Origin of the sequence: Sulfurimonas sp. (assembly GCF_018698455.1) — a bacterium.
Taxonomy (GTDB): domain Bacteria; phylum Campylobacterota; class Campylobacteria; order Campylobacterales; family Sulfurimonadaceae; genus Sulfurimonas.
The window spans coordinates 1-45,405 of the sequence record NZ_JABIOQ010000059.1; the positions used below are offsets into that span (position 1 = coordinate 1).

Here is a 45,405-nt window from a genome sequence, read left to right on the forward strand (position 1 = left end):
ATGTCTGTCTATTTTATAGGGGACATTCCAGTTTATATTTTACCTTAGTAGCCAGAGCTTTACTCTCTAGTTACTAAGGTAAATCTTATGTTGTGATAGGGTATATGACATAAATTAGTTATTATACCTTCGATAAATTTTCTTAAAACGAAAATGATAGTTTGACTGAGCATCAAGAAATTAAATTTTATGCACTATACTCGGATGTTCTTTTTTTGAGCTACACCTCTCATATAGTAAGCAATGCTTTAAAAAGCTATAATTAAAACAAGAAGAGTACTTTAGCATATTGATACACCCCTAAGACCAATTCTATTGTGTCTGTTTCACAGTCAGATAGCTAAACTAAAAATTTGAGTGGTAACTAAGTCGGATATTTCCAGACTGAATTTTATGAGGTGAAATTAGGTTTAGCGGCTATTCAGGTGAAGTTAAACTTCACCCTAACGAACTCTTGCCGTGAACGAAGTGAGGAAATACTCTTAGGGTGCTAAAACTAGGAGGTTCTTATGTTTAATTATATCGGAATTGATGTTTCAAAAGCGACCCTACAAGTTTATACCCCCCCCATCAAAGATGAGAATATTAGTATAGAAAATAGTAAAAAAGCTTTAATATCTTTGTACTCTAAATTGAAAAAATCTTAAAAAAAAACATCGCTAATTTAGTCATTATTTTTGAACCTACAGGTTCTTATTCGGCATTATTAAAACGATTCTGTGCTGATAAAAACATATATGCTTTTATTATAAACCCAAGACAAAGTGCCAACTTTGCTAATCAAAGATTTAGAAAGATTGATAAATTACACCACAAGTGTAACATCCTTATCTTCAATCCACTTAACAAGTACTTGTTGCAGTAACTTTAAATCAATCGGCTTTGTTATAAAATCATCCATCCCATATTCAAAACATTTTTCTCTATCACCTCTCATTGCATTTGCCGTCATTGCGATGATTGGTATAGTTGTATAAATATCTCCAGCATCTCCACTTCTAATATTTCTTGTTGCTTCATAACCATCCATAACAGGCATTTGACAATCCATCAAAATAAACTCGTATGTTCCTGCTGGTGTTGCTTGTAAAATCTCTATAGCTTCTTTACCATTGTTGGCTATGTCAATCTCTATGCCAAACTCTTCTAATATAGCCTCGGCAACCATTTGATTTGTTTTGTTGTCTTCAACTAAAAGTAATTTAACCTCATTCTTATAATTTAAAGCTTGGGATTCAGCTTTATTTTGGACCATTTGAGAGTCTTCGTTGTACCCAACCTCTATTTGTATTCTAAATTTACTACCTACTCCTAGCTCACTTTGAACTTTTATATTTCCACCCATAAGTTCACATAATTTTTTCGCAATTGTAAGTCCTAAACCAGTACCACCAAATTCTCTTGTAGTAGATTTATCTGATTGAGAAAAAGAATTAAATAAACTATCAATCTTCTCTTGAGGAATACCAATGCCACTATCTTCAACTTCCACTATTAAGATGGCACTTGTTTCATTCTGCTTTTTTAAGCTTACATTAACTTTAACCTGACCTTTATGAGTAAATTTAAGAGAATTACTTACTAAATTATTCATTATTTGTCTTAATCTTGTGGGATCTGAAATAATTATATTTGCTGCTAGTTCGGACATATCAAGTATAAGTTCTAAACCTTTTTCTTCTGCTTTAAAATTCATAAGTTCTATGAATTCTCTAAGTTCATTATAAATATCAAATTCTATATTTTCAATATCTAATTTACCTGCTTCAATTTTACTAAAATCTAAAATATCATTAATAAGACTTAAAAGTGAAGTGGCACTATTATTTGCAATATTTACATGTTCTTTTTGAGCCGTATCTAATTTACTCTTAGATAACATTCTAAGCATTCCGATAACACCATTCATAGGTGTTCTAATTTCATGAGACATACTTGCTAGAAATTCTGATTTTGCAGCATTAGCTGAATCGGCATGTTCCTTGGCTTTGGATAATGTTGCCGTTTGCTTAGAAACTTTGTGCTCAAGAGTGTCATTTAAATCATTAAGTTCCTTAACACCTTTTAAGACCTCTCTTGTCATTATCTGAAGAGACTCTTGTAAAACATCATATTCCTCTATGAAAGAAGAAGTAAATTTAATATCTTTACTTTCTAAGATACTTTTAGATATTGTTCTGCTCTTGCTTGCAGTTTCACGAATTGAATGTGACATCCATCGACTAACAAAATATGAAAATAGAATTCCAAAGAATATCATTATGCTTAAAGAAATAAAATATTTTAATTTATTTGATTCAAGTTGTAGGACTAAATCTTTTGCAATAAACTCAATTGTTAGGATGTATTTCTTATCCTCCATTTTTGATCTGAAAGATGCATAGTATACTCCTGTTTTCCAGCGCTTCATTGTCGGTAGGTCATTATTTGGTAACCATATATCCAAACCATCTATGTCTGTATTGAAAATTTCTCCCGTCTTTACATCACTTTGAATTTCACCTTGTGAATAAATCACTTCGCCATCAACTTCTTGAAGTTTAAAGGTAAAGTCTTTTAAGTGGAAATAATTCAAGTTCGTATGATCTTTTAGGTTAGATTTACTTTTCAAATATTCAAAGTATTCTGTGGAATTTTGATGAAGCAATGTATATAATGATTGTTCTTTTTCAAATTTATCGCTATAACCACCATGTATTATTGGAATACCTGCTGCAAGAGTAATAGTTATTAAAAATATGGAAAAGTGCAGATAACCCAAACTTACTTTTTTCAATGAAGCTATAAAAGTATAGGGACTTAGTTGTAATAGTAGTATGATTATTCCAGCTATTAAAGTATTGAAAATTCCATTAATAAACTGTTTTAAGGCTATAAAGATAGCTGTGTCAAAATTCATACCTAGATGTTGCATATAAAAATATAATACTAACGGCAACCCTATAAAAACCCAGTATATAAAATCAGTTAATACCAAGTTATTTGAAAACTTTTTATAAAATAAACCTACAAAAATAGCCTCACATATAAACCCAATCATTGCATATGGATGACCCCAAAGAAGGAGAGTATATAAGCCACCTGCTAGTGCAGCGATTATACCAGGTATAAAACCAAGATAGGCAATACTTAGCATTACAGCAATAGAACCAAAGATAAAATCTATTCCAAAAAAGAAAGGGAGATTTAAATAGTTACCAAGATAAGCAAAAATTGCAAAAAGAAAAGTCAAGGTTATCATACGAATAGATATAAGGTTGCTTAACAATTTAGTCCTTTTTCTAGAGTTAAATATATAATATGAAATGATACTATATTTTATAAAATTCAGACTGAGGTGTCTTTTTGATCTTTAATGGGACCACTGCATAACAACAAGCATCATATCACCCTCTAATTTTACAAATATTTAAATAAATCCACTTTCAAATATTCTAAATTGATAAGATATCCCATCAGCATTAGATATATTGAAGCTCTTTAGTCATCTTTGTATCATCTATCTCTTTATATTTATAAGCTGTATACTCCCTGGCATTTAACAGCTTTTGGATTTTTCTTTTTGAAGGTGTAGTTGATTTGAGTGTTATCGCTTTTAATAAGAGAAGCATCTTCCAGTACTGATTTACCTTCTTTGGCAATATATCTGAAAATGTGTTATTTATAGTAGTTATTTTAGCTAAACAGTGCTGTTAAAGTGCTTGTTTTAGGGAGTTGTTTGGAGTATTTTTATTAATGGCCTTTTGTATATGCATTGGCAATACGGCTTTTGCTATTTCATGCTCTGATCTTCCTTTGTCTTAGTCGCACCATCATATCTAATAGTCAAGCATATTCTAAATTACTCTTATGATACTCTTTAATTTATATATTATATTAACAAAGAGTAGAAATATTTTGCATTTGTTACATAAAATTCGTTTAGTAATTAAACTATTATACAAAGGATGTTTATGTTAGATGATGGGCCTTTTATTTCTCTCACTGCAGAAGATTTTAATGAGAAAGTAGAACAAGGATATGAAATTATTGACATCAGAAGATCTGATGAGTGGGAGCACTTTGGAGTTATTCAAGGAAGTCATAAAATCACATTTTTTGATGAAGAAGGTGGATATGACACTGATGGTTTCTTAGCAGCATTTACAAAGATTGTCACAGATAAAGAACAACCTTTTATCTTAGTCTGTGCTCATGCAAGAAGAACAAAAGCAGTTGGTAGATTACTCACTTTACAACTTAAGTATATAAATGTTTATGAATTAGATGGTGGTATTAATTGGGGTTGGATTGATAAAGGTTATAAAACTATTAAATGACTATATTTTTGTGTTAGCATTGAGAAGAAAGAATACTATACTGCCCCAAGATAAACAAACAACATTTTCTAAATCGCTATTTTAAAATAGCTAGAATAACACAAGATAATGAAGATGAACATATGAATACTTTAAAGGGCCTACCGCTGCAAGTATGTTTCACTCATTAAAATACATAAAGAGTACCCAGAGGAATACCTATACTATATGTTTAGAGTTACAAACGGGACTTGTAAGCTATGAAGGCATAAATAAAGAAATAGATGAATTTGTAAATGTTATAACTAAATTGTTTATTTATCTAGTTCATTCAAGTTAATTATGTTAGAATTAAAAAAAAAAGGTCTCCGTTGTTTAAAATATTCTTAGTAATTACATCATTGGCTGGTTTTCTTATGGCACAAACAGCTGAAGAATTTAGAAAAGAGCAGATGTCAGGTTTTGACTCTTACAAAACTACTCAAGAAGCAGCTTTCAAAAAGTATCAAAAAGATCAAATGAAAGCTTTTGCAGACTATAAAAAAGAGGTTGGTGCACTCTGGAGTGAACCTAAAATGTCAACAAAAAAAGCTTGGGTTTCTTATACTAAAGATAAGAAGACGAGAACGGATGTCGACTTCTCAAAAGAAACAATCACGGTTGAGACTATAGCATCATCTCCCCAAGAGGCAAGAACAAAGCTTAAAATTGCCCTTGCAAAAGCTGTAACAGTTGACACCAAAACAGTACAAGAAACAGATCCTCTAGAAGTAAAGTTAGATGCACTTAAGAAACCTAGTGGAGTTGTTGACGGTAAGGTAAAAGCAGAACCAATTCTCTCAACTGTAATCTTTAAAAAACCACCAACTAAAAAAAGTGTTTTTATATATGTAAAGAAAAACATAACAGATGAAAAAATGAAAGTAGTAAAGTCAGATAAAGTAAAACATAAAAAAGTATATAGTATACAAGTTAAAATGCCATCAAACGCTATGGTGAAAAGATCTGAAGTATATAAAAATGTAATCATGAAAAATGCTAAAAAGCAGAAACTTCCAGTATCTTTAGTATTTGCAATTATGCATTCTGAGAGTAACTTCAACCCAAGAGCTAGGTCTCATGTTCCTGCATTTGGTTTAATGCAAATAGTTCCAAAAACTGCTGGTATAGATGCATATAACTTTTTATACAAGAAAAAGAAGTTAGTAACAGGGCAATATTTATATGATAGTACTCAGAACATTACAATGGGAACTGCTTACTTACATATACTTTACTTCAAATACCTTAGAAAGATAAAAGACCCTAAAAGTCGTATGTATTGTACAATTGCAGCTTATAACACAGGGTCTGGAAATATTGCTTGGGCATTTACTAAAAAGTACAATATGAACAAGGCTGCTCCACTTATAAATGAGATGTCAGCAGAACAGGTTTATAAAAAACTTCGTAAAGACTTAAGATGGCCTGAGGCTCAAAACTATCTTAAAAAAGTATCTACAAGAATGACTTCTTACCATAAAATATACGGTAGTTAGGCATTAAAGATAGAATTTATTTAACATCTTCAGTTGGAATCCATTTAGATTTTATTTCAGCTATTCTTTTTGCTCTTTGTTTTACTTTTTGATGACGTGGTTTTTTTGTTTTGTCTTTTGGTCTACTTTGTACACGGTTTGTGTGTTCAAACCCTTTAATCTCAACTTCTTTCATTTCGCATTTCATCATTAGTTCTACCATAGCTAACATATTTTCATCTTCTGGGTCTATAAGAGAGATGCTTTCTCCCACTTCATCGACCTGGCGCAGACGTAAAAAGTAGTCTGGTGCATCTATTGGAAGGTCATAGTTTATAAGAAGTCGAGTATCTTCAAGAGTCATCGTCTCAAAGATTCTATCTGTTGTGATGAGTATAGCTGTCTTTTTTGCATTAAATGCAGTCTGTGCATCTACTATCTGAGAAGCTCTATGATTACCGTGAATACTAATGGAGTTTATACCTTGTGCTTTAAGGTATTCCATCAAACTATCGGCACCGCGTTTACTCTTAACAATTACTAAAGTCTGTTTATCATTCATCTCTTTGAGAAGTTCTTCAAACATTTTATTTTTGTCGTGCTGTTGTACAAAGTAAGCTCTTTGCGGAGTACGGTTTCCAACACTAATGTAGTCGTAGTATTTTTTCTTAGGTGTTTGTTCGTTTTCTTCGCTCATAATGGTAGTCCTTAAATATTTAATAGAATTATAGCTAATATTACTCTGTTGTTATTTTCATCATATGTTTTTTTGTTTTACTCGTGGCAATCGCTTGGAAAGGATCTTCTGGCCAGTAGTGGCGTTTATACTTTCCTCTGACTTCTTTTCTCACCTCAGAATAAGAATTTTCCCAAAAGCTTTTGAGGTCGTAAGTGATTTGCATAGGAGTCATTGCCGGAGTAAGCAGATGAACTTGTAAAGCAATAGTTCCATTAAGGACTCTTGGCATTTCATGAAGTCCAAAAACTTCTTGTATTTTCACGCTCATAGATGGTTTTTCATAGTCGGAGTAATCTATATGTATGTTTGAGCCACTTGGAACCTTTACACTTGAGGGTGCCATAGTGTCAAGTAGTTGTTGTATATCCCAAGGTAGGAGAGAAAGGAGCATTGCATGAACGTCTAAGGCCTCCAGAGCCTTGATGGTTGTTATACCTGAGAGAAAGGGCTCTAACCAAGTGTCAAGTGTCTTAAGTAGAGTTTTATCATTAAAGTCTACAAATTCTCTATGATGGTTTAAAAAGTTTACTCTATTTTTTAATCTTGTAGCTTTTTTATCCCAAGTGAGTATTTCTAATCCTTCCTTTTTTACCAGCGCTAAAAGGAGCACTTTAAAGTTTAGTTTAGATGTAGACTGACTTGGTTTGGAGTGTAGGAGTAGTTGTAGGAAGTAAGAGCTTTCTCTGATGTCAAACTTCTTCGCCTCTTTGTTGTAAGTGATGGACTCTTTGGTTACTATAAACGCAGAAAAGTGTTCTTCTATAGCCTGCAAAGATATGCTAAGAGCCATGTTTATAAAAGAGTCTCTATCGTGTGCGTTGAGGTTTGCAACTACTAAGTACTCTTCATTAAAGAGAGTGTCTTCTTCGTGAATGATAGCCCCTTTCGCATTGCTAAGGACATACTTGTTATCGTTCTTCACTCGTAGACGGGCAAGTCTATCTGGGTAAGCAAAAAGAAGTAAAACGCTAACCATCTCTTGGTTAAGTGAAGTATTCTTTTTTGCTACTTGTTTAATATTTTTCAGTTTTTTATAAAAGAAATCGGCTCCGGTTATAACCTCTTTAGCCTTATATCTGTTTATGTAAACACTATCAAAATCTTTTTCAAACAGATGTATAAACCGTGATAACAAGTCACTATCTCTAGTGGAGTTTTTAAAGATGTCTTTCTCTCCTAAAAGTGAGGCTAAAAGACAGGCTTCATATGCAAAGCCTAAATCATTCGCTTTTAAAATCATGTAAGAAAATCTTGGATGAAGACCTAAACTTAGTGCGTCTCTTCCAAACTGAGTGATTTTAAAGGAATCATCGAGCATTGCCAGTTCTTTTAAAACCTCTTTAGTATTTTGGATAATATTGGTATTTGGAATATCTAAAAATTTCAATTCATCAAACTCATCAACTCCCCATAAAGACAAATCTAAAACAAGGGAACTTAAATCAGCTCGGAGTATTTCAGGCTTTGTTGATTGCTGGAGTACTTTTGACTCATGCCAAAGTCTATAACACTTTCCACTTGAGAGTCTACCCGCTCGACCAGCTCTCTGCACTGCCGCATCTTTAGATATAAACGCCAACTCTAAATGGTCCATAGCATTTGCATAGTTGTATCTGGATTGTTTTTCTAAACCAGAATCTATGACTACCTTTACACCTTCTATTGTAAGAGAGGTTTGCGCGATGTTCGTACTTAAAATAATTTTGCGTTTTGAAGATTTGAGTATTGCCTTGTCTTGTTCATTCTTTGGGAGGGAAGAGTAGAGTGGTAAGAGTAAAATATCTTGTGAGAGCGAAGAGCTTGAAAGTAGGTTTTGTAAGGTTTTAATCTCTTTGACACCTGCTAAAAATATTAAAATATCGCCATCATTCTCTTTTATAGCTTTGAGAGTAGTGTTTAATAGTAGGGTGCTTAAAGACCTTGTATCTGGTTGTTTCGTTTTGATGTCAAGATATATGTTCTCAACATCAAACATTTTACCCTTTGAAGTGATGACAGGCACACTTCCAAGTAAGCTGGAAATTTCCTCTGCGTTTAAAGTAGCGGACATTATGAGTATTTTTAAATCCTCACGGAGAAGTTCTTGAACTTGTAAAGAAAGGGCAAGTGACAAGTCAGTATGAATGCTTCTCTCGTGAAACTCGTCAAAGATTATCATAGCTACATTATCAAGTGTTTGATTGGCTTGAAGTTTACGGACTAAAATAGCTTCAGTCACTACAAGTATCTTAGTTTTTTTAGTATAACAGCTATCCATTTTTACTTGGTAACCGACACTTTGTCCTACTTCCTCACCAAGAAGTCTTGCCATTTGAGTCGAAACCATACGAGCAGCCACTCTACGTGGCTCCAACATGATAATTATTTTTTCGCCAAGCCAAGCTTCTTGTAAAAAAGAGATGGGTACAGCTGTACTCTTTCCAGCACCTGGAGGAGCTTGTAGTATTAGTGTTGCATTAGTTCTGAGTGAGCTTTTAAGCTCTTCTAAGACTTCATGTATTGGTAGATTAATCATATAGGATATTATACCTATTTATAGGCACTAGAACTTGCTTTATGCTACAATTGCATCCATAAGGATTAGCATGAAAGAAAATCAAAAAATTATTAATCATCCAAGTAGAAATATTCAAACTGAAACATATATAGAAGGTGACACATTTGTTACCAAACATTTTTATGACGGAAAAGATGCTTATGTAAAAGAGTTCATTTACCTAACAGATGGAATTAAAAAGATTAAGTACTTTAATATAAATGGCGTTCAAACGAAGTTAGACCATTTTGTAGAAGACAAGAGACAAGGTGAAGAGATAAAGTACTTTGTTTCTAAAGCAGGAGCTATGAAAAGTAGTAAAATTTATGATAATGGAAAACTACATGGTGCTAATATCACTTATAATGAAGCTGGACAAATAATCAAACATGAAGTTTTTGCAGGCGGAAAATGTGTGCTTAAGTACTTCCGTAAAGATGACGAGACTAATGACATATCAAATGTTGTGATTCTTGATAAAGCTAATGTAGAGAACTTACCAAAAGATGAGTATGAAAAACTACAAACTCTTATGGCAAATAACCCTGAGAGTTTTGTAGAATAATGGACTCAATTATAGAAATGAGTAAACTAGTATTTCTTATGATATTTGTTTCATCTCTTGGTGCTCAAGGATGGATAGCATTTTTAGATATTACTGGTTATTTTACCAAACAACTAGAGAGATTCCGTCCTCTTCCAGTACAAGATAAGTTCTCAAGATTTGCTATAATAATTGGGGCTCTAGTTCTCTCTATATACTAAAGTTTTTCATAAAGTCAAAAATGTTAAAATACTTGAAGGCAACAAAAGGATATAAAAAATGTCAAATACATTAATACACAATGCAGATGAATGCAAATATGAATACCATATAGAAGGTCATGTTGCATACATCACATATGATGATCAAAATGGGAATATGCACTTAACACATACAGTCGTGCCAGAAGCATTAGCTGGCAAAGGTTTAGCTCGGACTCTTTTAGAAGATGTACTTCAAGAGATAAAAAAAGCAAATAAAAAAGCTGTAGCTCAGTGCTCTTACATAGTGAAATACCAAGAGAAACATCCAGAGTTAAGCGACTTATTTGCATAAATAACTTCCAAAGTATAATCTTACCTATATATGGATAGTAGTTTTAATTATTTTATATTAAGCATAAGATGATAATTTACGGAAAATAAAAGGATAATCTATGGATGAGCACGAAAAGTTTAAAAATATGACAATGGTTCAAAAAATAAATACAATTGACCAAGTCATTGAAGAGAATATAAGAGAATTTTTGGTGAAAGATAATGGTGATATGGATCTACTAAACGTAGTAGAACAAAATGGTCTTCTTCTAGTATATGTAGAATTTCAAGGAGCTTGTACATCTTGCGACTCTTCTGGCGGAACACATAAGTCAATAGAGACCATTCTACAAAGAATGCTTGCACCTAACATCAGAGTTTTAACAGTATAAATTACTTACAATGCACTCTTGTGAGTGTGTTAAATATAATATCTTACTGAACTCATATGTTCTTTCTTCTGTACATTTTTAATTTATACTTCTTTTGAATAGTTCGTTAGAAGTAATGAATCGGTACTTAGCTAAAGCGGCTTAAAAGTCACATAGGAGTTTACTCCTATCTTTAATTGATGCAAAAAATAATACTTACTGCACATTCTCTTTATAAAAATAATATAAAATATGATGAGAACTTTAACACTAATCAGGCTGGAAATTTCACAAACATCCTTCCACTTCTTTCACTTTAGCCTCTTCTTTTAACTCAGAGTAGCTTTGTATTATTTGTGTGAATTAGTGTAGCCGTATCATTTACAGCTATAAAAATATCTCTATAGCTCTTTTCAAATCTTCCTTGGTGTCGATCCCAAATCCTGTTGAAGCTACCTTAACCATACTGATTTTCTTTTGATGGTATATAGCTCTTAGTTGTTCTAGTTTTTCTATATCTTCTATTGGAGCATCTCTAAGTGAGCAAAACTCTTGAAGACTTTTTTTAGAAAAACCATAAATACCAATATGACCAAAATACTTTGCACCACCACCTTGGTTGTATGGAATTTGTGAACGAGAAAAATAGATTGCGTTTTGATCTGCATCGAGCACAACTTTTACAAGGTTAGGATCCTTTGCCGCATCCGCGTTTATAGAGTTGTAGCAACTTCCCATAATGAAAGGTTCGTTTTCATTTTGAAGCAGTTTGAGTTGACTCATAAGTGACTCGACAACATCAGGTTCTATAAATGGCTCATCCGCTTGAACATTGATGATGATTTCATCATCTGTGAGTTTTAAAATAGTCGCACACTCATGGATTCTATCTGTCCCACTTTTGTGTGTAGTTGATGTCATCATTGCTTCGATGCCATATTCTTTACATACTTGGATTATTTTCTCATCATCTGCTGCTACTACAACTCTGTCGAGATGTGCCACACGTTGAGCGGTTCTGACAACCATAGGTAAGCCACCTATATCTGCTAGAACTTTTTGAGGAAAGCGAGTAGATGCCAAACGTGCAGGAATAATAATCATTTAAAGCCTTTAAGTTATAATTACAAAATTATATCTAAAAGGAGTTTGATGTTACTTTATCAACCAGAGAGTGGTTACTGCTATAACTCAGATTCACTTTTTTTGTATGATTTTATCAACTCTTTAGAACCAAAGGGAAGAGTCCTCGACGTAGGTGTAGGCTGTGGAATCGTTGGGCTACTAGTTGCTAGAGATAACTCAAAAGTCTCTCTTAGTGGTGTTGAGAAGCAAGAACTCTTTGTTGAGTACGCGACTACAAACGCGAGGGTAAATAAAATAGAATATGATTTACACCAATCAGATTTCTTAGAGTTTGAAGATGAACAAAAGTTTAACTATATCATTTCAAACCCTCCTTTTTACACTGTTGGTGCGAAGAGAAGTGAGAATGAAATGCTACTGAACGCGAGGTATAACTATAACTTACCTCTAGCGAGTTTTTTTAAGAAAGTGTCGCGTCTACTCAAACCAAGTTCACATTTCGTTTTCTGTTATGAAGCGAGTCAATTTGGCGATATCTGTGAAGAACTAGCTAAAGTGAAGATGAGGGTAGTAGATGTACGTTTTGTGCATCCTAATATAAATAAAAAAGCTTCATTAGTTTTAGTCCATGCTAGAAATGGTTCAAAAGCGATGATGAATGTTTTAAAACCATTTATAACAATGGATGGAGATGAGCATTCACAAGAAGCCAAGAATATATATGAAAAAGCTAAAACACAGAGTATAAAATGTCAACTATAATAAAAAAAGAGGGTTACCCTTATGCCTTTAACACTAATGCTTGCTCAACCTGTGAAGGGCGATGCTGTACTGGTGAAAGCGGTTATATATATGTAAGTAAAAATGAAATATTTAAAATTGCTGAACTTTTAGATTTGAGCGTTAATGATTTTGCAGTAGAATACCTTTTTAAGAAAGATTATAAATACTCGATTAAAGAGAGAGTTTATAATGGCTCTCATGAGTGTGTTTTTTATGATAGAGATACAAATGGCTGTAAAATATATAAAGAACGTCCTTCTCAGTGTATGACATTTCCTTTTTGGGATTATTATAAAACGCGAGTGGATGAACTAAAAGAAGAGTGTCCAGGAATTATTGATGGTTAAATATGTACTATTTTTAGCATTGTCACTTTTATTTGTCTCTTGTAAAGACTTAAGCTCACTCAAACCAAGCGAAAAGGCTTTTGACAGAGAAGACAGTTATATACTCTTTGCATTACGTGCAGAGGAAGTTAAAGACTATATTTCTGCTTCAGAGCTTTTCACTATTTTGTATGAAAAATCTTTGAAACAAGAGTATCTTTATCGTTCTTTACAAAATGACCTCTTAGCAAAGAAATATATAAAATTAATCAAAAGAGTAGATGTTTACCTAAAAGATTCTCCACAGGATCCAGTTTTACAAAGACTGAAGGTAGTTTCTTTATTTGATTTAAATAGACTTGATGAAGCTACTACACTTTCTATTAGTCTTGCCAAGATGACAAAAAATCCTAATGATTACATTTTAGTAAGTGATATATACTCTAAACGCCAAGAGTATGACACTGCATTAAAGTACCTTGAAAGTGCTTATACTAAAGAGTACAATGAAAAGATTTTAGACAGAATATCAATAATACTTTATGTGAATCTAAACAGAAAAAAAGAGGCAATAGCCCAGCTTGAAACACATTCCAGAATGTTAGGATGTTCAGAGCGGATCTGTATGAGACTTATTGGCTTTTATAGTAATGAAAATAATGTAGATGGTTTACTTGCAACATATTTAAGACTTTATAAGTCTAAAAAGAATGAAGAAATCGCGAAAAAAATAGTGCAAATATACTCTTACAAAAAAGATTATTTAGCACTTATGAATTTTTTAGAACATTCAAGTGTTGATGATGAAGTACTTTTACAACTTTATACAGCATCAAAGAATTATGATAAAGCATATGTTCTCTCCCAAAAACTTTATGAAAGAACTTCGCAGATAGACTACCTAGGAAGAAGTGCTATATATGAGTATGAAAGTGCGAAAGATAAAAATAAGCAAGAACTTATACAACGAGTAGTAAGAAAACTTAAAAAAGTGATACTTGAAGACAAAGGACCTGTGTATCTTAACTATTTGGGTTATATCTTAATAGATCATGAAATCGATGTGAAAATTGGTATGGATTATATAGACAGAGTGTTAAAGATGCAACCAAATTCATCGTACTATTTAGATTCAAAGGCTTGGGGATACTATAAACTTGGTAAGTGTGAAAAAGCAAAAAAGATTATGCAAAGAGTTGTGAAGCTAGATGGTGGAGATGATCCAGAAGTTCTCTTTCACCTGAAAAAAATAGAGAAATGTTTAAAAAATAAAAAGGTAATAAGTAAAAAATGATTTTAGATGACATAATTAAAAAAACAAAAGAAGATTTAGTTAAACGCGAGAAAGAGTTTTCATTGGATTGGCTAGGTCGTTCACTTGCATTTAATGCAAGAGTACCTCGTGATGTTTTTCCTTACCTAACAGCTACACCAGAAGACCCTTATAGAATTATTTCAGAGGTGAAAAAAGCTTCTCCATCAAAGGGGATTATTCGTGAAGATTTTGACCCTCTAGCTATTGCTCAGGCATATGAACGCGGAGGAGCAAGTGCTATTTCTATACTTACAGAACCTCACTTTTTTCAAGGTTCACTTGATTATCTAGGTGGTATTCGTCGTTATGTTGGAATACCTCTTTTAAGAAAAGATTTTATTGTGTCAAAGTATCAGGTTTTAGAAGCACTTGTTCATGGTGCAGATTTTATTTTACTTATTGCAGCGGCACTGAGTAAAAAAGAGCTTAAAGAGTTACTTGGATATACAAGGCACTTAGGAATGGAAGCACTTGTTGAGGTTCACGATAAGACAGATTTAGTGAAGGCTATTTATGCAGGAAGTGATATCATCGGTATTAACCATAGAAACCTTCAAACTTTTGAGATGAATATGAATCTCTGTTATGAACTTATCCCTCTTATTCCAAATGGTAAGGTCATTGTTGCAGAAAGTGGAATCTATGAGCATGGACAACTTGAAGACTTAAGTAAGGCTGGTGTTGATGCCTTTTTAGTTGGAGAATCTTTAATGCGGACCGATGATGAAGAGGCTGCACTAAGAATACTAAAGAATGGAAAATAAACCGTGGATGTTATAGAACTTTTTAAACACCTTATAAGTACAAAAAGCGAGACTCCAGATGATGGAGGACTTCTAGACTTTATAGAAGAATATTTAACTGGATTTGAAGCTGTTCGAATAGATGTAGAAGATGTGAAGAATCTTTTTATATATAAAAAGTTTAGAGAAGGTGAACACCTCTGTTTTGCAGGACATGTAGATGTAGTTCCAGCTGGAAGTGGCTGGGATACTGACCCTTATACAGCAGTGGAAAAAGATGGTTTTATATATGGTCGTGGTGCTCAAGATATGAAAGGCGGTTTAGCTGCGTTTATGCAGGCTGTTAAAGAAGCAAAAAACTTTAATGGAACACTTTCACTAATGCTCACGTCAGATGAAGAGGGCGAAGCAGTAAATGGTACTGTGAAGATTTTAGAATTTTTAGAGAACAATGATTTACTTCCAAATGCAGTAGTTGTAGCTGAACCAACATGTGAAGATAGACTTGGAGATGCTATAAAAGTAGGACGACGTGGTTCTATAAATGGCTATGTGACACTTAAGGGTAAACAAGGACATGCTGCATATCCTGAAAAAGCGATAAACCCTATACATAATATTTCTAAAATTTTGGGATCGATGGCTGGTGTTGATTTAGATAATGGCGATGAGTTTTTTGCACCGAGTAAGTTTGTTGTAACAGATATTCGCTCAGGTATGCAAGTGACAAATGTAACGCCTAATGAACTAAAGATGATGTTTAATGTTAGAAATAACACAAAAACAACACAAAAAGAGGTTGCTGAATTTGTTGCGAAACATTTTGCTGGACTTGATTATGAGCTGCGTTTAACACAAGGTTCTTATCCTTTTAAAACAGATACTAATACAAAACTTGTTATAATGGTGGACAGTGCAATAGAAAAAGTTACTAATGCAAAACCACAACATTCTACTGCCGGTGGAACAAGTGATGCAAGGTTTATGGCTCCACTAGGTGTTGAAGTTGTCGAGTTTGGTGTCAGAAATGACTCAATACACTCAGTTAATGAAAGAACAACTCGTGGGGAAGTGGAAGATTTACATAAAATATTTAAAGTACTTATTAAGGATTGGAAGTAGATATGAAAAAGCTATTATTACTTTTAGCATTGCTTACATCACTATTTAGTGTTGAACTTGGATGGATGGATGATTACAAACAAGCTTTAGTTGATGCAAAAAAAGAGAACAAGCTTATTTATTTGCTGATAACTTCATCAACTTGTTCTTGGTGTCAAATGTTCAAAGATATAACATTGCAAGATAAGAAACTAATCCAGCGTTTAGAAAAAGAATTTATTACAGTACAGCTAGTACGTGATTTTGATAAGATTCCCGAGGGTTTTGAGAGTTCTCCTGTTCCAAGACACTATTTTACAGATAGTGATGGAGTTATGCTTTATAATTCGCTTGGGTATAGAGATGAAGAAACATTTGAAGTATTTATTGATAATGCAGAAGAAAAATTTGAGATGAATAATGAAAATAAAAGTAAAGGAAAAAAATGAAATTAGTACAAACAGAAAAAGCTCCCTCGGCAATAGGACCATACTCACAAGCAGTAGTGGCAAATGGTATAGTATACACATCAGGTCAGATCGCATTAACTCCTGAGGGAACAGATGAACTATTAAGTGAGGGTGTAATCGTACAAGCTGTAAGAGTAATGAAAAATCTTGAGGCAGTTCTTGAAGCGGCAGGTAGTTCACTAGACGATGTTGTCAAAACTACAATTTTCTTAGCAGATATGAATGATTTTGCAGTTGTAAATGAAGTTTATGAAGAAGCTTTTGGTTCACATAAACCAGCTCGAGCAACAGTTGCTGTAAAAACATTACCTAAAAATGCATTAGTAGAGATAGACGCTGTTGCTTTAGTAAAGTGATTAAATAAAACTTAAAGCTTATTAGGGTATAATTCCGGCACTTTTTGTAGAAATACATATTTATTTTAAGGACCATAGATGTACGCAATAATTAAAAATGGTGGAAAACAGTATAAAGTTACAGAAGGTGATGAATTATCACTAGATAAAATGTCACTTGAAGCTGGTTCTGTTGTAGAAATCAAAGAAGTTTTAGCAGTAAATGCTGGTGAACTTAAAACGGGAGCTCCTTTTGTTGAAGGTGCTATAGTAACGGCTGTAGTTATCAATGAGGGACGTGACAGAAAAGTAGTAATTTTCAAGAAACGTCGTCGTAAAGATAGTAAAGTTAAACGTGGTTTTAGAAGAGACTTCACTCGTGTTAGAATCACGAAAATAGCTGCATAAGCTAAAATAACTCAAGGAGCATAGAATGGCACATAAGAAAGGTCAAGGAAGTACGCAGAATAATCGCGACTCAGCTGGTAGAAGACTTGGTGTAAAGAAATTTGGTGGAGAAGTTGTTATTCCTGGTAACATCATCATTCGTCAACGTGGAACTAAAGTTCACCCTGGTAACAATGTAGGAATGGGAAAAGATCATACTATATTTGCACTTATTGAAGGTGTTGTTACTTTTGAACGTAAAGATAAAAAACGTCAACAAGTTTCAGTAGTTCCTGCAGCTTAATTCTACAAATATTTGGGCTTAGCCCATTTATTCTATTCCCTCATAACGGAATTTAATATTCCAAACCAAACAAATATTTAACAATTAACTCTTTTATTCTCAAAGTCAATTTTTAAGTATTTTAGTTTTAATACAATAAAGTATCTCTTATTAACATAGATACTCAAGGAGCACATTTGTTTACAGATAGCGTCGAATTAACAGTAAGTTCAGGTAAAGGTGGACAAGGGTGTGTCGCATTTCGTCGTGAGAAGTTTGTACTCAATGGTGGTCCAAATGGTGGGGATGGTGGCAAAGGTGGTGATATCCATTTTAAATGTGATAATAATACACACACTCTCTCTCACTTTCAAAGAAAGATGCACATTAAAGCAGATGGTGGAAAGCCAGGAGAAGGCTCAAACTGTACTGGAAGATCAGGCTCTAAAACAGTAGTTATTGTTCCGCCTGGAACACAAATTATTGATAATGACACTGGTGATATTCTCTTTGATATGACAACAGATGGTCAAGAAGAGAAATTTCTTCAAGGTGGAAAAGGTGGACTCGGAAATACTCACTTTAAGTCACCAACAAATCAAAGACCTACTTATTCACAACCAGGTGAAAAGGGTGAAACAAGAGCTATAAAGCTTGACCTTAAACTTATAGCGGACATAGGACTTGTTGGTTTTCCAAATGTTGGAAAGTCTACACTTATTTCAACTGTGTCAAACGCAAGACCAGAAATAGCGAACTATGAGTTTACAACACTGACTCCAAAGCTTGGCCAAGTAAATATTGGGGATTATGAGTCGTTTGTAATGGCAGATATTCCTGGAATTATTGGTGGTGCTCACGAAGGCAAAGGTTTAGGAATTCAATTTTTACGTCATATTGAACGTACGAAAATACTTTTATATATGGTGGATTTAGGAAACTATAGAGAGCTGAAAGAGCAGATAGAAGTTCTAAAAGATGAGATAGCTTCATTCTCTGAAATTTTAGGTGAGAGTAAATTTGCAATAGCATTAACTCGTTCAGATGTTGTCCCACCTGATGAGTTGAATGCTCAGGTTAATGATTTTATAGAGATGCTTGGTCTTAAAGCGACTTATGAAAATGAGTTTGAATTTGATTCTAAAATACCTTTTTATATTCAAAAAAGTGCATCAGATGAATTAGGTTTTGATAAAACTCAGCCATATTTGATTGCACCAATATCTTCAGCGACTCATAAAAATATAGATGCACTTAAGCATGCTCTATTTAATTTAGTTCTGACTGATAGAAAGTAGTAAACTTGCGAATTGTAGTTAAAGTTGGTAGTGCAGTTTTAACTCAAAGTGGAGTTCTGGCTCTAGATAGAATGCAATCACTTGTAGAGTATTTAGTAGAGCTAAAAAAAGAGAATGAAGTAATAATTGTATCATCAGGTGCTGTGTCAGCAGGATATACTAAATTAAAGCTCGACAGAAGTATTCTTCATAACAAACAAGCCTTAGCCTCTTTGGGACAGCCAATCCTAATGAGAGAATATACTAAAAAATTTGAAAAACAAGATCTTTTATGTGCACAAGTTTTAGTAACTGCGGCAAATCTCAATAAAATTGATGATGTACAAAGAATTAAAAACACAGTTGAAGTACTTCTTGGTAATGGAATAATCCCTATAGTTAATGAGAATGATGCGACAGCAACAGATGAGTTAGAAGTTGGAGATAATGACCAACTTTCAGGATATATTACCGCACATATAAATGCAGACCTCCTTATAATCCTTTCAGATATAGATGCCTACTATGATATGGATCCAAGAAAACATAAAAATGCAAAAGTTTTAAAAGTTGTTCATTCAATTAGTGATGAGGAACTGAGTAAAAATGCAACACCTCATGATGTTTTTGCAACTGGTGGAATAGTAACAAAGTTAAAAGCGGCAGCATATCTGCAGAAATTAAATATTGATATGTTTTTAGCAAGTGGTTTTAACCTAGATGATGTCAAAAGCTATACACTAAATGCGACACATTGTGGTGGCACACTCTTTACAAAGGCTTAATATGAATATTATTTTTATGGGTACACCAGATTATGCTGAGAAGATTTTACTAAGATTGATTGAAGAACCAAATATTAATGTAGTTGGTGTTTATACACAGCCAGATAAACCGGTTGGACGAAAAAAAGTTATGTCGTCCCCTGCAGTTAAAGTTTTAGCACAAGCACATGATATTAATGTTTATCAACCAAATCGCCTTCGTGATGATGAAGTCGTAGTTGAACTTTTAAAAATTGAGTGTGATTACATTGTTGTAGCAGCTTATGGACAGATACTTCCTAGTAAAATATTAGACCATGCACCATGTATCAACCTCCATGCATCTATACTCCCTCAGTATCGTGGGGCAAGTCCAATTCAGCAGACTCTCTTAAATGATGATAGAGAAACTGGTGTTACAGCAATGCTAATGGAAGAAGGTTTAGATACTGGTGATGTTTTAAAAATAATGAAAATTGCTGTCGATAAAGACATGATGGTTTCTCCTCTTTTTGATGACTTAACTGGGGTTGCAACAGATTTAACAGTTGATGTTTTAGAAAACTTTTCTTCATATACTCCTCAGAAACAAGATGAGCACAAGGCAACACACTGTAAAAAGATTACAAAATCTGATGGAGAAGTGACATTTGATAATGCAAATATTATTTATAATAAATATCGTGCATTTACTCCATGGCCTGGAATTTATTTAAAAAGTGGATTGAAATTAAAACAGATTATTTTGGAAGACAAAGTATCTCACAACAGAATAGCTAAAATCATCTCTATAGATACAGACAGTATTGTTATTTCTTGTGAAACAGGAAGCTTAAGAATTTTCAGTGTGCAACCTCAGTCTAAAAAAGAGATGGATGTACTATCTTATATAAATGGGAAAAGACTAAATCTTGAAGACACTTTTCTTTAAAAGCCTCCCATCAACACAGACATACCTTAAGAATTTACTTAAACAAGATAAAACAATAACGAGCATTGCTGTTGTTGCAGGTATTCAAACTGCAGGCATTGGAAGTCGTGATAATTCCTGGAATTCAATAGAAGGAAATCTTTTTTTATCTTTTAGTATGAAAATTTCTGATTTACCAAAAGATTTAAAAATAGAATCTGCTTCTATTTATTTTTCTTATCTTTTAAAAGAGACCTTATCCGAACTAGGATCTAAGGTTTTAGTAAAATGGCCAAATGATCTGTACTTGAGAGATAAAAAAATTGCTGGAATGATTACCAATATAGTTGATGATAGACTTGTATGTGGAGTAGGTGTAAACTTGGTAAGTTCACCTACTGGCTTTGGACATGTAGATATTGAAATAAGGAAAGAAATTCTCTTGAAAAATTATTTTAAAAATATCGCTAAAAAAGTTTTATGGAAGCAAGTATTTAGTAAATATAAGTTAGAATACTACACAAATAAAAATTTATATACACATGTTAACGGTGCTAAAATTCATTTGAATAATACAGAACTTCAAGATGATGGAAGTTTAAAGATAAATGGTGAGAGGATATATAGTTTAAGATGAGCGAAGTAATAGTAATTGCAAATCAGAAAGGTGGTGTAGGTAAAACTACAACAGCTGTTAATCTAGCCGCATCATTAGCAGTAGCTGAGAAAAAAGTGCTGTTAATAGACTCGGATCCACAGGCCAATGCTACTACCTCTTTGGGGTTTCACAGGAATGATTATGAGTTCAATATTTATCATGTTCTTATAGGAACAAAAAAGTTAAAAGATATTATATTAAAGTCAGATTTACATACTCTGCACCTTGCACCTTCGAACATAGGTCTTGTAGGGATAGAAAAAGAGTACTACGACACAGATAAAGCGAAAGGGCGAGAACTAGTTCTTAAGCGTGCTATTGCGAATGTCAAAAAAGATTATGATTATATTATTATTGATTCCCCACCAGCGTTAGGGCCAATGACTATTAATGCTCTTTGTGCTTCTAATTCTGTGGTAATACCAATTCAGTGTGAATTTTTTGCTCTAGAGGGTTTAGCTCAACTTTTAAACACTGTGAAATTAGTAAGAAAATCAATAAACCCTAAACTAAGTATTAAAGGCTTTGTGCCAACTATGTTTAGTGCACAAAATAACCTTTCCAAACAAGTTTTTGCAGATTTAAAACAACACTTTAAAGGGAAGCTTTTTAAAGATGACGATGATGAGTACATAGTAGTTCCAAGAAATGTAAAACTAGCAGAGGCTCCATCTTTTGGTAAACCAGCTATTCTTTATGATGTTAAATCGAGTGGTTCTATCGCTTACCAAAATTTAGCAAAAGCGATAATGAGATAATGAAAAGTCAAAAATTAGGACGTGGATTAGATGCTCTTTTAGGGGAGATGGGTGAAGCTTATGAAAATGAGAGCACACAGCATGATACAGTAATCGAAATATCAGTTAAAGATATTCGAGCTAATCCTTTCCAACCTAGAAAAACTTTTAACGAAGATGCTCTTCTTGAGTTAGCAGAATCAATTAAAAATGATGGACTTATACAGCCTATCGTTGTGACGGAAGATATAGATGGATATGTAATTATTGCAGGTGAGCGAAGATTTCGTGCTACAAAAATTGCAAAAATAAAAGCAATACGTGCAATAGTTTTAAATTCTGATGAACAAAAAATGCGTCAATATGCACTTGTTGAAAATATTCAACGCGAAGAATTAAATTCTATTGAACTAGCAGAAGCTTACGGCGAGCTTATTAAAATACATAATATTACTCATGATGAGCTAGCATCTAAAATTCATAAGAGTAGAACACATATTACTAATACTTTAAGACTTTTACAACTTTCCATAAAAACACAAAAAGCACTTTTAGAGAAAAAAATTACAGCTGGACATGCTAAAGTGCTAGTTGGATTAGATGATGAAAATCAACATTTAATAGTAAATTCAATTATTGGACAAAAACTTAGTGTAAGAGAAGTTGAATCGATGATTAAAAGTATGAAAACAAGCGAAGAAGTTTGTAGACCAAGAAAAGAAGAAATTAGATATGACTTTATTCTTTTAAAAGAGAAACTCACTAAACTTGGTTTAAATACAAAAATATCAAAAAAAAGCTTAACATTAGAGTTTTCATCTCAAGATGAGATAGAAGATTTTATGGCACTTATTAAACAATAAACAATAAAATTTATTTTTTTTTCTACTTTAACTATCCTTTCAATTTAATCATAGTATAATCTCGAAACTTTTAGGAGGTGCTATGTTAGATATAAATCCAATACTACTTTTGGCTACATTTGTCGTATTTGTTTCTCTTATAGCCGTTTTAAATAGTTGGCTTTATAACCCATTATTTAGTTTTATGAATAATCGTAATGATGATATCAAAAGAGACCTCGATAGAGTAGGTTCTAATGATGATGAAATCAATGCGCTTAACGCACAAGCTGAAGAAATAGTTATGAATGCTAAACTAGAAGCTGCGGCCCTAAGGGAAAAAGTTATTACGGATGCTAAGGAATTAGCTGATAGTAAATTAGAAGCAAAGCGTGCTGAGCTTGCAAAAGAGTATTTAGAATTTGAGCAATCACTTTATAAATCCAAAGAAGAGTTGACTACTGACTTAATGTCACAAGTTCCGGTGTTTAAAGAAGCTGTTAAAGCTAAATTTAGTCAAATATAAGGGTGTAATGTGAGTAGAATTCTATTATTAATCATAATGATATCAACTTATGCACTTGCATCTGAAGCTGTGCATGGTGAAACAGATATAGTTCAAAGAACTGTAAACTTTTTACTTTTTGCTGGGCTTGTTTGGTATTTAGTTGGGGAACCTGCAAAAGCTTATTTTGCATCAAGAAGTCAGGGAATATCTGGTGAATTAAAAAAGGTTCAAGAGAAACTCGAAGAGTCAATTACTTTAAAAAAAGATGCACTTGTAAAAATATCTGATGCTGAGAAATTTGCTAGAAATTTACTTGTATCATCTAAAAAAGAAAATAAAGTAATTAATGACAAAATCATGAATCAGTGCGATACAGACTTAGAGATTATTTCTACACAAAGTGTATCTTTCAAAGAGTTTGAAGAGAGAAAAATGGTTCGTAGTGTTGTTGAAGATGTTCTGAATGAGACATTAGTCCAAAGTTCAGAAAGTTTCGATAAACAAGCAATGGTGAATGTTATCTTGAAAAAGGTCGCTTAGATGGAAGAACTTATCGCAAAAAAGTATATAAAAGCTTTAACAGATGACTTTGATATTGAATCTATTCAAAATAGTGCAGATATTTTTTCTGTGTTAGCAGATTCATTTACTGATGAAAAATTTAAAAGTATTATTATTAGCCCACTTGTGAGCAGTAGTGATAAAGAAAGTATTTTATTAGATGCTATTAAATCAGCTTCATCAGACAAAATAAATAATTTTATCAAACTTTTGGTTGAAAATAAACGTCTTGATATTATTCCTGCAATTGCAAAAGAGTTAAAAAAAGATATTGCAAATTCTACTAAAACTTATACTGGTATCATTTATAGTGATAGTGATATTGAGTTAAAAGTTTTAGAGGAATTAAGTCATGGTTTAAGTGCAAAGTTTAATTCTACAATAACATTATTATTTGTTAAAAATGATTTTAATGGTATTAAAGTAGAAGTAACTGGACTTGGAATAGAAATTAGTTTTTGTAAAGATAGAATCGATAGTCAAATAATAGAACATATAATTAAAGCAATTTAACTTGATAAGAGGAGAACAATAGTGGTAGCAAAAATTCAAGCTGATGAGATCAGCTCAATAATTAAAGAACGTATTGACAACTTTGAACTAAGTGTTGATATTAACGAAACAGGTAAAATTGTTTCTTATGCTGATGGTGTTGCACAAGTTTACGGACTAAGCAATGTTATGGCTGGTGAAATGGTAGAGTTCGAAGACGGTACACAAGGTTTAGTAATGAACCTTGAAGAAAGTAAAGTAGGTGTTGTTATACTTGGTGCTGGTACTGGACTTCGTGAAGGTGTGAGTGTTAAGCGTCTTGGAAAACTTTTACGTGTTCCAGTTGGTGATGCACTACTTGGTCGTGTTGTAAATGCACTAGGTGAGCCAATCGATGGTAGAGGTCCAATAGAAACAACAGAAACTCGTTTTGTTGAAGAAAAAGCACCTGGAATTATGGATAGAAAATCTGTACATGAGCCTTTATCAACTGGTATTAAAGCAATTGATGCTCTAGTTCCAATTGGTCGTGGTCAACGTGAGCTTATCATTGGTGATAGACAAACTGGTAAAACAACAGTTGCTCTAGATGCTATCATTAATCAAAAAGGTAATGGCGTTGTTTGTATTTATGTTGCCATTGGTCAAAAAGAATCTACAGTAGCACAAATTGTTCGTCGTTTAGAAGAACATGGTGCTTTAGAATATACAATTATTGTATCTGCAACTGCTGCTGAAGCTGCTGCACTTCAATTTTTAGCTCCATATACTGGCGTTACTATGGGAGAATACTTCCGTGATAGTGCCAGACATGGTCTAATCGTATATGACGACTTATCTAAGCATGCGGTTGCATACCGTGAAATGTCACTTATTCTTCGTCGTCCTCCAGGTCGTGAAGCATACCCAGGTGATGTTTTCTATGTTCACTCTCGTTTACTTGAGCGTGCTGCTAAAATGTCTGATGAAAATGGAGCCGGTTCTTTAACTGCTCTTCCTATTATTGAAACACAAGAAGGTGATGTTGCGGCATATATTCCAACTAATGTTATTTCAATTACAGATGGTCAGATTTTCCTTGAAACTGACTTATTTAACTCTGGTGTTCGTCCAGCAATTAATGTAGGTCTTTCAGTTTCTCGTGTTGGTGGTGCTGCTCAAATTAAAGCTACTAAGCAAGTTGCTGGTACTTTAAGACTTGATCTTGCACAATATCGTGAGCTTCAAGCATTTGCACAGTTTGCATCTGATCTTGATGTTACATCTCGTAATCAACTAGAGCGTGGTCAGAGAATGGTAGAGGTTCTTAAACAGGGACCATTTTCTCCACTTTCAGCTGAAAAACAAGTTGTAATTATATTTGCTGGTAATACAGGTTTCTTAGATGATATGGATTCTTCAAACGTAGTGCGTTTCGAAGCTGAAATGTATCCATTCCTTGAAGCATCATATCCACAAATCTTTGAGAATATTAGAAGTACTTCTAAGGTTGATGATGATACAAAATCATTACTTATGAAAGCTCTTGAAGAATTCAAAGCTAGCTTTATTGCTAACTAAGGAATACTAAAATGGCAAACCTAAAAGATATTCAAAGACAGATAAAGAGTGTTTCAAATACTCAGAAGACTACAGGAGCGATGAAACTTGTATCGACTGCAAAGCTACGCCGTGCAGAAGAATTAGCAAAACGTTCTCGTCTTTATGCTCAAAAAATGAATCAGGTGATTGCCGAAATAGCTGGACGTATAGAATGTAATAAAATTGGTGGAATTGAAAATTGTTGTTTTCAAAAGAATGATAATCCAACAATGGTAGACATTATTTTTGTTACTGCTGATAAAGGTTTATGTGGAGGTTTTAATATTCAAACAATTAAAGCTGTTAATAAACTTTTAAAAGAGTATAAAGAACAAAATGTAAAAGTACGTTTACGTGGAATCGGTAAGAAAGGTGTAGAATTTTTTAAATATAACGAAGTTGAACTGTTTGATGCTGTTATTGATTTAAGTTCTAAACCAGATAAAGCAAGATCTGATGAATTTATTAAAACTTCTGTAGAAGATTTTAAAGAAGGCAGAACAGAAGCTCTTCATATAGTTTACAATGGTTATAAAAATATGATAACTCAAGAGTTACATGTTAATAAGATATTACCAATCGATACAGATGGTTTTGATTGTGATGATGTTCAACACAGTTCTATGTTAGATGTTGAAGCTGAAAATGAAGAAAAAATGCTTGATGCTTTAGTAACTAGGTATGTTGACTATAACATGTATTATGCATTAATAGATTCTCTTGCTGCAGAGCACTCTGCTCGCATGCAAGCGATGGATACTGCAACAAATAATGCAAAAGATATGGTTAAGTCACTTAAAGTAAAATTTAACAAAGCTAGACAAGCTGCAATTACCACCGAATTGATAGAAATAATTAGTGGTGTTGAGTCTATGAAATAATGGAGAATAATATGATTGGAAAAATTAGCCAGGTAATGGGCCCGGTTGTTGATGTTGATTTCGATGGTTACCTTCCAGTAATTAACGAAGCAATTGAAGTTAAAGTAAGTTTAGAAGGTACTAAACACCGTTTAGTACTGGAAGTTGCAGCTCACTTAGGTGATGGCCGTGTAAGAACAATCGCTATGGATATGAGTGAAGGTCTTGTTCGTGGAATGGCTGCTACAGCTACTGGTTCTCCGATTAAAGTTCCAGTTGGAGATAAAGTGCTTGGTCGTATTTTTAACGTAATTGGTGAGACGATTGACGGTGGAGATCAGATTACTGATTCTGAAGCTTGGTCAATTCACCGTGCTCCACCACCACTAGTAGATCAGTCTACTACTACTGAAATGTTTGAAACAGGTATCAAAGTTGTTGATTTACTTGCGCCTTACGCTAAGGGTGGAAAAGTTGGACTATTTGGTGGTGCTGGTGTTGGTAAAACAGTTATTATCATGGAACTTATTCATAATGTTGCTCATGGTCATGATGGTTTATCAGTTTTCGCTGGTGTTGGTGAAAGAACTCGTGAAGGTAATGACCTTTACTACGAGATGAAAGATTCTAATGTACTTGATAAAGTTGCACTGTGCTACGGTCAAATGTCAGAGCCTCCAGGTGCACGTAACCGTATTGCACTTACTGGTCTTACAATGGCTGAGTACTTTAGAGATGAGAAAAAGCTAGACGTTCTTATGTTCGTTGATAATATTTTCCGTTTTGCACAATCTGGTTCAGAAATGTCTGCACTTCTTGGTCGTATTCCATCAGCTGTTGGTTACCAACCAACTCTTGCTCGTGAAATGGGTGCATTACAAGATAGAATTACATCAACTAAAGATGGTTCAATTACTTCTGTTCAAGCGGTATATGTACCTGCAGATGATTTAACTGACCCGGCTCCAGCTTCTGTTTTTGCTCACTTAGATGCAACTACAGTTCTTAACCGTAAAATTGCTGAAAAAGGTATCTATCCTGCAGTTGATCCATTAGATTCAACTTCAAGATTACTTGATCCACAAATTTTAGGTGAAGATCATTACAATGTTGCTCGTGGTGTACAAACTACACTTCAAAAATATAAAGACCTTCAAGATATTATTGCGATTCTTGGTATGGATGAGCTTAGTGAAGATGACAAAAATGTTGTTTTACGTGCTCGTAAAATTGAGAAATTTCTTTCTCAGCCTTTCTTTGTTGCGGAAGTATTTACAGGTGCTCCTGGTAAATATGTTAAACTTGAAGATACTATTGCAGGTTTTAAAGGTATTTTAGCTGGTGAGTATGATGATATGAGTGAAAACTCTTTCTACATGGTTGGTAGTATGGAAGAAGCTAAAGCTAAAGAAGCAAAAAACAAATAAGCATTATGCTTATTAAAGGACTATAATGGATACATTAAAACTTGAAATCCTAACTCCTAATGGTGAAATCTTCAATGGTGAAGCTCTTAGTGTAGTTCTTCCTGGTGAAGAGGGAGAGTTCGGAGTACTTGCTGGACATGCATCACTTACAACACTTTTAACAAGTGGTGTAGTTGATGTTGAAAAAAAAGACAAATCAGTTGAAGCTATTGTAATTAGCTGGGGTGTTGTACAAGTAGATGAAGAAAAAGTTATAATTTTAGTAGAAGGTGCAGCTCCAATTCGTGGTAATAACGAAGCAGAAATTGCACAGGCTCTTGATGATGCGAAGAAACTAATTAAAGATGTTGCTGACTCTAGTGCAGCAATCGCTGTTGTTTCATCAAAAATAGAATCAGCAGCTCAAAGACTACTATAATATATGTTAAACAGTTTAATTGATTTTTATCTTAAAAGCCATCCTGTGACTATAGGTGTATTGATTCTTTTATCAGTATACTTTATAGTCTTAAACTGGGTATTTTTTTATAGATACTTTTCTATTAATAACTGGCTCACTTCTGAAAGTAATTCGTTAGAATCGTTATTAATGGGTTCAACTACAGTTAATGAAGACTCTTTTTTAAATAATTTTATAAAAACAAGTAATGTTATTTCAAAAGAAGTACTTGGTCTAGGAATGATTGCTGCTACAAAAGAGGCTACTAAAGGCCTATCTATACTTTCTATATTTGCTTCTACAACACCTTTTATTGGTCTTTTTGGTACAGTTGTTTCTATTTTAGATACATTTTCTCATATTGGGCAAACTAGTGGAAGTATGTCTGTTATTTCTAGTGGTGTTTCTGATGCTCTTGTGGCAACAGCTGCTGGTATATTTGTAGCGATTTTTGCTTATACATATCATCAAGTTTTAAAAAGAAAATCTTTTGAACTTATATCATATCTTCAGATGCAAAGTGATGCAATAATAGCTCGAAAGGTGTAACTATGTTATATGATTGGGATGAAAAACCAGAACTAAACATTACTCCTCTCGTAGATGTGATGCTAGTTTTACTAGCTATACTCATGGTTATTGCTCCAAATATAGTTTATGAAGAAAATATTAAACTTCCTCAGGGTTCAGTCTCAAAACAACTCTCTAAAATTTCACCTGTACATATAGTGATAGATAAAAATTCAAATGTCAAGCTAAATGGAAACCAAGAACTGATGAATGCATTTATGGATAACTTCTCTAGCTATGCACAAGATTTAGATAAAAAAGCGACAGTTCTTATAAGTGCAGACAGAAGTCTAGACTATGGAATTGTTATGTCCGTTTTAGCAGCTGTAAAACAGGCTGGTTTTATAGAAGTATCATTAGCAACAAATGGATAATAACAGTAATTTTTACTTCAGTGGATTTCTCTCATTTTCATTTTTTTTCATTTTCATTTTAATTTTTTCATTATTATTTAGTAAAGAAGTAATCCCTAAGACGTTCGCTTTGAAAAAAGCTAACTTTATCTCTGTTTCTTTAAGTAGTATAGATCTCAAAAAGAGTAGTTATACTCCTCAAGTCGAAGTAAAATCTCCTAAAGTTAAAAAGAAAAATGTTGATATAAATAATTTATTTAATGATGTTTGGACTCCTAAAATAAAAAAAACTGAGCAAAAAAATATTCAAAAAAATTCAAGACGACTTTTGGAGATTCAGAAGAAGATTAAAACAAAAAACAGTAATACTGTTAAAGCAAGAGATAAAGCTAAAAAAAATAATTCAACTGCTGATGAAGTAAATGAATATAATGCTAAAATTCAAGCAATTATTCATCAATACTTTAGTGTTCCTCCTAATTCACAAGGATATAGAGCAAAGAGTGTTATTACAATAAGTGCCATTGGCAAGGTTATTGATTTCAGGATTTTGACCCACTCTGGACATGAAGAGTTTGATAATGAAGTTGATAAAATTAAAAGTAGAATTATAGATGTTATTTTTCCATTGAGCCCTGAAAAAATAACAACAAGAACTATCATTTTACTTATATCTGAGGAAGAAACTTGAAAATACTATTTTTAATACTTATGTTATTTGGACTCTTATTTGGTGGTGATGCTACTATTGAGGTTATTAAGAAAGTTGATGTACTACCATCTTTAGCAGTGGAAGATGCATCTATAAGTTATGATGACTCTTTTAAGTTGAAGTTTTTTAAATCAATTATTGCAGATTTGAATGTACTATCAATTTTTAATGTTGATAGATTTTATCGAGAAACACATTACAACAATACAAATGTTGTAGCTTCCAATAGAAATAAAAAGTATGTACTTAGATACAAAATGTTTGAAGATGATGGCGGAGCTTTAAATGTGCACATTAAACTCTTGAAAAATAATGAAATTGAGTTTTCTAAAAACTACAAAATAAGTCGACAAAGTATTTATATGTTTATCTCGCATGCGATAGCTTTTGATATAAATGAGTTTATGGGTGCTTCCTCTGTAGAATGGATGAAAAGAAAAGTTATATTTTCTCGTATTGTAGGTCCAAAAAAAAGTGAGATTATTATATCTGACTATACTTTAGCTTATCAGAGGGTTATTTTAAAAGGTGGATTTAATATTTTTCCAAAATGGGCTAATAAGTCACAAACAGCTTTTTACTATACAGCATTAGACCCTAAAGTTCCCACACTTAAGCATTTAGACATAAAAACATTAAAAATAAAGAGTGTCATTACATCTGATGGAATTATGATTTGTTCAGATGTTAGTCCAAATGGAATTACATTGCTTTTAACTATGGCAAAAAAAGGACAACCAGATATATATTCGTATAATATAAAAACAAAAAAGTATATACGCGAGACTACCTATGGTGGAATTGATGTAAATGCTCAATTTATGAATAAAGATACTATTGTTTTTATATCTTCGCGACTTGGATATCCAAATGTTTTTTCAAAAAAACTAAATACCAATGAGATAGAGCAAATGGTTTATTATGGAACAAGTAACTCAGCTTGTAGTTCGAATGGAGAATATATAGTTTACAAAGCACGTGAAAGTTCAAATGCATATGATATAAATACATTTAATCTTCATCTGATTTCAACTAAAACAGACTTTATTAGAAGATTAACAGCTACGGGGGTAAATGAATTTCCAAGATTTTCTAAAGATGGGGATGCAATACTTTTCATTAAGAATTATAAGGGACAGAGTGCAATCGGAATAATAAGGGTCAATCATAATAAAAACTATCTTTTCCCACTTAAATATGGAAAAGTTCAGTCAATGGACTGGTAGCAATTATAGTAATATTGACATTTTTTAGGTATAATAGCGATAATTTTTAAAAACAATTAAGGAAATCAAATATGAAAAATATAGTTCTTTCAAGTGTAGCAACAGTACTTTTATTATTTACTGGATGTAGCCAAAGTGAACCAGCAGTAGATATAAAGTCTAACACAGAGACAATAGCCGTTGTGGAGGAAGTGAAAAGTGTAGAAACTGAAGTAGTTGCGAGTGAAGAGAGTATGGTAAGTTTATCATCAAATGAAAATGCAAGTTCAAATACGAACTTGAGTATGTCTGAGGTTGAAAGTAAATTACCCGCTATTTATTTTGCATTTGATAAGTTTGAGATAGATACTGCAATGCAAGTAAAAATTTCTGAGGCAGCTGATCTTGGAAAGAATGGGGCTAAATCATATAGTGTTAAACTTGAAGGTAACTGTGATGAATGGGGAAGCGATGAGTATAATTTCGCTCTTGGTTTAAAACGTGCTAGCAATGTTAAAAAAGCATTAGTATCTGAAGGTATTGACACTTCTCGTATATCTATGGTAAGTTATGGTGAAAGCAATGCTGTATGTAGTGATAAAACACAAGCATGTTGGGCTAAGAACCGTCGTGTAGATTTTAAACTTCTTCCATAGTAGTATGTATTATGAACAAGAGTAAAAATCTTCTTTTACTCTCTCTAGTCTTCCCTGTAATTATTCTCAGTGCTGAACCTTCTGCGTTTGGTGCTGGCAATATTGATAGTTCAAATCCTTATGGACTCACTTCAAATGAAAAAGTCATACTCGCTACTAAAAATAAACTTAATAAAGTCTCGATAAAGAGTAGTAATCAAGCCAATAGACTCGACTCATTAAGAGATAGGATAGATGGTTTACAGAGTGTTCTAGAGAGTTTAAGTAGAAAAGCACATAATAATAAAATTCATTTAAAAGATCAAGATGTTAAGAATAATTTAACTCGAACTAATGTTAAGGAATATGAAAAACGATTAAGTGAATTTGTAGAACGAAATACAAAAAATATTCAAGAGCAAAAAATACTTCTATCGCAAATGGTTTCACTTGTAGATGAAATTAGTCGAGAGTATGTTTCTAAAAAAGAGTTCAATGCTTTAGTTAATGATGTAAATAAATTTAAATCTCTAATAGTGAAAGAGCTAAAAACAAAAACAAAAACAAGTTCTAAGAGTAAACTGTCATCGTTGAGTTCAATAGAAGTATATAATCAAGCAGATAAATACTACAAAAAGAAGTATTATACAGATGCTATTAAAAATTATGAATACTTAATTAAAAAGAACTATAAACCTGCTTTCGCACATTATATGATAGGTGAAATGAACTTTAAGAGAAAAAATTATGCGAATGCTATTTCGTATTTTAAAAAGAGTTCGGCAATGTACGCAGAGGCTAGCTACATGCCGAATTTAATGCTACATACCGCACTGGCAATGAAAAGGACAGGAGACAATAACCATGCACAGGCTTTCTTTGAAGCGATTATTGTTAAGTATCCAAATTCAGTTGAATCAGATAAAGCAAGTTTATATATTCAGCCGTAATATATAATTTTATGATAAAATCGCAAAAATAATTAAAGGACATAAAAATGGCAATAGAAGCGAATCAAATAGTATCAATAGAATACGAAGTACGTGATGGTGATAAAGTAGTAGATAGTAATATGGGTGGAGACGCACTTATTTTTATGTTTGGAAAAGGTCAAATTATTCCAGGTTTAGAAAATGGAATTGTTAATATGACTGCCGGCGAAAAAGCAGATATACTAGTTAAACCAGAAGATGCTTATGGTGAGTATAGCGGAGAAGCAACTCAAGAAGTTCCAGTAGACCAATTTGCAGGAATTGATTTAGCACTAGGAATGACTCTTTATGGTCAAGCGGAAGATGGTGGAACTACACAAGTAACTGTTAAAGAAATTGGTGCAGATACAATTACTATTGACTTTAACCATCCTTTAGCTGGAAAAGAATTAATGTTTAGTATAAAACTAAACAGTGTTAGAGATGCTTCTGAAGAAGAAGCAATGACAGGTGTACCTTCTGAAAACAAGAAAGAAGAGGGTGAAAGCTGTGGTACAGGCTGTGGATGCCACTAGTTTCGTAACTGCTTCTGAAGCTTCTTACCAAGCGAAGAAGACAGCTACACTTTTAAAAACACTTAATGTCAATGCTCTCATTATGGGAGAGGTTGGCGTTGGTAAAAAAAGTTTAGCTATTTTTATACTTCCAGATGCACCTATCTTAGATGCATCTAACTTTGATGAACTTCTTACTAGCATAGAAAGCTGTGATGAAATTATCATAACAAATATTGACAATTCACCAAATATTAAAAGACTTATAGATACAATTAACGAAAGTAGTATTCGTGTTATAGCGACTTCAAAAAGTTTTTTTACAAATGACTTTATTAATGATTTATTTAGTGTAAAATTTACAATTCCACCTCTTATAGAAAGAGAAGAAGATGTAGCACTTTTAGTAAAATCATTTGTAAAAGAAGCAGCTCTCTTATTTGGATTTACTAAAGAGTTTAATATGGATAATTTTCATGCAGACTTGAGAGAAAATTCGAAATCTTTGAGAAAACAAGTTACTATGACATATTTGATGCAAGATATCGGTGATAGCGAACTTATGAGCATTATGGAAAATTATTTGTACGATAAAATGGGTTCAAGTAGTGACTATAGAAACTTTTTATATCTTTACGAAGTTCCTCTCATTAGAGCGGGACTAGCAAAATTTAAATCTCAATTACAATTATCAGATAAATTGGGTTTAAATAGAAATACCTTAAGAAAAAAAATATCTGATAATAAACAATATTTAGAGGAGTAGGTATGAGAGTAATTTTAAATCTATTTTTAATGATGTTATTATGTACCGTTTCACTGCATGCACAACGTGGTCTGAAACTCAAGCAGATGAAAGAAGAACAGCGAATAGCACTTGTTATTGGAAATGTTAATTACCAAAGTCTATCCAAACTTAAAAATCCCATAAATGATGCTCGAGCGATGAAAAATGCTTTAAAAAAGCGTGGTTTTAGTGTTATGTATAAAGAAAATGCTTCTAAACGCGAGATGAAGAAACTTATAAAAGAATTTACATATAAGCTCAAACGTGGTGGAGTAGGACTTTACTATTTTGCTGGACATGGTATAAATGTAAATGGTCAAAACTACCTTGTTTCTATAAACTCAGACTTAGCAAGTAAAGAAGATGTTGAGTATGAAGCTTATGCCTTAAACCGCATAACTAAGAAGATGCAAGAGGCGAAAAATCGTTTAAACATTGTAATACTTGATGCTTGCAGAAACGACCCGTTTTCTAGAAGTGCTGGCGGTGGTTTGGCTCCTGTTGGAAATGCCAAAGGAATTTTTGTGGCCTATGCGACGGAAGCTGGAGATGTAGCGGCCGATGGTAGTGGTAAAAATGGTGTTTTTACAAAACGACTCATAGAGCATATGAACGAAAAGGGTGCTACGATAGAGAGAGTCTTTAAAAATGTACGTACAGATGTTCAAACAGATACTAATGGAAGACAGTCTCCTGGAGTTTACAACCAGATAACAGGTGACTTTTATTTTACACTTCCAAATACAAATACGAACGGATATAAAAAAACAAAACAACAAGTTAAAAGCACAAAAAAATCAAGCTTTAATTTTGGAGACAATGCTCCATCTACTTTCTCACTTACAATAAACCAAACTCCATCTGATGCAAGAGTAAGCATAACAAATATAAGTCCAAGATACTATGATGGTATGGCTTTAGAAGCTGGGTCTTATAACATAAAAGTAAGTAAGACTGGTTACTACTCTAAAACTGGAAAAGTTGATTTACAGAGTGATTTGAATATTGAAATAAGTTTAAAGAAGAAACTTGTGTCAAGAAAAGTAGTGGAGAAAAAAACAGGAACAAAGGATGTAGTTGTTTTAAATGGTTTAATGTGGCAAGATAATCGAGATGCTAAAACTTTAAGAGAAGACTGGGGAGGGGCTAAAGATTACTGTAGCAATCTAAAGTTAGCTGGATACTCTGACTGGTATCTTCCAAGTAAGGATGAACTAAAAAGTATCGTTGATAAAAGTAGAACACCAAGTATAAAGAATGAATTTACTAATGCTACTTCTAGTTTTTATTGGTCTTCTTCGTCCTATGTTTCGAATTCTAAGCGTGCTTGGTTTGTAAACTTTAAGCTTGGCACTTCCTACAGCTACAATAAGACCGATGAGTTTTATGTCAGGTGTGCTAGGGCAGGACAATAAGATACTTTGATTATTTGCTCTTTTCCATCGTCCTCTATGGAAGTATATACATCAATAAGTAAAGTATGTATTCCTAAGCAAAGCATGGGTAGTAGAAAAATTAGTTATAATCTCACAAAATAATGAAGGACAAATATGAGTAAAATTGCAATGATATTCGCAGGACAAGGTAGTCAAGCTGTAGGAATGGGTAAAGATTTTTATGAAAACAGTGAAGTAGCACGAGAGATGTTCGCTAAAGCTGGAGAGAGAATAGGTGTTGATTTTAAAGAATTAATTTTTGAAGAAAATGAGAAATTAGGTCAAACAGCTTACACTCAACCTGCAATTCTACTTGTTCAGATGATAGCTTACAAGCTTTTTACTGATGCTTGTCCAGATGTAAAAGCTGAGCTTTTCTTAGGACACTCACTTGGTGAGTTCTCTGCACTATGTGCTTCTGGTGCTATAGATTATGTTGACGCAGTTGAGTTAGTTCATAACCGTGGAGCTTACATGCAAAAGGCATGTGACACTGTTGAAGCTGGAATGATGGTTCTTGTTGGACTTGATGATGCTTCAGTTGAAAAAGTTTGTGCTGATGCGCAAGCAGATGGTAAAAAAGTTTGGCCAGCTAACTATAACCAAGATGGTCAACTTGTTGTTGCTGGTATGAAATCAGACTTAGTTTCATTAGAGCAAACTTTTAAAGATGCTGGTGCAAAACGTGCGATTTTACTAGATATGTCTGTTGCTTCTCATTGTGAGATTTTAGCACCTGCTCAAGCACCACTTGCTGAGTTAATGGAAAGAATGGTTAGTGATAATTTTTCTGCTCCCATCATCTCAAACGTGACAACTGCTCCATATAGTACTAAAGCAGATGCAGTTGCACTTCTTAAAAAGCAACTTGTTGAGCCAGTTAAGTACAAACAGTCTATATTAGCTGTAGCTGGTGATTTAGATATGGCAATTGAGTTCGGTAACGGCATTACTCTTAAAGGTCTTAACCGTAGAATAGCTAAAGAGCTTACAACTTTAAACATTTCAGATATGGCATCTTTAGAAAAAGTAAAAGAAGAAATCTGTTCATAGTATGAATGTAACTCTAGCACAGATCTCTCCAAAACTAAATCGTTCAAACTTGGATGAGATATTAAGAATAATAGAGCTTCATAAAAGCTCTAGTGACTTGATTGTATTTCCTGAGCTCTCTTTAAATGGCTACTCACTTCAAGACAAACTGAGCGAAGATGCTTGGCGCTTAGAAGAGCTTGATGCTTTAAAAGATGCAAGTAAAGAGATAGATATAGTTGTTGGTGGAGCTATTAGAGAAGCTAATAGTTTTGTAAATGCAGCCCTTTATTTTTGTGAAGGAAAATTACTTTCTAAACACAACAAAGTACATCTTCCTAACTACGGTATGTTTGAAGAAGCTAGATACTTTGAAGCAGGAAAATTTTTTGAGAGCTTTAAAGTGCGAGATACTAAAGTGTCAATGTTAGTATGTGAAGACTTATGGCATAAGAGTGTACATGAAGAACTTATAAAAGAAAATCCAGATTTGATTATAGCTCTTGTTGCATCTCCAGCCAGAGGTTTTAGTGATGATGGTTTAGATATCGAGAAACAATGGCAAACAATTATAAAAACAGTTGCATCAGAATGTAAGGCCAACTTAGTTTTTGTAAATCGTGTTGGTTTTGAAGATGGCCTTGGTTTTTGGGGTGGAAGTTGTATAGTCAATGCAAATGCAGAAATAGTAGAAAAACTACCTCATTATGAAGTGGTTACAAAAACATTTAAATTAGGAGAGTAGTATGAATAAAATAGCAATCATGGGTGCAATGCCAGAAGAAATAGCTCCAATTCTAGAAATAGTAGGAGAGTATAAAACAACTGAGTATGCTGGAAATGTATATTATGAAGCAAATTATAAAGGTACGGACTTAGTTGTGGCACACTCGAAAATTGGTAAAGTATTTTCAACTCTTACTGCATCTTCAATGATTCAACACTTTGGATGCAATAAGCTTCTTTTCTCAGGTGTAGCAGGTGGGATTAACCCATCTTTAAAAATTGGAGACTTGATAGTTGCCACTAAACTTTCTCAACACGATTTAGACATCACTGCGTTTGGTCATCCAATGGGATTTGTTCCAGGTGGTTCTGTATTTGTAGAAGCTGACAAAGGTTTGATTGCACTTTCTAAAGAAGTTGCGCAAGAGCTAGGAAAAACAGTTCAAGAAGGGATTATTGCAACAGGTGACCAGTTTGTACACAATCAATCTATTAAAGATGAAATTGTAAAGAACTTTAATGCTGATGCTTTAGAGATGGAAGGTGGAAGTGTCGCTGTTGTTTGTGATGCTTTAAATGTGCCTTTCTTTATTTTACGTGCTATAAGTGATACAGCAGATACAGACGCTAGTTTTTCATTTGATGAGTTTATGGAATCAAGTGCAGTTATATCAGCAGAATTTGTTATGAAAATGGTAGATAAAATAGTTAGTCCATTAAATAACACCAAATGAATAAAATCCATTTGACTCCGTTAACACTATGTTTTCCTAAGCGGAAGGCTCTTCATGCGTAGTATAGTACCATCTAAAAAGATTATGTCTAAACTTGGTAAAACAAATGCGGAGTTTACTCTTATAGAAGAGGGTGATAAAATACTTGTTGGACTTAGCGGTGGTAAAGACTCACTCACTATGATTCATGCTATGAAAGAGCAACAGCGTCGTGCCCCTTTTAAGTTTGACTTTATTGCTGTTACTATTTCATATGGTATGGGTGAGAACTATGATGCACTTGCAGAGCATTGTAAAGAGTATGAAATAGAGCATATTGTTAAAGATACTAGAACTTTTGAGCTTGCAAAAGAGAAAATTCGCAAAAATTCATCATTTTGTAGTTTCTTTTCAAGAATGAGACGTGGTTATATATACTCTGTTGCCGAGGAGTTAGGGTGCAACAAAGTTGCCCTTGGTCATCACTTGGATGATGCTGCAGAGAGTTTCTTTATGAACTTCATATATAATGGTCAGATGCGATCATTAGCTCCTAGATACACTGCAACGAATGGTTTAGTAGTTATTCGTCCTTTAATTCAGATGAGAGAACGTCAACTCACTGCATTTGTTGTAGATAATGACTTAGTCGCTATAGGTGATGAAGCATGCCCAGCAATGCGTTTTGATGTTAAAATGCCTCATGCAAGAGCAAGCACTAAAGTGATGTTAGCTAAGATGGAAGAAGAATTTCCTAGTCTTTTTACGTCTTTAAATGCAGCCTTTAAAAATATAAGTGTTGATAGTTTTTTTACACAAGAGCCATTTGAGGAAGTAGATGAAGTGGTTAAGTAACCTCTTCATCATAGATTACTACAGTTCCCGCAAGTAGATCATGAAGTCCTCGTTTGTCTTTTCTAAACGCAACCATAATAAATCCAATGAGTAAAGCGAATGTTGAAGCTATATAACCAAAAGAACGAGTTATGGCTTGTTTATTATTTATATCTTTAAATGTTTTAGCATCTACAATTTTTATATGAACAAACTTTTTTCCAGGTGTAGCCCCTTTATTTTTTTTCCAAAAAATAAGAGTGATTAATAAAACTGAAGTCTCAAATAGAAGTTCCCACTTTATGGATGTTGTAGGTTGCTTGTCAAGGGCATGTGAATTTCCACTCATGGCCATTTGCACATTTTGTACATACTGAGAATAGTCAAACCAATTTCCATCGCTGATAAAGTATATAACTATTGCAATAGGAAGTGCTAAGAAAAATGTATCAGCAAGAGATGCTAGGAAACGTATCCAAAAGCCTGCATATCTAACATCTTTTTGTGAGAGTGAATTATTTGTATTGTTCAAGATTTAACTCCTATGGATGAGGATAGAAAGACATCTACCCCAAGAGGGGGTTTATGTATATAAAAGAGGTTTGATATTAAACGTGGTAGTTTGGAGCTTCTTGAGTGATGATAACATCATGAACATGAGACTCTTTAAGTCCTGCCGATGTGATTTCAACAAATTCTGCTTTCTCCCAGAACATCTCTATTGTTTCACTTCCACAGTAACCCATAGATGCACGAAGTCCACCCATCATTTGATGAACGATTCCAGCTATTGAACCACGAAATGGAACACGACCTTCAATCCCTTCAGGAACTAGCTTATCAGCTGCTGTTCCTTCTTGAAAATACCTGTCATTTGAACCTTTTTGCATAGCTCCAATGCTTCCCATACCACGGTATGATTTGTACTGACGACCTTGGAACATTATAGTTTCACCTGGAGATTCTTCAGTACCAGCAAGAAGTGAACCTGCCATAATACATGAAGCACCAACTGCAAGTGCTTTAGAAATATCACCAGAGTATCTAATACCACCATCAGCGATAACGGGAACACCATGTGGACGAGCCGCCTCTGCACATTCGTCAATAGCAGAGATTTGAGGTACACCAACACCGGCAACGATACGCGTAGTACAAATACTACCTGGACCGATACCAACTTTAACTGCATCTGCACCCGCTTCAATTAGAGCTAGTGTAGCTTCTGCCGTTGCAATATTTCCAGCGATAACATCTACTTCCATTGTTTCTTTTATCTTTCTAACAGTATCAAGAATACCCTTAGAATGTCCATGAGCTGAGTCAAGAACTAAAACATCACAACCAGCATCAACAAGTGCTTTTGCACGGTCAAACTGTCCAACACCTATAGCTCCACCAACAACAAGGCGACCAAAAGCATCTTTGTTAGAATTTGGATATTCTATACGTTTTTTGATGTCTTTTATAGTGATAAGACCTTTTAAAAACCCATCTTCATCAATAATAGGAAGTTTTTCTATTTTGTTCTTGTGCATAATATCAGCTGCATCATCAAGGCTTATGCCCTTAGTTGCAGTTATTAAAGGCATGACACTCATAGCTTCACTTGCAAGTCTTTTCATATCTTTTTCAAAACGCATATCACGATTTGTAAGAATTCCTAAGAGTTTATTATGACCATCAACAACAGGAACACCGGAGATTTTAAATTCGTTCATAAGCTTTTCAGCATCAGCTAAAGTAGCATCAGGATGAACAAATATAGGATCAATAATAATTCCACTTTCACTTTTTTTAACTTTTGTAATTTGTTTACATTGTGTTTGAATGTCCATATTTTTATGGATAATACCAATACCACCAAGTCTTGCCATAGCAATAGCTGCTCTATACTCAGTTACAGTATCCATAGCTGCTGAAACCATAGGTATCTTAAGGCTAATGTTACGTGTAAGTTTTGTTTCTAGTGATACTTCTTTTGGAAGAACTTCGGAATATTGAGGTACTAAAAGTACATCTTCAAATGTCAGTGCGCGTTTACGAATTCTCATGGTCGTCCTTTAAAATTTGTAGATTATAGCTTTTTTGTGGTTAAAAAGAGGTAAAATCATAACCATTCTTTAAGTGTTTTAGGTTTCCCAAGGAAGTATCCTTGACCGTAAGTTATTCCTATTTCTTTAAGAGCATCTACATCTTCTTGTGTCTCTACATATTCGGCAACAGTCTCCTGCCCTTTGAGCTCACTTATCTCATGTATATATTTTATTACAGCCTTATCTATAGGATCCGTATGCATATCTTTTACAAAACTACCATCTATTTTAACGACATCGAAAGGCATGCTTTTTAAGTACTCAAAAGATGCCATTCCCGTTCCAAAATCATCTAATGCAAGGCCAATACCAATATTTTTTAACCAGAGTATAAACTCATTTGCTTGTGCAAAGTTACCAACGGCTGATGTCTCTGTGACTTCAAGTTCTAACTTCTCCCATGGAAAGTTAAAGTGAGTAACGGCTTCTTTTATCTTCGCTTGAAAATCTGGGTTTGTTAAAGAAGACCCTGCAAGATTTATATGTGCAGAGTGAAGATTTTTGATATGCTCTGGATTTTTTGTAACCTGTTCAAGATAAGTCCATAGAACCCAGATATCTATCTCTGTCATTAGTTGATATCGTTGTGCTGTAGGCAAGAAATTATCTGGTGGCACAAAGTTGTTGTTTTTATCCCACATTCTGATTAGAATTTCATAACTGACTTTGCTAGTTTCGTATTGAAGTGGAACTATGGCTTGTGCAAAAAGCTCAAATTTCGAAGGGCCAGAGGATAGGGCCTCTTTAACATAACTTGCAGTCTCAAGCTCTTGCTCAAACCTTTTAGCTATACCATCATCAGGATTAAATATATGAAATTTATTCCTTCCTTTTTCTTTGGCACTGTATAAAGAAGAGTTAATAGCTTTAATAAGTTCTGTAAATGTGTATTCAAAAGGTTTAAAGTGTACAAATCCAATACTTGCGGAAACACTATAAACTTCTTGTCCAGGAGTAAAACGAAAATCGCTTAACTTGGTAAGACTTTTGTTTAAAAAATCTAAACCAGACTCCTTACTAGAATCTTTAAGTAAAACCATAAAACCATCACCATCAACTCTTCCAAATGTAGTGCAATCAGGAAGAATTTTTGAATACTCAAAGACAATCATTTTAAGAAGTTCATCACCAGCCTGATAGCCAGCAGAATCATTAATAAGTTTAAATTGGTCCAGGTTTAAATAGAGGAGGTTATAGGTCAGGTTAGATTCATTTTTTAAAACTTCTTTGAGTTCTTCTTCTATAAAAAATCTATTATGAATACCTGTTAATTTGTCATGCTCTGCTTGGAATTGTAACTTGCCCGAAGCATCTGAGACCTGCTGCATAAGAGTGTTATAACCGTTAAAAAGTTTTTTAATCTCGTTGTTAGAAGAGGTTTGTATAGATACTATTTCATTATGCGTAGGATCACTATTTTTCATAGCTTGAAGTAATATTGTGAATGGTTGTGTAAAACTTTTACTTAAAAATTGACTTATTATAAAGCCTAAAAGAAGTGCAAATGGTAGTGTCTTTAGAATTGAAAATACAATGGCATCTTGTTTTTTCTTATATTCTTGAAGGTTAATATCTATAAGTGTGTAACCATAGATATAAGAGTCCATTGCAAGGTGATGTTTTACATAGAGATTTTCATCAGTAAATATCTCTTGAGTTGTTATCATCTGAATTTTATTGAGCTGAAGGTTCTTAATTGATTTATAAGCATAAATAGTTTGGTTCATATCGTTAAGCAAAATAAGACCATTTATCTCATCAAACGCGGAGAGTCGGCTTTTTATATCGGTGATTGCATCAGCTGAAGGGGAGAGGATAAAGCGTAAAAAATCTTGGTTTAATGATTTTGTTACTTTTTGGACTTGTATAATTGCATTGTCTTTGTTTTGTGAATTTTGCAAGTTTAGAATAACCAAAAGAGTACTAATCTCAACGATAGTAACAACAAGTGTCATAAAGAGAATGAGTTGCCATTTTATACTTAGTTTATTCCACATTTACAAGATCCTACTTTTGTGAGGGATTAACAATTGGAAGTTTAAGGTCATTTCCCCACTCTTTCCATGAAGCATCGTAGTTTGATACATCATAGTCAAGTTCACGAAGTGCAAAGTAGTTTGTAGCAGAGATTTTACCTAGGGCACAGTATATAACTACTTTTTTATCTTTAGAAATATTCTTATATATGTCTTTTAGTATTTCTACATCTTTCAGTATAGAAATATTTGAACTTTTATCTATGTTGTGAGAAGCCGGAATATTAGTTGCCTTTGGAATATGTCCAAACCTTTGAGCGACTGAAACTTTTCCAATATAAGCTTTTGTAGGACGTGCATCTATAATTATATGATTGGGATTTTTAGTTGCTATTTGTGTAGAAAATTTTGTAGCAAGCCTTTTATTGTTAATAACTGTTATGTAGTCACTTTGGACAACACTTGTTACTTTTGTCGTAGTTTTTAAACCTTTTTGCAACCACTGCTTATAGCCAGCAGTTAAAAGTTTAACATTTGTAAATCCATAAACTTCAAGTGCCCAAAAAAGCCTTGCTGCATCAAAAAAAGACCCATTGTCATAGATTACGACATTGTCTTCTATGTTAAGACCTGCTAACTGAATAATATTTTGCATTTCTAAAGGGTCTGTGAGTTTTCCATTTAATTCCATGTTTGAATAAGTTTGTGCTACATCAAAATTTATAGCACCATGAATATGACCTGCTTGGTAATCTTTAAGTGAGCGAGTATCTAAAATTTTATATTTAAGGACATCTTGATTTAAAGTTTGGGCTGAGATTCTTAGTGATGATGCGTTGAGAGTAAAAAGTAATAAAAGTAGAACGATAAGTGTTTTCATAGAAGAGCCTTTTTTTGTAAGTAAAGGGATTATACATTATAAAAAGTTATAAGTAGCTTTTAAAGATACATAAACTGTGAAAGTAAGATAATAATAATAACTAGGGAAAAAGGGAAAAGATGACTTTTAAATACAAAGGGATTGATTCCAAAAAGCTTTTGATTTATGCCTCTAACGCCAAGCCATAAACCTAAAAATGCTTTTATACTTAGTAGGATTTGAAAAGAGTTTAAACCATCTTCGCTTATCTCACCAAAGATATGAAAGAACATATACAAACCACTAAAAACTGCAACCACTAAAGCATAAGGAACTACTTTTCTTACATGCATCATAATAGCTTCACGAGCAGTTTTATATTCTTTTTCGCTAAGAGTTTCGTTCATCTTAGATAAAAAGAGAATATCTACAACAAGAAACCCTCCATAAATAAATACGGAGAAGATATGAATGGTATGTATGAGAGTATAAAGAATGATAAATCTCTATTTTTGGTAGTTTATAGCAGTCTCAAGACTTAGGGAACCATCAAAGAGAGTTTGCTCATCGAAAGCTGCTGCAATAAGTTGAAGGCCAACTGGCATGCCATCTGTATTTTTAGATATAGGAAGTGAAAGAGCAGGGAGACCTGCAAGATTTACCGAGATTGTGTAAATATCACTAAGGTACATATCCATAGGTTTTGATAACTCCCCGAACTTTGGTGCAACAGTAGGTGCAACAGGAGATAAAATTAAATCTACTTCTGCAAATATTCTTTCAAAGTTGTCCTTAATGATATGACGAGTCTTTTGTGCTTTTACATAGTAAGCTTCATAATAACCACTACTTAAAACGAAGTTTCCAAGTAAGATACGGCGTTTTACTTCATCTCCAAAACCATTACTTCGCGTTTGGATAAAAGTATCTTCAAGATTTTTCCCATCAACGCGGTTACCGTAACGAATGCCATCATAACGAGCAAGGTTAGTCGTAGCTTCAGCAGTCGCTGTAATATAGTAAGCTGAGATGTCAAACTTTGCATCCATCATCTCGCGTTCAACGATGGTATGTCCAGCAGATTTAAGAGCTTCTATAGCCTTAGCATAAGCATCTTTAATATCTTGACTTGCATCTTTTAAGTACTCAGGTAAAACAGCAATAGTAAGCTTTCTATCTGCATTTAGGTTTGGAGTTACTTTTTCATCTCTCCCAGCATTTGTAGAATCTTTCTCATCAGAACCACTAATGATGTCATAAAGAATTGCAGCATCTTCAACATTTTGTGTCATTGGTCCGATTTGGTCAAGGCTTGATGCATAAGCACCTAAACCATAACGAGAAACGCGACCATAAGTTGGTTTCATTCCTACTATTCCACAAAACGCAGCAGGTTGACGAATACTTCCACCAGTGTCACTTCCAAGAGCGGCAATGGCAAGACCTGCACCAACGGCCGCTGCACTACCACCAGAACTTCCACCAGGAACTCTGTCTGCGTTTATTGGGTTGAGTGTTTTACCATAAAAGCTCGACTCTGTTGTAGAACCCATTGCAAA

52 protein-coding genes are annotated in these 45,405 nt (G+C 33.6%); 41 read left to right on the forward strand and 11 right to left on the reverse strand.

The features are described from left to right. Positions 1 to 805: 805 nt before the first annotated feature. On the reverse strand, positions 806 to 3,268 hold the full coding sequence (locus HOG88_RS08590) for an ATP-binding protein (protein WP_295005211.1): 2,463 nt from the start codon (positions 3,266 to 3,268) through the stop codon (positions 806 to 808). Positions 3,269 to 3,461: 193 nt separating this feature from the next. Next, complete coding sequence (locus HOG88_RS08595; protein WP_295005213.1) at positions 3,462 to 3,611, reverse strand: hypothetical protein; 150 nt, start codon at positions 3,609 to 3,611, stop codon at positions 3,462 to 3,464. A gap of 342 nt (positions 3,612 to 3,953) precedes the next feature. Between HOG88_RS08595 and HOG88_RS08600 the strand changes: the two genes are divergently transcribed. Together HOG88_RS08600 and HOG88_RS08605 are read left to right on the forward strand one after the other, a co-directional pair. Then, on the forward strand, positions 3,954 to 4,319 hold the full coding sequence (locus tag HOG88_RS08600) for a rhodanese-like domain-containing protein (RefSeq protein WP_295005215.1): 366 nt from the start codon (positions 3,954 to 3,956) through the stop codon (positions 4,317 to 4,319). Positions 4,320 to 4,669: 350 nt separating this feature from the next. Continuing rightward, the gene (locus HOG88_RS08605) at positions 4,670 to 5,836 is read left to right on the forward strand and encodes a murein transglycosylase domain-containing protein (protein WP_295005217.1); all 1,167 of its coding nucleotides are present in this window, start codon (positions 4,670 to 4,672) and stop codon (positions 5,834 to 5,836) included. 16 nt (positions 5,837 to 5,852) lie between these two features. On the opposite strand, the gene HOG88_RS08610 is transcribed toward HOG88_RS08605, so the two are convergent. Continuing rightward, entirely contained in the window at positions 5,853 to 6,512 is a 660-nt protein-coding gene (locus HOG88_RS08610) for a DEAD/DEAH box helicase (RefSeq protein WP_295005219.1), read from the reverse strand. A 40-nt stretch (positions 6,513 to 6,552) separates the two neighbouring features. Continuing rightward, positions 6,553 to 9,069, reverse strand: coding sequence for an ATP-dependent helicase HrpB (gene hrpB / locus HOG88_RS08615; RefSeq protein ID WP_295005221.1), 2,517 nt, complete (start codon positions 9,067 to 9,069; stop codon positions 6,553 to 6,555). A gap of 70 nt (positions 9,070 to 9,139) precedes the next feature. Between hrpB and HOG88_RS08620 the strand changes: the two genes are divergently transcribed. The 4 genes from HOG88_RS08620 (at position 9,140) to HOG88_RS08635 (ending at position 10,562) form a co-directional block, all read left to right on the forward strand. Next, positions 9,140 to 9,655, forward strand: a complete 516-nt coding sequence (locus HOG88_RS08620) for a hypothetical protein (RefSeq protein ID WP_295005223.1) — start codon at positions 9,140 to 9,142, stop codon at positions 9,653 to 9,655. Further along, positions 9,655 to 9,855 (forward strand): hypothetical protein, encoded by a 201-nt coding sequence (locus HOG88_RS08625; RefSeq protein WP_295005225.1) that lies wholly within the window; start codon positions 9,655 to 9,657, stop codon positions 9,853 to 9,855. Before HOG88_RS08620 ends, HOG88_RS08625 begins: the two co-directional genes overlap by 1 nt. Before the next feature lie 58 nt (positions 9,856 to 9,913). Further along, the gene (locus HOG88_RS08630) at positions 9,914 to 10,189 is read left to right on the forward strand and encodes a GNAT family N-acetyltransferase (RefSeq protein ID WP_295005227.1); all 276 of its coding nucleotides are present in this window, start codon (positions 9,914 to 9,916) and stop codon (positions 10,187 to 10,189) included. A gap of 100 nt (positions 10,190 to 10,289) precedes the next feature. Further along, positions 10,290 to 10,562, forward strand: a complete 273-nt coding sequence (locus tag HOG88_RS08635) for a NifU family protein (RefSeq protein WP_295005229.1) — start codon at positions 10,290 to 10,292, stop codon at positions 10,560 to 10,562. A 366-nt stretch (positions 10,563 to 10,928) separates the two neighbouring features. Here HOG88_RS08635 and kdsB read toward each other — a convergent pair whose 3' ends face one another. Next, positions 10,929 to 11,645, reverse strand: coding sequence for a 3-deoxy-manno-octulosonate cytidylyltransferase (gene kdsB, locus HOG88_RS08640; protein WP_295005230.1), 717 nt, complete (start codon positions 11,643 to 11,645; stop codon positions 10,929 to 10,931). A 48-nt stretch (positions 11,646 to 11,693) separates the two neighbouring features. On the opposite strand from kdsB, the gene HOG88_RS08645 reads away from it, so the two are divergent. From HOG88_RS08645 to HOG88_RS08815, 35 genes are all read left to right on the forward strand, one after another. Next, positions 11,694 to 12,389 carry a methyltransferase gene (locus HOG88_RS08645; protein WP_295005232.1) on the forward strand — a complete coding sequence of 232 codons (696 nt, stop codon included), beginning with the start codon at positions 11,694 to 11,696 and terminating at the stop codon, positions 12,387 to 12,389. Beyond that, positions 12,377 to 12,757, forward strand: coding sequence for a YkgJ family cysteine cluster protein (locus HOG88_RS08650; RefSeq protein WP_295005234.1), 381 nt, complete (start codon positions 12,377 to 12,379; stop codon positions 12,755 to 12,757). Before HOG88_RS08645 ends, HOG88_RS08650 begins: the two co-directional genes overlap by 13 nt. Then, positions 12,750 to 14,030 carry a hypothetical protein gene (locus HOG88_RS08655; RefSeq protein ID WP_295005236.1) on the forward strand — a complete coding sequence of 427 codons (1,281 nt, stop codon included), beginning with the start codon at positions 12,750 to 12,752 and terminating at the stop codon, positions 14,028 to 14,030. The genes HOG88_RS08650 and HOG88_RS08655 overlap by 8 nt, the downstream gene beginning before the upstream one ends. After that, positions 14,027 to 14,815 carry an indole-3-glycerol phosphate synthase TrpC gene (gene trpC, locus HOG88_RS08660; protein WP_295005238.1) on the forward strand — a complete coding sequence of 263 codons (789 nt, stop codon included), beginning with the start codon at positions 14,027 to 14,029 and terminating at the stop codon, positions 14,813 to 14,815. Before HOG88_RS08655 ends, trpC begins: the two co-directional genes overlap by 4 nt. Before the next feature lie 3 nt (positions 14,816 to 14,818). Next, positions 14,819 to 15,916, forward strand: coding sequence for a succinyl-diaminopimelate desuccinylase (gene dapE / locus HOG88_RS08665; protein ID WP_295005240.1), 1,098 nt, complete (start codon positions 14,819 to 14,821; stop codon positions 15,914 to 15,916). A 2-nt stretch (positions 15,917 to 15,918) separates the two neighbouring features. Then, entirely contained in the window at positions 15,919 to 16,344 is a 426-nt protein-coding gene (locus HOG88_RS08670) for a DUF255 domain-containing protein (protein WP_295005242.1), read from the forward strand. Further along, positions 16,341 to 16,721, forward strand: a complete 381-nt coding sequence (locus HOG88_RS08675; protein ID WP_295005252.1) for a RidA family protein — start codon at positions 16,341 to 16,343, stop codon at positions 16,719 to 16,721. The genes HOG88_RS08670 and HOG88_RS08675 overlap by 4 nt, the downstream gene beginning before the upstream one ends. 78 nt (positions 16,722 to 16,799) lie before the next feature. Beyond that, positions 16,800 to 17,108 (forward strand): 50S ribosomal protein L21, encoded by a 309-nt coding sequence (gene rplU / locus HOG88_RS08680; RefSeq protein ID WP_295005254.1) that lies wholly within the window; start codon positions 16,800 to 16,802, stop codon positions 17,106 to 17,108. A 25-nt stretch (positions 17,109 to 17,133) separates the two neighbouring features. Then, positions 17,134 to 17,391 (forward strand): 50S ribosomal protein L27, encoded by a 258-nt coding sequence (gene rpmA, locus HOG88_RS08685; RefSeq protein ID WP_295005256.1) that lies wholly within the window; start codon positions 17,134 to 17,136, stop codon positions 17,389 to 17,391. A 176-nt stretch (positions 17,392 to 17,567) separates the two neighbouring features. Then, a complete protein-coding gene (gene obgE / locus HOG88_RS08690) occupies positions 17,568 to 18,668 on the forward strand; it encodes a GTPase ObgE (RefSeq protein ID WP_295005258.1) in 1,101 nt (366 codons plus the stop codon). Between the two features lie 5 nt (positions 18,669 to 18,673). Continuing rightward, complete coding sequence (proB, locus tag HOG88_RS08695; RefSeq protein WP_295005260.1) at positions 18,674 to 19,432, forward strand: glutamate 5-kinase; 759 nt, start codon at positions 18,674 to 18,676, stop codon at positions 19,430 to 19,432. Position 19,433: 1 nt separating this feature from the next. Continuing rightward, positions 19,434 to 20,342 (forward strand): methionyl-tRNA formyltransferase, encoded by a 909-nt coding sequence (gene fmt, locus HOG88_RS08700; RefSeq protein ID WP_295005262.1) that lies wholly within the window; start codon positions 19,434 to 19,436, stop codon positions 20,340 to 20,342. Then, complete coding sequence (locus HOG88_RS08705; protein ID WP_295005264.1) at positions 20,323 to 20,958, forward strand: biotin--[acetyl-CoA-carboxylase] ligase; 636 nt, start codon at positions 20,323 to 20,325, stop codon at positions 20,956 to 20,958. Before fmt ends, HOG88_RS08705 begins: the two co-directional genes overlap by 20 nt. Continuing rightward, complete coding sequence (locus HOG88_RS08710; protein WP_295005266.1) at positions 20,955 to 21,737, forward strand: ParA family protein; 783 nt, start codon at positions 20,955 to 20,957, stop codon at positions 21,735 to 21,737. The genes HOG88_RS08705 and HOG88_RS08710 overlap by 4 nt, the downstream gene beginning before the upstream one ends. After that, complete coding sequence (locus HOG88_RS08715) at positions 21,737 to 22,579, forward strand: ParB/RepB/Spo0J family partition protein (RefSeq protein WP_295005267.1); 843 nt, start codon at positions 21,737 to 21,739, stop codon at positions 22,577 to 22,579. The genes HOG88_RS08710 and HOG88_RS08715 overlap by 1 nt, the downstream gene beginning before the upstream one ends. Before the next feature lie 82 nt (positions 22,580 to 22,661). Next, complete coding sequence (locus HOG88_RS08720) at positions 22,662 to 23,084, forward strand: FoF1 ATP synthase subunit B' (protein WP_295005268.1); 423 nt, start codon at positions 22,662 to 22,664, stop codon at positions 23,082 to 23,084. A gap of 9 nt (positions 23,085 to 23,093) precedes the next feature. Further along, complete coding sequence (locus HOG88_RS08725) at positions 23,094 to 23,606, forward strand: F0F1 ATP synthase subunit B (protein ID WP_295005270.1); 513 nt, start codon at positions 23,094 to 23,096, stop codon at positions 23,604 to 23,606. Beyond that, positions 23,607 to 24,140 (forward strand): F0F1 ATP synthase subunit delta, encoded by a 534-nt coding sequence (locus tag HOG88_RS08730; protein WP_295005272.1) that lies wholly within the window; start codon positions 23,607 to 23,609, stop codon positions 24,138 to 24,140. Positions 24,141 to 24,161: 21 nt separating this feature from the next. Beyond that, on the forward strand, positions 24,162 to 25,679 hold the full coding sequence (gene atpA / locus HOG88_RS08735; protein ID WP_295005274.1) for a F0F1 ATP synthase subunit alpha: 1,518 nt from the start codon (positions 24,162 to 24,164) through the stop codon (positions 25,677 to 25,679). Positions 25,680 to 25,690: 11 nt separating this feature from the next. After that, positions 25,691 to 26,581, forward strand: a complete 891-nt coding sequence (atpG, locus tag HOG88_RS08740) for an ATP synthase F1 subunit gamma (protein ID WP_295005276.1) — start codon at positions 25,691 to 25,693, stop codon at positions 26,579 to 26,581. An 11-nt stretch (positions 26,582 to 26,592) separates the two neighbouring features. Continuing rightward, the gene (atpD, locus tag HOG88_RS08745; RefSeq protein WP_295005278.1) at positions 26,593 to 27,987 is read left to right on the forward strand and encodes a F0F1 ATP synthase subunit beta; all 1,395 of its coding nucleotides are present in this window, start codon (positions 26,593 to 26,595) and stop codon (positions 27,985 to 27,987) included. 25 nt (positions 27,988 to 28,012) lie between these two features. Continuing rightward, entirely contained in the window at positions 28,013 to 28,405 is a 393-nt protein-coding gene (atpC, locus tag HOG88_RS08750) for an ATP synthase F1 subunit epsilon (protein ID WP_295005280.1), read from the forward strand. A 3-nt stretch (positions 28,406 to 28,408) separates the two neighbouring features. Beyond that, positions 28,409 to 28,975 (forward strand): MotA/TolQ/ExbB proton channel family protein, encoded by a 567-nt coding sequence (locus tag HOG88_RS08755; RefSeq protein WP_295005282.1) that lies wholly within the window; start codon positions 28,409 to 28,411, stop codon positions 28,973 to 28,975. Positions 28,976 to 28,977: 2 nt separating this feature from the next. Continuing rightward, positions 28,978 to 29,370 (forward strand): biopolymer transporter ExbD, encoded by a 393-nt coding sequence (locus HOG88_RS08760; RefSeq protein ID WP_295005284.1) that lies wholly within the window; start codon positions 28,978 to 28,980, stop codon positions 29,368 to 29,370. Between the two features lie 109 nt (positions 29,371 to 29,479). After that, positions 29,480 to 30,040, forward strand: a complete 561-nt coding sequence (locus HOG88_RS08765) for a TonB C-terminal domain-containing protein (RefSeq protein WP_295005286.1) — start codon at positions 29,480 to 29,482, stop codon at positions 30,038 to 30,040. Further along, positions 30,037 to 31,287: a Tol-Pal system protein TolB gene (gene tolB, locus HOG88_RS08770; RefSeq protein WP_295005288.1), complete on the forward strand. Its 1,251-nt coding sequence runs from the start codon at positions 30,037 to 30,039 to the stop codon at positions 31,285 to 31,287. Before HOG88_RS08765 ends, tolB begins: the two co-directional genes overlap by 4 nt. Before the next feature lie 71 nt (positions 31,288 to 31,358). Then, complete coding sequence (locus HOG88_RS08775) at positions 31,359 to 31,922, forward strand: OmpA family protein (protein WP_295005290.1); 564 nt, start codon at positions 31,359 to 31,361, stop codon at positions 31,920 to 31,922. 11 nt (positions 31,923 to 31,933) lie between these two features. Next, complete coding sequence (locus tag HOG88_RS08780) at positions 31,934 to 32,851, forward strand: tetratricopeptide repeat protein (protein ID WP_295005292.1); 918 nt, start codon at positions 31,934 to 31,936, stop codon at positions 32,849 to 32,851. A gap of 47 nt (positions 32,852 to 32,898) precedes the next feature. Then, on the forward strand, positions 32,899 to 33,408 hold the full coding sequence (locus HOG88_RS08785) for a peptidylprolyl isomerase (protein WP_295005294.1): 510 nt from the start codon (positions 32,899 to 32,901) through the stop codon (positions 33,406 to 33,408). Then, positions 33,374 to 34,153, forward strand: a complete 780-nt coding sequence (locus tag HOG88_RS08790; protein WP_295005296.1) for a Fis family transcriptional regulator — start codon at positions 33,374 to 33,376, stop codon at positions 34,151 to 34,153. The genes HOG88_RS08785 and HOG88_RS08790 overlap by 35 nt, the downstream gene beginning before the upstream one ends. Before the next feature lie 2 nt (positions 34,154 to 34,155). Next, positions 34,156 to 35,589, forward strand: a complete 1,434-nt coding sequence (locus tag HOG88_RS08795; protein WP_295005298.1) for a caspase family protein — start codon at positions 34,156 to 34,158, stop codon at positions 35,587 to 35,589. Positions 35,590 to 35,724: 135 nt separating this feature from the next. Further along, positions 35,725 to 36,663, forward strand: coding sequence for an ACP S-malonyltransferase (gene fabD, locus HOG88_RS08800; RefSeq protein WP_295005300.1), 939 nt, complete (start codon positions 35,725 to 35,727; stop codon positions 36,661 to 36,663). 1 nt (position 36,664) lies between these two features. Then, entirely contained in the window at positions 36,665 to 37,387 is a 723-nt protein-coding gene (locus HOG88_RS08805) for a nitrilase-related carbon-nitrogen hydrolase (protein WP_295005302.1), read from the forward strand. Between the two features lies 1 nt (position 37,388). Further along, the gene (locus HOG88_RS08810) at positions 37,389 to 38,102 is read left to right on the forward strand and encodes a 5'-methylthioadenosine/adenosylhomocysteine nucleosidase (RefSeq protein WP_295005304.1); all 714 of its coding nucleotides are present in this window, start codon (positions 37,389 to 37,391) and stop codon (positions 38,100 to 38,102) included. A gap of 54 nt (positions 38,103 to 38,156) precedes the next feature. After that, positions 38,157 to 38,936, forward strand: coding sequence for an ATP-binding protein (locus HOG88_RS08815; RefSeq protein WP_295005306.1), 780 nt, complete (start codon positions 38,157 to 38,159; stop codon positions 38,934 to 38,936). Here HOG88_RS08815 and HOG88_RS08820 read toward each other — a convergent pair. The 6 genes from HOG88_RS08820 to HOG88_RS08845 form a co-directional block, all read right to left on the reverse strand. Continuing rightward, positions 38,929 to 39,447: an RDD family protein gene (locus tag HOG88_RS08820; RefSeq protein ID WP_295005308.1), complete on the reverse strand. Its 519-nt coding sequence runs from the start codon at positions 39,445 to 39,447 to the stop codon at positions 38,929 to 38,931. The two genes, HOG88_RS08815 and HOG88_RS08820, sit on opposite strands and share 8 nt — an antisense overlap. A gap of 76 nt (positions 39,448 to 39,523) precedes the next feature. Further along, positions 39,524 to 40,969, reverse strand: a complete 1,446-nt coding sequence (gene guaB / locus HOG88_RS08825; protein ID WP_295005310.1) for an IMP dehydrogenase — start codon at positions 40,967 to 40,969, stop codon at positions 39,524 to 39,526. Between the two features lie 56 nt (positions 40,970 to 41,025). Beyond that, positions 41,026 to 43,008, reverse strand: coding sequence for a bifunctional diguanylate cyclase/phosphodiesterase (locus HOG88_RS08830; RefSeq protein ID WP_295005312.1), 1,983 nt, complete (start codon positions 43,006 to 43,008; stop codon positions 41,026 to 41,028). A 10-nt stretch (positions 43,009 to 43,018) separates the two neighbouring features. After that, positions 43,019 to 43,867: a sulfurtransferase gene (locus HOG88_RS08835; RefSeq protein ID WP_295005314.1), complete on the reverse strand. Its 849-nt coding sequence runs from the start codon at positions 43,865 to 43,867 to the stop codon at positions 43,019 to 43,021. Positions 43,868 to 43,926: 59 nt separating this feature from the next. Further along, the gene (locus HOG88_RS08840) at positions 43,927 to 44,253 is read right to left on the reverse strand and encodes a hypothetical protein (RefSeq protein WP_295005316.1); all 327 of its coding nucleotides are present in this window, start codon (positions 44,251 to 44,253) and stop codon (positions 43,927 to 43,929) included. Positions 44,254 to 44,352: 99 nt separating this feature from the next. Further along, the coding region (locus tag HOG88_RS08845) for an amidase family protein (RefSeq protein WP_295005318.1) at positions 44,353 to 45,405 on the reverse strand (1,053 nt) is incomplete at its 5' end.

Excerpts from the sequence above, each read along its gene's own strand:
- HOG88_RS08595 (WP_295005213.1), bottom strand. The coding sequence starts at position 3,611 with ATGCTTCTCTTATTAAAAGCGATAACACTCAAATCAACTACACCTTCA.
- HOG88_RS08600 (WP_295005215.1), top strand. The coding sequence starts at position 3,954 with ATGTTAGATGATGGGCCTTTTATTTCTCTCACTGCAGAAGATTTTAAT.
- HOG88_RS08610 (WP_295005219.1), bottom strand. The coding sequence starts at position 6,512 with ATGAGCGAAGAAAACGAACAAACACCTAAGAAAAAATACTACGACTAC.
- hrpB (WP_295005221.1), bottom strand. The coding sequence starts at position 9,069 with ATGATTAATCTACCAATACATGAAGTCTTAGAAGAGCTTAAAAGCTCA.
- HOG88_RS08620 (WP_295005223.1), top strand. The coding sequence starts at position 9,140 with ATGAAAGAAAATCAAAAAATTATTAATCATCCAAGTAGAAATATTCAA.
- HOG88_RS08625 (WP_295005225.1), top strand. The coding sequence starts at position 9,655 with ATGGACTCAATTATAGAAATGAGTAAACTAGTATTTCTTATGATATTT.
- HOG88_RS08630 (WP_295005227.1), top strand. The coding sequence starts at position 9,914 with ATGTCAAATACATTAATACACAATGCAGATGAATGCAAATATGAATAC.
- HOG88_RS08635 (WP_295005229.1), top strand. The coding sequence starts at position 10,290 with ATGGATGAGCACGAAAAGTTTAAAAATATGACAATGGTTCAAAAAATA.
- kdsB (WP_295005230.1), bottom strand. The coding sequence starts at position 11,645 with ATGATTATTATTCCTGCACGTTTGGCATCTACTCGCTTTCCTCAAAAA.
- HOG88_RS08645 (WP_295005232.1), top strand. The coding sequence starts at position 11,694 with ATGTTACTTTATCAACCAGAGAGTGGTTACTGCTATAACTCAGATTCA.
- HOG88_RS08650 (WP_295005234.1), top strand. The coding sequence starts at position 12,377 with ATGTCAACTATAATAAAAAAAGAGGGTTACCCTTATGCCTTTAACACT.
- HOG88_RS08655 (WP_295005236.1), top strand. The coding sequence starts at position 12,750 with ATGGTTAAATATGTACTATTTTTAGCATTGTCACTTTTATTTGTCTCT.
- trpC (WP_295005238.1), top strand. The coding sequence starts at position 14,027 with ATGATTTTAGATGACATAATTAAAAAAACAAAAGAAGATTTAGTTAAA.
- HOG88_RS08670 (WP_295005242.1), top strand. The coding sequence starts at position 15,919 with ATGAAAAAGCTATTATTACTTTTAGCATTGCTTACATCACTATTTAGT.
- HOG88_RS08675 (WP_295005252.1), top strand. The coding sequence starts at position 16,341 with ATGAAATTAGTACAAACAGAAAAAGCTCCCTCGGCAATAGGACCATAC.
- rplU (WP_295005254.1), top strand. The coding sequence starts at position 16,800 with ATGTACGCAATAATTAAAAATGGTGGAAAACAGTATAAAGTTACAGAA.
- rpmA (WP_295005256.1), top strand. The coding sequence starts at position 17,134 with ATGGCACATAAGAAAGGTCAAGGAAGTACGCAGAATAATCGCGACTCA.
- fmt (WP_295005262.1), top strand. The coding sequence starts at position 19,434 with ATGAATATTATTTTTATGGGTACACCAGATTATGCTGAGAAGATTTTA.
- HOG88_RS08710 (WP_295005266.1), top strand. The coding sequence starts at position 20,955 with ATGAGCGAAGTAATAGTAATTGCAAATCAGAAAGGTGGTGTAGGTAAA.
- HOG88_RS08715 (WP_295005267.1), top strand. The coding sequence starts at position 21,737 with ATGAAAAGTCAAAAATTAGGACGTGGATTAGATGCTCTTTTAGGGGAG.
- HOG88_RS08720 (WP_295005268.1), top strand. The coding sequence starts at position 22,662 with ATGTTAGATATAAATCCAATACTACTTTTGGCTACATTTGTCGTATTT.
- HOG88_RS08730 (WP_295005272.1), top strand. The coding sequence starts at position 23,607 with ATGGAAGAACTTATCGCAAAAAAGTATATAAAAGCTTTAACAGATGAC.
- atpG (WP_295005276.1), top strand. The coding sequence starts at position 25,691 with ATGGCAAACCTAAAAGATATTCAAAGACAGATAAAGAGTGTTTCAAAT.
- atpD (WP_295005278.1), top strand. The coding sequence starts at position 26,593 with ATGATTGGAAAAATTAGCCAGGTAATGGGCCCGGTTGTTGATGTTGAT.
- atpC (WP_295005280.1), top strand. The coding sequence starts at position 28,013 with ATGGATACATTAAAACTTGAAATCCTAACTCCTAATGGTGAAATCTTC.
- HOG88_RS08755 (WP_295005282.1), top strand. The coding sequence starts at position 28,409 with ATGTTAAACAGTTTAATTGATTTTTATCTTAAAAGCCATCCTGTGACT.
- HOG88_RS08760 (WP_295005284.1), top strand. The coding sequence starts at position 28,978 with ATGTTATATGATTGGGATGAAAAACCAGAACTAAACATTACTCCTCTC.
- HOG88_RS08775 (WP_295005290.1), top strand. The coding sequence starts at position 31,359 with ATGAAAAATATAGTTCTTTCAAGTGTAGCAACAGTACTTTTATTATTT.
- HOG88_RS08780 (WP_295005292.1), top strand. The coding sequence starts at position 31,934 with ATGAACAAGAGTAAAAATCTTCTTTTACTCTCTCTAGTCTTCCCTGTA.
- HOG88_RS08785 (WP_295005294.1), top strand. The coding sequence starts at position 32,899 with ATGGCAATAGAAGCGAATCAAATAGTATCAATAGAATACGAAGTACGT.
- HOG88_RS08795 (WP_295005298.1), top strand. The coding sequence starts at position 34,156 with ATGAGAGTAATTTTAAATCTATTTTTAATGATGTTATTATGTACCGTT.
- fabD (WP_295005300.1), top strand. The coding sequence starts at position 35,725 with ATGAGTAAAATTGCAATGATATTCGCAGGACAAGGTAGTCAAGCTGTA.
- HOG88_RS08805 (WP_295005302.1), top strand. The coding sequence starts at position 36,665 with ATGAATGTAACTCTAGCACAGATCTCTCCAAAACTAAATCGTTCAAAC.
- HOG88_RS08810 (WP_295005304.1), top strand. The coding sequence starts at position 37,389 with ATGAATAAAATAGCAATCATGGGTGCAATGCCAGAAGAAATAGCTCCA.
- HOG88_RS08815 (WP_295005306.1), top strand. The coding sequence starts at position 38,157 with ATGCGTAGTATAGTACCATCTAAAAAGATTATGTCTAAACTTGGTAAA.
- guaB (WP_295005310.1), bottom strand. The coding sequence starts at position 40,969 with ATGAGAATTCGTAAACGCGCACTGACATTTGAAGATGTACTTTTAGTA.
- HOG88_RS08830 (WP_295005312.1), bottom strand. The coding sequence starts at position 43,008 with ATGTGGAATAAACTAAGTATAAAATGGCAACTCATTCTCTTTATGACA.
- HOG88_RS08835 (WP_295005314.1), bottom strand. The coding sequence starts at position 43,867 with ATGAAAACACTTATCGTTCTACTTTTATTACTTTTTACTCTCAACGCA.
- HOG88_RS08840 (WP_295005316.1), bottom strand. The coding sequence starts at position 44,253 with ATGAACGAAACTCTTAGCGAAAAAGAATATAAAACTGCTCGTGAAGCT.